The following is a 56728-nucleotide window of genomic DNA, read 5'->3' as shown; positions in this document are numbered from 1 at the left end:
AAGTGTCTTGCGGCACCGTGTGTGCCGAGCCTTCCACCGCGAACGCGGAGGAAGGTGCCGACAGGCGGATGGGGGCGTTCCGCCTCAGGCTTCCGGGCGCATGTACGGGAACAGCAGCACGTCGCGGATCGAGGCCGAATCGGTCATCAGCATGACCAGGCGGTCGATGCCGATACCAAGGCCACCGGTCGGCGGCAGCCCGACTTCCAGTGCGCGGATGTAGTCGGCGTCGAAGTGCATCGCCTCGTCGTCGCCCGATTCCTTGGCCTCGACCTGCGCCTTGAAGCGCGCCGCCTGGTCTTCCGGATCGTTGAGCTCGGAGAAGCCGTTGGCGATCTCCTTGCCGTTGATGAAGAGCTCGAAGCGATCGGTGATGCCCGGATCGGTGTCGCTCTCGCGCGCCAGCGGCGAGACCTCCACCGGATGATCGGTGATGAAGGTCGGCTGGATCAGCGTGTGCTCGACGGTCTTCTCGAAGATCTCCAGCAGCAGCTTGCCCCAGCCGTAGCCCGGCTTGACCGGGACGCCGAGCCGCTTCGCATGCGCCGCCATGGCTTCGCGATCGCGCAGCTCCTCGCGCCTGATCCCGGGGTTGTGCTCCAGCACGGCATCTTCCATGCGCCAGCGGCGGAACGCGGGACCGACGTCGATCTGTGCCTCTTCCCAGGTCAGCACGGTGCCGCCAAGCACGTTCTGCGCCGTCTCGCGGATCACCGCCTCGGTGAGGTCCATGATCTCGTGGTAGGTGGCGTAGGCCTGGTAGAGCTCCAGCATGGTGAACTCGGGGTTGTGCCGGGTCGACACGCCCTCGTTGCGGAAGTTGCGGTTGATCTCGTAGACGCGATCGAAGCCACCCACGACCAGGCGCTTCAGATACAGCTCCGGCGCCACGCGCAGGTACAGGCTCATGTCCAGCGCGTTGTGATGAGTCACGAACGGCCGCGCCGTGGCGCCGCCGGGGATCACGTGCATCATCGGCGTTTCCACTTCCATGAAGCGGCGCGGCTCGGCTTCCAGCCACTTGCGCATGTAGCCGATGATCTTCGAGCGCAGCGCGAAGGTGCGGCGCGCTTCCTCGGTCACGATCAGGTCGACGTAGCGCTGGCGGTAGCGCTGCTCGACGTCGGCCAGGCCGTGGAACTTGTCCGGCAGCGGCCGCAGGCTCTTGGTCAGCAGGCGCAGGCTTTCCACCTTGACCGACAGCTCGCCGGTCTTGGTACGCATCAGCAGGCCTTCGGCGCCGACGATGTCGCCGACGTCCCAACCCTTGAACGCTTCGTAGGCCTCGCCCACCGTGCCCTGGTGGATGAAAAGCTGGATGCGGCCGGTGAAGTCCTGCATCTGCACGAAGCTGACCTTGCCCTGCACGCGCTTGAGCACGATGCGCCCGGCGACCTTGACGCGGCGTGCCGCCGCTTCGACGGCTTCGGCATCCTGGTCGGCAAACCCGGAGCGTAGATCGCCGGCGAAGGCGTCGACCTTGAAGTCGTTCGGGAAGGCCACGCCCTGCCCGCGCAACGCCTTGAGTTTCTCGCGGCGCTCGGCGATCAGCTTGTTCTCGTCGACGGGCAGATTTTCGGTGGGTTCGCTCATGGATGGTTCCGTGGCCGCCGGTGCTACCGGCAGCGGGTGTCTCGTGATGGTGATGTTCGATCAACCGTGTTGGCTTAGTCGAACACCTGCTTGACCGCATGCCTGGTTGCGTTCCAGCCATCGCGCGCGCCATGGCCGACGGCGATGCCGGCTTTCTTTGCGCCGTGGCCGATGCCAAGACCGGCTTCCTTTGCACCGTGACCGACCTTTTTGGCGACATCGCGGGTGGCGTGGCCGATGTCGCGCGCGCCATCGGCCACCCCATGACCGACAGCCTTCGCGTCCTGCTTGATGGACTGGCCGGCGCCGCTGTCCTGCGCGGCCACGCCGAACGGGGCCAGTGCAGCGCAGGCAAACAGGAACATGCCGATCGTCTTGCCGTTCATGCAGTCACCTCCTGAGGAATCGGGTCAGGCGTCGATGCGCTTGGCGCCGGCATCCAGGCCGGACTTGAGGCTCGCCTCGATGAACTCGTCCAGGTCGCCGTCGAGCACTTTCTGCGTGTCCGAGCGCTCAACGCCCGTGCGCAGGTCCTTGATGCGGCTCTGGTCGAGCACGTAGTTGCGGATCTGGCTGCCCCAGCCGATGTCGGACTTGCTCGCTTCCAGCGCGTCCTTCTCGGCGTTGCGCTTCTGCACTTCCAGTTCGTACAGCTTGGCCGCCAGCATCTTCATGGCGCGGTCGCGGTTGGCGTGCTGGGATCGCTCGGTCTGGCAGGCCACCACGACGCCGCTGGGCACGTGGGTAATGCGCACGGCCGATTCGGTCTTGTTGACGTGCTGGCCACCGGCGCCGGAGGAACGGTAGACGTCGGTCTTCAGGTCCGCCGGGTTGATCTCGATGTCGATGTCGTCGTCGACCTCGGGCGAGACGAACACCGAGGTGAAGCTGGTATGGCGGCGGTTGTCCGAGTCGAACGGGCTCTTGCGCACCAGGCGGTGCACGCCGATTTCGGTCTTCAGCCAGCCGTAGGCGTAGTCGCCCTCGACGCGGAAGGTGGCGGACTTGATGCCCGCCACTTCGCCGCCTGAGACTTCCATCAGCTCGACCTTCCAGCCGCGCGATTCGGCCCAGCGCAGGTACATGCGCAGCAACATTTCGGCCCAGTCCTGCGCCTCGGTGCCGCCGGCGCCGGCCTGGATGTCCACGAAGGCGTTGTTCGCGTCCATCTTGCCGGAGAACATGCGCTGGAACTCGAGCTTGCCCACGCGGGCCTCGAGTTTTTCGACGTCATCGGCGACCGAGCGGACGGTGTCCTCGTCGCCGTCGGCCGCGGCCATGTCGAGCAGCTCCTTCGCGTCCGAAAGACCCGCGGTGAGCTCGTCGATGCCGGTGACGACGGTGTCCAGGCGGGCGCGTTCGCGGCCCAGCTCCTGCGCACGCGGCGGATCGTCCCAGACCGTGGGACTTTCCAGCTCGCGGCTTACTTCTTCGAGACGCTCACGCTTGGTGGCGTAGTCAAAGATACCCCCTAAGCGACTCGACGCGGCCCGTCAGGTCCGCGATCTGCGCATGGATCGGATTGGTCTCGATCATGAAAACGTATGGCCGTGGTTGTGGCGCCCGCGCGGGCGCTGGCGAGAACGGCGAAGGATAGCAAAGCACCGCGGCAGCCGGATACGCAGCCGGCGCCGCGTGCTTCGGAAACCTCGTCAGTAGAAGAGGCGCGCGCTCAGTTGCGCCTGGGTAGCGCGGGTGTGCGGCCGCAGGCCGTAGTCGGCGCGGGCAGTGCGCGTGCTGTCGATCTGCAGCACCTCGAAGGTCAGCCGCAGCCAGTCGTGCGGACGCCAGTTGAGCGCGGCGGTAATGGCGTTGCCGTGCTCGCCCGCGTGCAGGCCCGGCGTGCCGGGCAGTTCGCGCGTGCTGAAGTGATCCAGCCGCAGCGCCGGCCGCCATGCGCCGCGGTTCCATCCGGCCAGCAGGTAGGCGGCGCGGTAGCGGGTGGTGAACACCCGATTGGGGACCGGCTCGATCACCGTATCGCCGTCCATCGCCTGCGCCAGCCAGGTGATCGAGCCGGTGTCGGTGCTGGCGCCCAGGCTCCAGAAGCGGGTGCGCCAGGCGTACAGGCGCTCGCCGCCTTCATTGGGTTGCCAGGCCTGCGGATCGGCGTGGTTGTCGTAGTGCATCAGGCTGAGCCGGCCCCGGCCGCGCGCACGCCAGGTGAGCTGGGCGTAGTTGCCCCACTGGTGGCCGATGCGACGGAACGGGTCGTAGCGCATCGGCGGCTGCTCGCCGTCATCGCGCACGTAGGCGTCCGGTTCGCGCAGGCGGCTGCCGATGCCGTAGGTCAGGTCGCTGAGCGACCAGCCGCGCACCGCCAGCAGGTTGCCCGCCGGATCGTTGCGCTGGAACAGCGCGCCACGCAGTTCCCAGGTGGCGTTCTCGCCGCGCCGTTCGATGCGTGCCTCGGCGCCTATCGCGCGCAATTCCTCGCCGACCCAGCTGTTGAGCGCCGAGGGCGTGATGGTCCAGGGGCTGGTCCAGCCGACCGCGTCGTTCTCCAGCGAGACCGGCGGAAAGAATGCGCCTGCCTGCACCGACCCGCGCCAGCGCGTCGTCGAAACCGGCCGCCAGCGCAGGTAGGCCTCCAGCACGTCGACGCCGGTGCGGTCGCCGTCCTGCAGTTGCACGCCCGCGAAGGCGAGCAGCGAGGGCGTGAGCTGCGCGGTGCCGACCAGTGCGGCTCCGCCAAAACGCGCCTCGACCTTGCCGCCGCCGTAACGCGTCTTGCCGAGCCCGCCCTCGACCCAGCCACGCTCGCCCGGCGCGGCGACCAGGCGGCCATCCACATAGCCGTGCAGGCTGACGTCCTGGGCGTGGCCGGCCAGCGGCGACGCCACCAGACAGGCCAAAGCGAGACGGCGCAGGCGGAGCCTCATGCCACCCCTGCCCGTTCGAAGGCAAAGCCCGCCAGCTCGGTGGCCGGCAGCGGACGGGCGATGAAGAAGCCCTGAGCATGGTCGCAGCCGATCGCCGCGAGCCGTTCCAGCGCGGCTTGGTCCTCGACGCCCTCGGCGGTGACGTGGAATCCCAGCCGATGGCCGAGTTCGACGATCGAACGCACGATGGTCTGGTCGGTCGCGTCGCGGGCCAGATGGTGGACAAAGGTCTGGTCGATCTTCAGCTCGCTCACCGGCAGGTGGCGCAGGTAGGCGAAGGCGGATTGACCCACGCCGAAGTCGTCCACTGCGATGCCGATGCCGAGGTCGGCCAGGCCTCTCAGCACACGGATCGCGGTTTCCGGCTCGCCGATCACGGCACGCTCGGTGATTTCGACGGTGAGCTTGTCCGGCGGCAGTCCGTGGATCGAGAGCAAGCGCGCGATACGCATCGGCAGCTCGGGTTCTTCCAGGTCGCGCGCCGAGAGGTTCACCGCAACGTTCAGAAAAAGCCCGCGCGCATGCCAGCGGCTGGCCTGGGCGATGCCGGCGGCCAGCGCCCAGCGGGTCAGTCGCTGGATATTGCCGGTGTCCTCGGCCATGCCGATGAAATCCTGCGGCGGAACGATCCCGCGGCGCGGGTGGTGCCAGCGCACCAGCGCCTCGACGCCGTCCACGCGACGCGTATCGAGTGCGAGTTTGGGTTGGTAATGGAGCAACAGGTGGTCGTGGTCGAGCGCTTCGCGCAGCTCGCCCATCAGCGACAGGCGCTCGGTCCGGTGCGGGTCGGTCGCCAGGTCGTAGAACGCCAGCGGACGGGTCGAGCCGGTGGCAGCGAACTGGGCGACCTCGCCATGGCGCAGCAGCACCGAGGCGAGCGCGCCGTCTTCCGGATACATGGCGATGCCGATCGCCGGCAAGGTATCGACGCTGACGTCCGCCTCTACATAGGGCGCGTTCAGGGCCTCGAGGATGCGCAGCGCCGCGGCGACCGCCTCGGTGCGGTCCGCGCCGGGTAGCCAGGCGACGAACTGGGTGTCGGTCGCGCGCGCCAGGTACGCCTTGGCGGCGACCCGGCCCAGGCGGGCGCCGACTTCGCGCATCAGCCGGTCGTACAGGCCGTGGCCCATCGTCTTGATGATGTCGGGCACGCGCGTGAGGCCAACCATCAGCAACGCGCCGTGGCTCGTGCCGCTGTCGCGCGCGCGGTCGATCGCGGCTTCGGCGGCCACCCGATTGGGCAAGTCGGTGACCTGGTCGTGCAGGGCCTGCTGGCGGATGCGCTCCTCGCGCTGGCGCACCGCTTCAGCCATGGTGCCGAAGGCGGCCGCCAATTGGCCGAGCTCGTCGCGGCGGTTGAGACTGGGCAGCGCGCGGTAGTCGCCCGCTTCGATCCTGCGCGCCGCACCAGCCAGCGACTCCACCGGACGCGACACGCTGCGCGCGGTCAGCCACGCACCGATCAGGCCGACCACCAGGCCCAGACCGAGCAGGAAGCCCCAGGCGATCACCACCGCGCGGAACGGCCGCAAGGCATCGCCCAGCGAGTAACCCAGCACGGCCACCACGGGGGCGCTGCTGCGCGCCTGGCTCAGCGGCTGCGCCAGCACCAGGTACTCGTGTCCCTGGATGCGCCGCACCGCCGGGTGGGTCGGCAGTTCCTGTCCGGCCAGGCTGGCGACGAGGCCGGTATGCCGCAGTCCCTGCGCGGCCGCGACCCACCCCGAAGCATCCGGCCGCACCGCCAGTTCGATGTCGCCCGGCAACGCGGACAGTTCGCGCAGGTGCGCCAGCAACGCATCGTCCAGCGGCACGTAGACGACCACCAGGCCGACCGGCTGCGGCGCGTAGATCGGTACCACCACGACCCAATAGGCCTTTGCCTGGAGTGCCACCACTGCGGCGACGCGCCGGTCGAAGGCATGCTCGACCAGGTCGGGAAAGGCGAAGCGCTTGCCGTTGGCGTGGGTGTCGGCGGTGTCCACCTCGACCACGCCGTCCAGCCCCACCAGTTGCATGCGCGAGGCGCCGACCCGGCGCCCGTGGTTGCGCAGCACAGAGAACACCGTGCCGTGGTCGCGCTCGGCAATGGCCGAGCGCAGCGCGTAGTCCAGCGCCATCACCTCCACATTGCCCGCCACGCGCGCGGAGAGGTCATCCATCTGCGTCACGAAGGCCTGCGCGTTGACCGCCAGTTGGCGCTCGCCCTCGTTGACCATTGCGCGGCGGGTCACGCCGTAGACCAGCGCAGCCGTCAACAGCTGGACCGTCACCAGCGTGGCGACGAAGAACAGCGCTAGGCGGAGGCGGAAGCCGACGACGGCGCGCATGGGCTCAGTAGTCCAGGTGCTCGCGATCGCTGAACCCGCGCGGATCGGGGATCAGCGACAGGGTGAAGTCGGCATGTTGCGCCTCGGTCCCCTCGCCCACCGCCGCTACCGCGCTGGGCTGCGCCTGGCCAGGCCGCAGTTGCGGATGCCACACGGTCACGGTGTAGCTCCCCGGCGGCAGCTGGTCGAACACCACCTGCCCCTGCGAGGGCGTCACCCTGGCCTGCTCGGACGTGATCAGCAGGTAGGCGATCATGTGGTCGTGAATGTTGCAGCCGACCGCGACCAGCCCGGGCTTGTCGAGCGTCGTTGGGGGCGAGCTCTCGCCCGGGCGCAGGAGAAACTCGAACGCCTTGGCCTCGGAAAAGGAATAGACGTGGTGGCGCGTGCCGTCGCTGTTGCGGAAGACCACGCGGTCGCCCGGTCGGACCACCTGTACGTAGGGGATGAAAGTCTCGTCGCGCTGGTCGACGTAGCGGGTTACCGGCGCGGGCACCGGCTGGGCCGACGGGCTGGCCGGGGTCACGGTCACTACCGCGTCGCCCACGGCATGACCGTCGCTGTCGCTGATCCGCACCACCAATTGGCCGGCCCACAGCGGGCCCGCGCAGCCGGCCAGCAGCCAAGCCAACCACAGTCGCCTGCGCATCACGCGCACTCCTGAATGTCCCCGGCGCTAGCCTAACCTATGCCTCCGCGCCCCCGTCAATGGGTGCCTGCCGGCGAACGATCCGTTCAATCCACGCCCATTTGCCGATGCGGGGTGCACCCTTACTTTGCTTGTCTGGCCGGCAACCACGCCTGGCAGGAGGGCACGATGATCGAACGCAGGGCTTTTGACACCTTGGGCGGAGCCAACCACGGCTGGCTCGACGCCAAACACCACTTCTCCTTTGCCAGCTACCACGATCCCGCCCGCATGGGCTGGGGTGCGCTGCGGGTGTGGAACGACGACACCATCGCCCCGCGCAGCGGCTTCCCGCCGCACCCGCATGCGGACATGGAGATCATCACCTACGTGCGCGAGGGTGCGATCAGCCACCGCGACAACCTGGGCAACGAGGGGCGCACCGTCGCGGGCGACGTGCAGGTGATGAGCGCGGGCAGCGGCATCACGCACGCCGAATACAACCTGGAGCCCGACACCACCTGCATCTTCCAGATCTGGATCATTCCCGACCGGCCGGGGGGCGCGCCCTCCTGGGGAGCCCGCCCCTTCCCCGCCGGCGAGCGGGCCGGGCGTTTCGTTGCGCTGGCGAGCGGCCTTCCGGGCGACCCCGAGGCCCTGCCGCTGCGCGCGCAGGCGCGCGTCCTGGGCGCCACGCTGCGTGCTGGCGAGCAGGCGGACTATCCGCTGGGCGCCGGTCGCTATGCCTACCTGGTCCCGGCCAAAGGTGCCCTCGAGGTCAATGGCGTGCGCATCGATGCGCGCGACGGTGCGGCCATCCGCGACGAGCCCGCGCTCCGGGTCACCGCGCTCGAGGACGCCGAACTAGTGCTGGTCGACGTCCCTGCCTGAGGCGACGCTCCGCATACGCGGTGCGTCGTAGCGTGCCGGGGCCCGCCGGAGGACCCCCGCATGCCCCAGCCAACCGGACGCCAGCGCCTTGGCGGCGCCGAGAATCCGAACGAAGCCGATGCCCGCGACGGCTTTTCGCTGTCGCGCCAGGAACGGGGCGAGGTCGAACAGAAGCGCCCGCCGCGGGTAGCCGTGCTGCACGAGACCATTCGCCTCGAAGGCGAGGAGGAGCTCGGTCGTGGCCTGCTCGCGCTGAGTCTCTCGGCGCTCGCCGCCGGACTGTCAATGGGATTCTCGATGCTGGCTCGGGGCCTGTTGCACCGGCATCTGGAGGGCGTACCGGGTGCCTTCCTCATCGAGAGCCTGGGCTATCCGTTCGGCTTCCTGGTGGTCATCCTTGCCCGCCAGCAGTTGTTCACCGAGAACACGATGACCGCGGTGCTGCCGCTGATGACGCACCCGAACCTGCGCAAGCTCGGCTCGCTGCTGCGGCTCTGGTCGGTGGTGTTCGCCGGCAACCTGGTCGGCACCGCGCTGTTCGCCTACGGCATCCTGCACATGCAGCTGTTCGACGAACCCACACGGACGGCGCTGCTGGGCATCGGCACCGAAGTCATGGGCAACACGCCGCTGCAGATGTTCACCAAGGGCATCGTGGCCGGCTGGCTGATCGCGACCATGGTGTGGCTGGTGCCGGCGGCCGAGCACGCCAAGATCGCCGTGATCGTGCTGACGACTTACCTGATCGCGCTGGGCGGCTTCACGCACATCATCGTGGGGTCGGTGGAGACCTTCTACCTGGTGTTCGCCGGAAGCCTTTCCTTCGGTGGGTTCGTCACGGCCTTTGCACTGCCAACGCTGGCCGGCAACATCGTCGGCGGGAGCTGCATCTTCGCGCTCATCAGCCATGCGCAGGTGCGTGGCGACCAGGCCGAGGAGGACGAGGCGCAAGATTCGGAGGGCGCTGGCGCGCACCGCGACCGATCCTGACGGCATGACCGATCACACGCCTGCCGACGCGCTGCAAGCCATCGATTGGCCAGCCATCCATGCCACGCTCGATGCACACGGCTACGCCGTGTTGCCTCGCCTGCTATCCACACAGGCCTGTGGTGAGCTGGTTGCGCTCTATCCCCGTCGCGGCTACTTCCGCAGCCGGGTGGTGATGGGCCGCCATGGCTTCGGCCAGGGCGAATACCAGTACTTCGGCTACCCGCTGCCCGCGCCGATCGGCGCGTTGCGCACGGGCCTCTATCCGCGGCTGGTACCACTGGCCAACCAATGGAACGAAGCGATGGGAATCGACGTGCGATATCCATCGACGCACGCGGATTTTCTCGCACGTTGTCGCGAGGCCGGCCAGTCGCGGCCCACGCCGCTGCTGTTGCGCTACGAGGCGGGCGACTACAACTGCCTGCACCAGGACCTGTACGGCGAGCACGTTTTCCCGCTGCAGCTGGCCGTGTTGCTGTCCGCACCCGGCGTCGACTTTGCCGGTGGCGAGTTCGTGCTTACCGAGCAGCGGCCACGCATGCAGTCGCGCGCCGAGGTGGTGCCGCTTGCGCAAGGGGATGCCGTCATCTTCGCGGTCCACCATCGCCCCGTGCAGGGAACGCGCGGCTGCTACCGGGTGAACCTGCGCCATGGCGTGAGCCGGCTGCGCAGCGGGTCGCGCTACACGCTCGGCATCATCTTCCACGACGCTGCCGCGTAGGCTCGACCTTGGCTAGTGCGGCGCGCTTCCGTATACCTGCCCCGCGCCCGGCGTGGAACAGGGTTCCTTCCGGCGCTCTGGGCGGCATGTCGCGCTGCTGGCGATTGGCCTGCATGGCCGACATCTTGTCGCCCAGGGATGGCAACAGCTTGGATACTGTGGTGTCCAGCTTGGCCATTGCGCCGACGGTGACATCACGGCCGCCCTCCGCCGCCGCTTCGAGAATCGCCTCGGCGACTTGTCGCCCAGGGATGGCAACAGCTTGGATACTGTGGTGTCCAGCTTGGCCATTGCGCCGACGGTGACATCACGGCCGCCCTCCGTCGCCGCTTCGAGAATCGCCTCGGCGACGCGATGCGGATCGATCATCGGCGAGGGAAGCTTCGGTTCCTGTGCCATGTAATTGCGTGCGTGTTGCGGATAAGGCGTATTGACCGCCGTCGGCTGGATCAGGGTGATCGACACCGGCGCCTCGTCCAGTTGCTCCACCTCCACGCGCAAGGCGTCGGTGAAGCCTTTCACTGCGTGTTTCGATGCCGAATACATGCCCTGGAAGGGCCGGCATCGTTCACCCAGGTGTCGATGCGGCCGAAGCGCTGGATCGCGGCTGCCGCGAGGTTCTGCAGTTGCTCCCGGTCACCGACGTCGGTAGGCACCGCGATCGCTTCGTGGCCGGCCTCGGTGAGCTGCTTCACGACAGCCTCCAGCGTGTCGCCGCTGCGTGCGGCAAGCACAACGCCTGCGCCCTTCTCGGCGGCGAGCAGCGCCGTACACAACCCGATGCCGCTGGAGGCACCCGTGATGACCATGACCTGCTGGTCGAGCGGCTTGAATCGGGCGGCCATGAACTTGTCCTGCGAGAAAGGTGTCGAAGCACAACAGGGAGCGATTCAATGGCGGCGAATGATGGGTGTGCCGAGAAAGACTGGCAGGCACCCGCGCTTCACCCGCCTACGCGGAAGCGTTGTTGCGCGATGGGTGGTCGTGCACACCTCGTTCACGCGATCGGTATTCACAATGATTTTCTCGCACGAACCTCTGTGGTCTTGCCTCGACACTCATCCCTGTCAGCCACGCGACCGGCGCTCTTCATCTGCCAGGCACGCCCACTGGATGAAGGTGAGCCGAATTTAAACTGCTCCTATCCGGCACTTGCCAGCCGGCGTCACCGCCACTACCCTCCCGCCGACTTCAGATTGATGCCCATCGCTCACGGGCATCTGCACGCGACGAACCGGAGGGGTCCGGATCGGCGCGACCCGGCAGCAACATCGCCGGATGGAACAACCGCTCCACGCGGTGACAATCCAGGCAGCAGCCGCCATTTCCGCAGACCGCAGACGGTCGCGATCCACAGTGCGCGCGCCAACGATCACGCCGGCTAATCATCAGCCAGCCCAACGCCACACTCCCGTGGCAAAGCGTCACGACTCTTGTTTCGGTCGCGACGATTCATCCAGGTGGTAACGGCCTGCCCGCCCGTCCACCGCAACGGCGCACGAGATGGAAGTTTCATCCCGCGCGTACAGCACGCTGGAGGCAGACAATGAAACTTTCCATGCTGTTGTGGCTGACGTCCGTACTGCCCCAGCCGATCGCCGACCAGGCCTGCCTGGCGACGACCGTGTATCTGGAGGCTCGCAGCGAGTCGACCATTGGTCAGCTCGCTGTCGCGGAAGTCGCTTTGCGTCGTCGCGAACGCGGCCGCTGGGGCGACACCGTCTGCAAAGTGGTGGCGGCGCCTCATCAGTTCGCCATCACGGCCACTCCCGGTTCTTACGACATCGCCAATTTCAAGGCTTTCACCAAGGCCTGGAAGATCGCCGGCTACTCGATGGAGAACTGGGCCCTGCCGCTGGCCCAGCGCCAGCTACTCGTCCCTCACGCGGATCACTTCGCCACCGTCGCGATCGCGCCGGCGTGGTCGCTCAACCACACCAGCACCACCATCGGCGAACACCGTTTCTACGCCGTCAATTGACCGAAGTTTCCGGCAGCAAAAAGGCCCTCGCGAGAGGGCCTTTCTTTTTGGACGTCTATACGTCTGGACGCTACATAGCGTAGACGTGGTCGCCGCGAACCTGCGCGTAGTCACCCACGCGAAGGCCCGGGTCCTCCTTCTGCGTCACCGTGGCGTACTGGCCATTGTCCAGCCGCACCGTGATGCGCCAGGCTGGCGTGTCGCCGTTGCCCGCCCGCTTGCCCACCTGGTTGCCGACCACGCCACCGGCGACTGCGCCGGCGACCGTCGCCGCCTTCCGCCCATCGCCCTTGCCGACCTGGTTGCCCAGCACGCCGCCGGCGACCGCGCCGATCACCGCACCCAGGGTGCCGTGACCGTTGTCCTGCACGTAGACCTGCTGGATGTCCTGCACCACACCGCAGTTCTGGCAGCGCGTGCTGCCATAGCTGGAGTTCTGGTAACCACCGTTGTTGTAACCGCCATTGTTGTTGTACGGACCCGTGGCGCAACCGCCGAGGGCGAGGCTACCCGCCAAAGCGGCGGCCAGCGCGACATTGCGTGATCGGTTGAACATGGCGCGACTCCTCGATGTGGGATGGGGTCGATGATCGCGTGCGGTCCGTCCATGGACCGCATAGATTGTGTCAGCCCGTTATTGCGCGTCGGAAACCGACACGACACCCTCTTGCACCTGGACGCGGTCGCCCGGGTCATGGTCCATCCGCGTCGTGCGGGTGACACCGTTGTATTCGTAACGCACGTTGTAGCCGACCACCTTGGTGCTGGAGTCGTTGACCGTCTCGCACTTGCGCTCAGTCGTGGACGTGACCTTGGCCTCCTGGCGGTTCTCCTGGATCTTCTTGCCGGCGTAGCCGCCCGCGACTGCGCCCGCCACGGTGGCCAGGGTCTTGCCCTTGCCGCCGCCAACCTGGTGGCCCAGCAGGCCGCCAGCGACCGCGCCGATCGCCGTGCCGGCGATCTGGTGCTGGTCCTTCGGCGGCTCGTTATGTGTCACCACCTCGTCGTGGCACACCTGGCGCGGGTTGTTCACCGTCTTGCGGATCGGGTCGACGCTGACCACGCGCGCGTACTTGGCGCCACTGTCCGCGCCCGAGGCGGTGGACGCGGCATTGGCCAGGCCGGCATCGGCGCTGGCGTCGCGGTTGCAAGCCGAAATGCCCATCGCGAGCGCCGTCGCGATCCCCACCTGAAGCGCATTGACCATCAACCTGTTCATGACTTGCCTCTCCTTCGTTTCATTCATCGCGGCGTAGCGGAAGCGCCATGCGTCCACCATTCACCTGCGGGACCATTGAACCTTCGCCATACTGAATCTGGCCTAGACATTTTTCCCTATGCGCAACCGAAGTGACGAACGCGTGACGAACCACTCACATCCGCCTGTCTCCCTGCCCGCCCCCTGGCTGGTCGACAGCCACGTGCACATCGACGATGCGAGCTTCGACGCCGACCGTGCGCAGGTGCTGGCCTGCGCCGCCGAGGCTGGCGTGCGCTCGATGGTAGTGCCGGGTATCGACGCGGCAAGTTGGCCACGCATCGACGCATTGTGCCAGCGGCACCAGGGTCTCTACCCGGCATACGGCCTGCATCCTCTGTTCCTCGCGCAGCACCGGCCCGAGCACCTGGATGTGCTGCGCGAGCGCCTCGGCAGCGGCAACGCCGTCGCATTGGGCGAGATCGGGCTGGACTTCTATGTGCAGGAACTCGACCGCGAGCTGCAGCAGTACTACTTCGAGCAACAACTGGCACTGGCGCAGGAATTCGATCTGCCGGTGATCGTGCACGCCCGCCGCGCGGTGGAAGAAGTCGTGCTCGCCCTTCGCCGCTTCGCTGGCCTGCGTGGCGTCGTGCACAGCTTCGCCGGGAGCGCACAACAGGCCGAGCGGCTCTACGAAATGGGATTCATGCTTGGCATCGGCGGACCGGTCACCTACCCACGCGCCAAACGGCTGCGCGGACTGGTCGCGAACATGCCGATCGACCATCTGCTGCTGGAGACGGACGCGCCCGACCAGCCGAATGCCGGCCATCAGGGTGCACGCAACGAACCGGTCCGTATGCTGGACACGTTGCAGACCATCGCCGAACTGCGCGGCGGGTCCGCCGAAGCTATCGCTGCCGCCACCACGGCGAACGCCTGTCGACTGTTCGGCCTCGCTCCTCCAGCTTCTCTGTAGGAACGCACCCGGTACGCGACCCGCGACACGGCGGGGCGCCCGTCGCGCACGTTTGCTTCCACCGGCACTTGCCTGGGTTCTTCTCCCGCGCTATTTTTGTTCACTGGTGAAATATGAGTTGGTGAAATGGCTCGGCTGGGCGATTGCATCGTGATGATGGACGAGGGGATCGGGCGGGTGAGCCAGGTCATCCCCGACATGCCTGCCGTCGAAGCCCGTCTCACCCGCCTGCTGCTGATGGTCGGTCACGCCTTCGACGACGCAGTGGAAGAGGCGCTCAAGCCGCACAAGGTCAACCACAGCGACTTCCTCACACTGATGATCCTGTACAGCCGCCCGGACGGTAGTTCCACGCCGGGTGAGCTTTGCGAGTACACCTCGCAGGGCGCCACCAACATGACCCGCATCGCCAACGCGCTGGTCAAGCGCGGGCTGATCACCCGTGGTGCCAGCGAGGAAGATCGTCGCCGGGTGGTGATCCGCATCACTCCCGCCGGTCGGCGTTTCGTCCAGAAGTTGCTGCCGCCGTTGTTCCCCCGCGTGAGCGCGGCATTCGCTGGCTTCAACGATGCCGACAAGCGTAGTTTCAGCCGCCTGCTGCGCAAGCTCGCCGACAACCTGGACCAGCTGGACGAGTCCACTTTCCCGAAGGACGCTCCATGAAACCTGCCATGCTCCGCCTTCGCACCGCGCTGGCCGCGGCAACGGCTTTGTCGCTGGCTGCCTGTGCCACGCCACCGGCGAAGCTGTCTGCACCGCAGCTGCGCGATGACGTTCCGCTCGCCGGCCTGGAAACCGCCACGCGCGCAGGCTGGCCGGACGCACGCTGGTGGCACGCCTACGGCGATCCACAGCTCGACGGGCTGATGGAACGCGCGCTGCGCCAGGCGCCCGATCTTGCACTGGCGCAAAGCCGCGTGCAGAGCGCCGAGCAGTCCGCTCGCCTGGCTGCTGCGCAGATGGGATTGACGGTCAACGGTAACGCCCAGTATGCGCGACAGCGCATGAGCGAGCACGGCCTGATACCGGCCCGGTTTCTCGGTTTCACCTGGTACAGCCAGGCCGATCTTGGCGTGCAGTTGAAGTACGACTTCGACTGGTGGGGCAAAAAGCGGGCGACGGTCGAAGCGGCACTGGACCAGGCGCATGCCGCCGGGGCCCAGCGCAGCGCGGCGGCGCTGGCGCTGCAGTACGCGGTCGCCAATACCTATTTCGGCTGGCAGGCCGACCAGGCACGGCTGGCGCTCGCCGACCAGTCGCTCGCCGCCGGCGGACAGTTGTTGCATATCGCCCAGCTTCGCGTGCATCAAGGCGTCGACCTGGCGGATACCGCCGAGCAGGCGCAGGCGCAGTTGGCGCAACTTCGTCAGATGCGCACCGCCATTGAGGGCTCGGCCAGGATCAACCGCGTGGTGCTCGCCTCGCTGCTCGGCGTATCGCCGTCGGAACTGGCGGACCTCAAGGCCCGCCCGCTGCCCACCGTCGCCCCGGGCCTGCCCGAACAGGCGAGCCTGGACCTGATCGCCCGACGTCCGGACATCGCCGCCAGTCGCTGGCAGGTCGAGGCGGCCCTCAAGCAGGCCGACGTGGCCCGCGCACAATTCTTCCCTGACCTGAGCCTCACCGCATTGGCCGGCTTGTCCAGCATCGACATGGGAAAGCTTCTGACCACCGGCAGCCGTGTTTTTGCGGTTACGCCGGCACTGCACCTGCCGATTTTCGAAGGTGGCGCACTCGAGGCGAACTACGGCCTCAGCCGCGCGCAGATCGACAGCGCGGTGGCGCAGTACCGCAGCACGGTGCTGGCGGCCGCCCGCGATGTCGCCACGCAGGCGCTGGGGGCCGAGCAAGTCGCTGCGCAGCGCGAGCAGCAGCAGACTCAGCTGGCCGCGGACGAGCGGCTGCTCGCCAATGCCCAGGCGCGTCTGCGCCAGGGCGTGCGCGATGGCCGGGAAACCCTCGCCGCCGAATTGACGCTGCTGCAGCAGCGTGACGCGGCCACCCAGCTCCACGCGCAGGCCTTGGCCACCGATCTGGCGCTGGTCAAGGCGCTCGGCGGCGGCTACCGCAGCGACATCCCCTCCGAAACCGCATCCAACGCCCCTTCCCCTGGAGCCGATCATGAGCGCCACTGAAGCCGACAAGTCCGCCGACAACGACAGCGGCCTGGCCGCCAAGAATCCGGCCAAGCGCCGCCGCGCACTGCTGATCGTGGCCGCGGTGTTCATCCTGGCTGCGCTGATCTGGCTGCTGTTGTGGCTGTTCGTGTTCTCCCACCGCGAAAAGACCGACAACGCCTACGTCGGCGGGAACCAGGTGACGATCTCCTCGCAGGTGCCCGGCACCGTGGTGGCGATCATGGCCGACGATACCCAGCGCGTGGAGGCCGGCCAGGTGCTGGTCAAGCTCGACCCGACCGACGCGCAGGTGCGCCTGGCGCAGGCACGCAGCGCGCTGGCGCAAGCGGTGCGCGGTGTGCGCCAGCAGACCAGTTCGGCCACCGGCGCCGACGCACAGGTCACCGCGCGCAGGCTGGAGCTGGACAAGCTCGAAGCCGACCTGAAGCGCCACCTTCCGCTGCTGGCCGCACATGCCGAATCGCCCGAGATCGTGCAGCACCTGCGCGATGGCGTGGCGCAGGCGCGCGCCGGCCTGGAAGCGGCGAAGGCGCAGGCCGCCGCCGCGCACGCCGCGGTCGAAGGCACCGACGTGGCCGAGAACCCCTCAGTGCTGCAGGCCCGCGCCAACTTCCGCGCCGCGTGGATCGCCGCACAGCGCAACGCCATCTTGGCGCCGGTTTCCGGATACGTGGCCCAGCGCAGCGTGCAGCTGGGCAACAGCATCGCGCCCGGCCAGCAGTTGATGACCGTAGTGCCGCTGCATGACCTGTGGATCGACGCCAACTTCAAGGAAGGCCAGCTCCAGCACATCCGCATCGGCCAGCCGGCCACCGTGGAGGCGGACATCTACGGCGGCGACGTCGAGTATCACGGCAAGGTGGTCGGCCTGGGCGCCGGCACCGGCAGTGCTTTCTCGCTGCTGCCGGCGCAGAACGCCACCGGCAACTGGATCAAGGTGGTGCAGCGCGTGCCGGTACGCATCGCGCTGGACAACCGGGAACTGGACAAGCACCCGCTGCGCGTGGGCCTGTCGACCGACGTGACCGTGGACATCACGGACGATCGCGGCCCGGTGCTGGCACAGGCGCCGGCCCAGCAGCCGGTCGCCCAGACGAGCGTGTACGACCGCCTGATGGGCAAGGCCGAGGACGAGGCCCAGCGCATCATCCAGGCCAACCTGCCCCGCGCCAGATAACCTGAAGGCCCCTCCCCATGGCCGCCACGCCCAACGACACCCAGCCGCTGCCGCCCCTGCATGGCGCGGCGCTGGTGCTGCTCACCATCGCCGTCGCGTTCAGCACGTTCATGGAAGTGCTGGACATGACCATCGTCAACGTGGCGGTGCCGCATATCGCCGGCAGCCTGGGCGTGAGTCCGAGCGAAGGTACCTGGACGATCAGTTCCTACGCATTGGCCAGCGCGATCATGCAGCCGCTGACCGGCTGGATCGCGCGGCGTTTCGGCGAGGTGCGCAGCTTCGTCGTGTCGGTGCTGCTGTTCGTTACCTTCTCGATGGTGTGCGGGCTGGCGACCTCGATGCCGCTGCTGGTGATCGCCCGCCTGCTGCAGGGCGCCGGTTCCGGCCCGATGGTGGCGCTCTCGCTCACGCTGCTGCTGTCGAGCTACCCGAAGGCGAAACAGGGCATCGCGCTGGCGCTGTGGGCGATGACCGTGGTGGTGGCACCGATCTTCGGTCCGATCCTGGGTGGCTGGCTGACCGACAATTTCTCCTGGCCGTGGATCTTCTACATCAACCTCCCGGTGGGCCTGGCCGCGGCGGTGATCACCTGGGGCCTGCTGCGCAAGCGCGAGACCAAAACGGCCAAGACACCGATCGATGCAGTCGGCCTGGGCTTGCTGGTGGTCGGCGTGGGCGCGCTGCAGTTCATGCTCGACAACGGCAACGACAACGACTGGTTCGCCTCGCCCATGATCACCACGCTGGGTATCGTGGCTTTGGTCTGCCTTACCTTCCTGATCGTTTGGGAACTGCACGCGAAGCATCCGGTGGTGGAGCTGTCGCTGTTCAAGGAACGCAACTTCACCGTGGGCGTCATCGCCCTGACGCTCGGCATGTTCGCGTTCTTCGGCATCAATGTGGTGTTCCCGCTGTGGCTGCAGGTAACGCTCGATTACACCGCCACCTGGGCCGGCCTGGCCACCGCGCCGGTGGGCGTGCTGGCTTTCCTGATGGCGCCGATCCTGGGTCGCAACCTGCACCGGCTCGAGCTGCGCGGGGTAGTGACGTTCTCCTTCATCGTGTTCGCCATCACCTCCTACTGGTTTTCGACGTTCAACAGCCTGGCGTCGTTCTCGTCGCTGGTGTGGCCGCGCTTCGTGATGGGCATCGCCATCCCCTGCTTCTTCATCCCGCTCAACCAGATCTACCTGTCCGGGTTGCCGCAGGATCAGATCGCCAGCGCCACCGGCCTGTCCAACTTCTGCCGCACGATGGGGTCGAGCATGTCCACCGCGGTGACGGTGACCCTCTGGCAGCACCGGGGCGAGACGCACCACGCCACGTTGACCGAGAACATCGACGCGACGCACCAGGCGGCCACCGGCTTCCTGCAGCAGACGTCGCACATGGGCCTGTCGCACACGCAGGGCCTGGGCCTGCTCAACCAGCTGGTCACCCGCGAGTCGCTGACACTGGCCGTGAACGACGTGTTCCTCGCCTGCGCGGTGCTGTTCGTGCTGCTGATCCCGATCCTCTGGTTTGCCCGGCCGCCGTTCGGCAGCGCGGGCGGCGCGGTAGGCCATTGACGCGTAGCGGCATGGGTTTCTTTGCTGCACCGGCGGGTGCAGCATGGATGTCTGGTGCAGCGCAATACGTTCTGCTAGCGTGTGCCGCATGGCACAAAAACTGCGCATCATCAAGAAGTATCCGAACCGCCGGCTCTACGACACGGAGATCTCCAGCTACATCACGCTGGAAGAAGTCCGTCAGCTGGTACTGGACGGCGAAACCTTCGAGGTCCGCGATGCCAAGAGCGGCGAGGACCTGACCCGCTCGGTGCTGTTGCAGATCATCTCCGAGCACGAGGAAAAGGGGCAGCCCATGCTCTCGCCCCAACTGCTCAGCCAGATCATCCGCTTCTATGGCGACTCGCTGCAGGGCTTCATGGGGCCTTACCTCGAGCGCAGCCTGCAGGTGTTCCTCGACCAGCAGCAGCAATTCCGCGCCCAGCTCAACAGCCTGATGGGGCAGACGCCTTGGTCGATGCTCAACGAGTTGACCGAGCGCAACCTGGATGCGTGGAAAACCATGCAGCGCGGTTTTCTTGACGCCGCCGCGCAGACGCCGCCGAACAAGACCCGTAAGGGCTGATCAGCTCTTATCAAACGACGCTCGTCCGTCAGGACGACCTTCGCCCCCTCTCCCTTCCGGGGAGAAGGTTGGGATGAGGGGCCGGGGCTCGCGGGGAGCCGCCCCATAGCTGCCCGACCGACAACTTCGTTCCGACCACTCCTCCGCAAGAACGGCCCCTCACCCCAGCCATCTGCCCGAGGGAATAGGGAGCCAGCCCCCCGTCCCCGGAGGGAAAAGGCCGCAAGCATTGCAACCCCGCCCCGCTTGCGGAACAGTTCGGCGATGCCCGCAACGGATCGCCCATGAGCAGCAAACCTTCCCTCACCCTGATCGGCGGCGGCCTGGTCGGCGCGCTGCTCGCCCAGCAACTGGCACGGCGTGGCTTTGCCGTGGACGTGTTCGAGAAGCGTCCGGATCCGCGCACAGCCGGCTTTGCCGGCGGTCGGTCGATCAACCTGGCGCTGGCCGAGCGCGGCCTCCAGGCCTTGCGCAGCGCGGGCCTGGCCGAGGACGTGCTGCGGCACGCCGTGATGATGCGCGGCCGCATGGTGCACACCACCGACGGGCGAAGCGGGCTGCAGCGCTACGGCGTGGATGACAGCGAGGTGATCTGGTCGGTTTCCCGCGGCGGCCTCAACATGCTGCTGCTGGATGCGGCCGAAGCCGCTGGCGTGCGCTTCCATTTCGGCCAGGGCCTGGTGGGTGTCGATTTCGACGCGGGCCGCATGCGCGTGGCCGATCTCGACGGCATCGAACGCGAGCTCGATGCACCGGTCATCATCGGCGCCGATGGCGCAGGCTCGGCCCTGCGCGCGGCGATGAACGCCCACCGTCCGCTCGGCGAGCGCACCGAATGGCTGGGACACGGCTACAAGGAACTGGAAATCCCGCCCGCCGCGCGCCTGCCGCCCGCGTTGCTGCGCGACGGCGGCGGTCGCGACCAGTTCGCGATCGAGCCCAACGCGCTGCACATCTGGCCTCGCGGCGGCTATATGTGCATCGCGCTGCCCAACACCGAGGGCAGTTTCACCGTGACCCTGTTCCTGCCCGCGCAGGGGCCGTACCCGAGCTTCGCCACGCTGCCGGATGCGCGCACAGCCGAGACGTTCTTCAAGGACGACTTCGCCGACCTGCTGCCGCTGTTGCCCGGGTTCGCCGGGGACTACGACGCCCACCCGGTCGGCACGCTGGCCACGCTTTACCTGGAGCGCTGGCACCTCGGCGGCCGCGCGTTGCTGGTCGGCGATGCCGCCCATGCCATCGTGCCCTTCCACGGCCAGGGCATGAACTGCGGATTCGAGGACACCGTGGTGCTGGCCGGATTGCTGGATGGCAACGATCCGGCCGAGGCCTTCGCCGAGTTCCAGCGCATCCGGCAGCCCAACGCCAATGCGATTGCCAGGATGGCGCTGGAAAACTACGTGGAGATGCGCGACTCGGTCGCAGACCCGCGCTACCTGGCCAAACGCGAGCTTGGCGCGCGCCTGGCCGGGGCGGTCCCGGATCACTTCATGGCGCGCTACCGCATGGTCACCTTTACTCACCTGCCCTACGCCTACGCGCTCGAGCGCGGGCGGGCACAGGACGTACTTCTGGAGCAGTTGCTGCGCGATTCCCCTGATGCGGCCTCGGTCGATCTGGACGCGGCCATCGCCACCCTCAAGGCCACGCTGCCGCCCCTGCCGCCGCTGCGCCATGGATGAGGAGCTGCTGAAGGCCTACTGCCGCAGCGCCTACCGCGTGCGGCTGGGGTCCGGCGGCGCCGCCATCATTCGCGTACATGAGCCGTTGCCGGTTGCGCTGCGGCCGCTGGCTGGCAACCGCGACTGGGGCTTTTTCACCGCCTGGAACCCGCATTCCAGGCCACAGCCGCCTGCGATCAACCGTGAAGCCCAGCGGCGGTTGCTCGCCGATTTGCGGGCCGACGCGTCACTCGATGTCCATCCTGCACTGGGCAAGGGAACTGACGGCTGGCGCGAGCCAAGTTTCTGGATCGTCGGCATCACCCCTGACGCGCTGGAGCGGCTTGGTGACCGCTACGGGCAGAACGCCTGGCTGTCCGGACATGGCGCGGGAATGGCGGAATTGCGGTTGCGCTGAAGGCGGGTGCTTCGCAAGACCTCCCCCGTCCGCCTGTCGGCACCCCTTCCCCGCACGCGCCTGTCCCACCGGGAAGGTGCCCGGGAGTCGCATGGGAGCCCTGAGCAAGGCCACCAAGGTGCGTTCCCAGGTCGCATGGACAAGCCGCGCACGCATTGCGGACAATTCCCCGGATGACTTCCGCCCACGCCATCCCGCTGCTGCAAGCACGGGGCCTATCCTTCCTGCGAGCCGACGAGCCGGTATTCGGGCCGCTGGACTTCACCCTGCACCCGGGCGAATTGGCGCTGGTCGAAGGCGACAACGGCAGCGGCAAGACCACCCTGCTCCGCCAGCTGGCCGGTCTGCTGCATGTCGACGAGGGCGAGCTGCAATGGCGTGGCCAACCCTGGAATCGCGATGCCTGTGCGGGCGAGGTGCTGTTCCTTGGCCACCAGCTTGGCCTGAAGATGGACATGAGTCCGCGCGAGAACCTGCACATCGCTGCCGGCCTGCATGGCGCCCGTGACGGACGCGACGCGGCCTCCGTGCTGGCCGAGGTCGGCCTGGCCGGGTATGAGGACGAACCGGTGCGCCGCCTGTCCGCAGGCCAGAAAAAGCGCGCCGCGCTGGCGCGATTGCTGCTGCTGCCAGCGGTGCTGTGGCTGCTGGACGAACCGTACGCGAACCTTGACCGTGCGGGCATTGCGCTGGTCAATCGACTGCTCGAGGCGCATGTTGCCGGCCGCGGCGCGGCACTTGTTACCAGCCATGGGGCGGTCAGCTTCCACGGTGGCGAGCCGAAGCGGATCCGCATGCATGATTGAGTTCATCCGCCACTGTTCCAGCCGGGGGCTCGAGAGCAAAGGCATCCCCCTTTCCCCGACCCTCCCCCCAGGCTGCGCCGGGGCAGAGGGCGCTTCGGAGCTCGCGGCATGAGTCAGGCATCGGTCTCCCGGGCCTGCGCGGCCGTACTGCGGCGCGACCTCACGCTTGCCTGGCGTCGCCGAGGCGACATCGCCATGCCGGTGCTTTATGCGTTGATCGTCGCCACGCTGTTCCCATTCGCGCTGGGGCCGGAGGACGCGTTGCTGCAACGCATCGCCGGCGGCGTCGTATTGGTCACGGTATTGCTGGCCATGCTGCTGGCGCTCGATGCCATGTTTCGAAGCGATATCGAGGACGGTTCGCTGGAACAGCTGGTGCTCGCTCCGCAGCCGCTGGCGCTGATGCTGGGCATGAAGATCCTCGCGCACTGGTTCACCACCGCTTTGCCGCTGATCGTGATCGCCCCCCTGCTGGCCGGCATGCTGCATCTGCCCGTGCAGGTGATGGGCGTGCTCATGCTGGCCTTGCTGCTGGCCACGCCGATGCTCAGCCTGCTGGGCGCCGTGCTGGTCGCGCTGACGGCCGGGACGCGGCGCTCTGGTATGCTGCTCGCTCTGATGCTGCTGCCGCTTTGCGTGCCGGTGGTCATCTTTGCCGCAGGTGCGGTCGCGGCCGCCCAACAGGGGTTACCGTGGGTCGCCCCGATCGCCTGGCTCGGCGCGGCGCTCGTCCTGGCCCTGGTGCTTGCACCGCTCGCCTGCGCCGCCGCCCTTCGCATTGCTTTGGACGCATAAGACCATGTCCAAGTGGATTCCCCTCTGGCTGCACAAGCTCGGCTCGCCGCCGATCTTCTACCGCTTCGCCGGCACGTTGCGGCCGTGGTTCCTCGCCCTGGCGCTGATTGCAGGCGCGATTGGCCTGTACGGCGGGCTGGTACTGGCCCCGGCCGACTACCAGCAGGGCGACGCCTACCGGATCATCTTCATCCATGTCCCCAGTGCCTGGATGGGGCTGTTCATCTATGGCGTGATGGCGGTGGCCTCATTCATCGCCCTGGTGTGGCGCATCAAGCTGGCCGAGGCGGTGGCGATGGAATCGGCACCGATCGGCGCGGCCTTCACCTTCATCACCCTGGTGACCGGCTCGCTCTGGGGCAAGCCGATGTGGGGCACCTGGTGGACCTGGGACGCCCGGCTGACCTCCGAGTTGGTGCTGTTGTTCCTGTACCTGGGCGTGATCGGGCTGTACCACGCCTTCGAGGATCGCCGCCAGGGCGCCCGCGCGGCAGCCTTCCTTGCCATCATCGGCATCATCAACGTGCCGATCGTGCACTTCTCGGTGAACTGGTGGAACACGCTGCACCAGGGTTCGACCGTGCGCATCCTGGGTCCCTCCAAGATCAGCATGGACATGCTGTGGCCGCTGCTGACGATGATGGTTGCGACCAAGCTGTACTACGTCGCCAGCCTGTTCGGCCGCGTGCGCGCCGACCTGCTGGAGCTGGAAGGTGGCAAGGACTGGGTGCGCAGGATCGCCACCGGCGAGCAGGCCACGGGAGAACAGGCATGAGCCAGTTCCTCGCCATGGGCGGTTATGCCGCCTATGTATGGCCGGCCTATGCCGTCTTCTTCCTCGTGCTGCTCGCCGATTTCATTTCCCCGATGCTGCGCCGCCGCCGCAACCTGCGTGAACTTCGCGCGCGGCTGGCACGTCAAACGGCGCGCCAGCAACGCACCGCCTCGCCTGCCGTGAATCCATGAACCCGACCCGCAAACGCCGCATGATCATCGTCCTCCTCGTGCTCGCCGCCGCGGTGGTGGCGGTGGGCCTGACCGTGTTCGCCCTGCAGCAGAACATGAACTACCTGTTCACCCCGAGCCAGGTGCGCGCCGGCCAGGCCGAGGCGTACAAGACCTTCCGTCTGGGAGGCATGGTCAAGGGCGGCTCGATCGAGCGCTCCGGCGATTCGCTGAAGGTCGGTTTCACCGTCGTCGACGCCGATGGCGCCTTGCCGGTGGAGTACACCGGCATTCTTCCCGACCTCTTCCGCGACAACCAGTCGGTGATCGCCACGGGACACATGGCTGGCGATCATTTCGTCGCGACCGAAGTGCTCGCCAAGCACGACGAAACCTACATGCCGAAGGAACTGAAGGACGCCATGGAAAAGGCGCACCACGGCAAGGCCGTGGCCGCCAACGAGGCCCCCCAATGACGCCCGAACTCGGCCAGCTCGCCCTCATCCTCGCCATGCTGCTCGCCCTGGCGCAGGGCGTGCTGCCGTTGATCGGCGCCTGGCGCGGCAACCGCGCGCTGATGGCTGTAGCGCGTCCCGCCGCCGCCGGCCAGGCCGTGTTTGTGGCGTTGGCATTCGGCCTGCTGGTGTGGGCCTTCCTGACCTTCGACTTCTCGGTGCAGTACGTCGCCGACAACTCGAACCTCGCGCTGCCCTGGTACTACCGCATCGCCGCCGTGTGGGGCGCGCACGAGGGCTCCATGCTGCTGTGGGTGATGATCCTCAACGTCTGGACGGTGGCGCTGGCCGCCTTCAGCCGCCAACTTCCCGAAGAATTCCTTGCCCGCGTGCTGGGCGTGCTGGGCATCGTGGCGGTCGGCTTCCTGGCATTCATCGTTTTCACCTCCAATCCGTTCGCGCGCCTGTTGCCAATGCCGCCGGACGGCGGCGACCTGAACCCGGTGCTGCAGGATCCGGGCATGACCTTCCACCCACCGGTGCTCTACATGGGCTACGTGGGCTTCTCGGTCGCCTTTGCGTTCTCCATCGCCGCGCTGCTCGGTGGCGCGCTGGAACAGGGCTGGGTGCGCTGGGCGCGGCCGTGGACCAATGCCGCCTGGGGCTTCCTCACCTGTGGCATCGTCGCGGGCAGCTGGTGGGCCTACGCGGAGCTGGGCTGGGGCGGCTGGTGGTTCTGGGATCCGGTGGAGAACGCCAGCTTCATGCCATGGCTGGTGGGCGTGGCGCTGATCCACGCGCAGGCGGTCACGGAGAAGCGCGGTTCGTTGCGCGCCTGGACCATCCTGCTCTCGATCTTCGCCTTCTCGCTCTCGTTGCTGGGCACGTTCCTGGTGCGCTCGGGCGTGTTGACCAGCGTGCATGCGTTCGCCTCCGATCCGCGCCGCGGCCTGTACATCCTGGCCTTCCTGGCGATCGTGATCGGTGGTTCGCTGCTGTTGTACGCGCTGCGGGCGCCCAAGGTGGCCGGCGGCAAGGCGTTCGCACCGCTTTCGCGCGAGACGGTGATCGTCATCGCCAACCTGATGTTCACGGTGGCCGCGGCCATGGTGCTTCTGGGCACGCTGTTTCCGCTGATCGGCGACGCGTTGCACCTTGGCAAGATCTCGGTCGGCCCACCCTATTTCGGCTTCCTGTTTCCGCTGCTGATGCTGCCGGTGGTCCTGCTGCTGCCGTTCGGGCCGTTTCTGCGCTGGGGCAAGAGCGAGGCCGCTCCACTCAAGAGCGTGTTGTTGCGGGTGACTATTGCCGCGGTGGCCTGCGCCATCGTCGCCGCGTTCTTCGTGGACGGCCAGGCCAAAGCGATCGCCGGCGTGGCGGCCGCGGTTTGGTGCGGCGTCGGCACACTGCTGTACGTCTACAAGCGCTGGCGCGAGATGCCGCGTGGGCGGCGCTACCCAGCCGAAATGGCCGGCATGTTGCTGGCGCACTTCGGCGTCGGTGTGTTCCTGGTAGGCGTGCTGCTGTCCGAGTCGCTGAGCGTCACGCGCGACGTGCGCATGGCACCGGGCGACACGCAGACCGTGGGCGCCTACACCTTCCGTTTCGACGGCGTGCACGCCACCCGCGGGCCTAACTGGCATGCCGAACAGGGCACGGTGACCGTGCTGCGGGACGGCAAGACGATCGACGTGATGCACCCGCAGAAGCGCACCTACCCGCGCGGCCAGGTGCAGACCGAATCGGCGATCGATCCCGGCGTCACCCGTGATCTCTACGTCGCGCTGGGCGAGCCGATGGATCCGAACAAGCTCGAAGGCGCCTGGGCGCTGCGCCTCTACGCCAAGCCGTTTGTGCGCTGGATCTGGGCCGGCGGCCTGTTCATGATGCTGGGCGGTTTCGTGGCCGGTGCGGACAAACGCTTCCGGGCCAGGCGAGCGGCCGCCAAGGTCGCGGCCGAGCCGGTGTTACCCGCGAAGGAATCGCGCGCATGAGCCGTTCGCTGCCATTGATCGGCTTCCTCCTGCTGGTGGGCCTGTTCGGCTTCGGCATCTGGTGGAACACCCGGCACGACCCGCGCGAAGTGCCCTCGCCGCTGATCGGCAAGCCCGCGCCGGAGTTCTCGCTGCCGCTGCTGGACGATCCCGGCAAGACGGTCAGCAAGACCTCGATGCTGGGCAAGCCCTATCTTGTCAACGTATTCGCCAGCTGGTGCATCGCCTGTGGCGAGGAGCACCCGGTGCTGATGGCCGAGGGGCGTACGCTCGGCGTTCCGCTGGTCGGCTACGACTACAAGGACGCCCCCGAGGATGCCAAGGCCTGGCTAGCTCGACATGGGAATCCCTACGACATGGTGATTGCCGACCAGCCGGGCCGGACGGCGATCGACTTCGGCGTCTACGGCGCCCCGGAAAGCTTCCTGATCGATGCCAAAGGCACGATCCGCTACAAGCACATCGGGCCATTCACGCCCGAAGTGATTGAGCGCGAGCTCAAGCCGCTGATCGCGCAGCTCAAGCAGGAGGCGCCATGAACCACGGCGTCCCCTGCAGGAGCGCCCTTGGGCGCGACCATGCGGCATCCGGGTCGCGCCCAAGGGCGCTCCTGCAGATGCTCTTCGCGTTGTTCCTGGCCTTCTCAGGCGCGGCCAACGCCCAGGCCATCGACCCGCTGCCGTTCAAGGACCACGCCCAGGAAGTCCGTTTCCAGAACCTGACCCGCCAGTTGCGTTGCCTGGTGTGCCAGAACGAGAACCTGGCCGATTCCAACGCCGATCTGGCGCGCGACCTGCGCCACGAAGTGTTCGGGTTGATGCAGCAGGGCAAGACGGACGACCAGATCAAGCAGTACCTGGTGGACCGCTATTCCGACTTCGTGCTGTACGACCCGCCGGTCAAGCCCGCAACCTGGCTGCTGTGGTTCGGCCCGGCGCTGTTCCTGCTGATGGGCGCCGCTCTGGTGCTGGCGACCATCCGCAAGCGTAGTCGCGCGGCGCGCATCGACAGCCGGCTGGTCGACAACGCCACGATCGAACAAGGGGACGATTGGTGAAGCTCGCGTTCTACCTGATCGCTGCCGTGATGATCGCGGCGGCGCTCGCGCTGCTGCTCTGGCCACTGGTGCGGCACGACCGCCGCCAGGGTCGACCGGGCAGCCTTTTTGCACTCGTGCTGGCCATGGCCTTCGTGGTGCCGCTGGCAGCTGGCGGGTTGTACCTGCTGGTCGGCACGCCGGTGGCGCTGGAGGGTGTGGCGGCACAGCCATCGATGGACATCGACCAGGCCGTCGCCGAGCTGCGCGATCACCTCAGGCAGCAGCCGGACGACCTGCAGGGCTGGATGTTGCTGGCGCAGACCGAGGCTGCGCTCCACCAGAACGGGCAGGCGCGCGATGCCTACGACCAAGCGCTCCGGCTCGACCCGAAGAACGGGACGGCGATGGTGGGCTGGGCCGAGGCCGACTCCATGGTTCGCGACGACCACAGGATCGAAGGCCGCGCCCTCGACCTGCTCAAGCAAGCCGTACAGGCGGATCCGGCCAACCAGCGCGGCCTGTGGTTGCTCGGCATCAGCCAGTTCCAGCACGGGGACTACGCCGCGTCGGCCGCCACCTGGCGCCGTCTGCAACCGCTGCTTGAGCCCGGTTCCAACGTGGCCAAGGCGGTCACCGAACAGATCGCCGTAGCCGAGGCGCGTGCCGGTGGCAAGCCGGGCTCCGCCGCCAGCGCCGAAGGCCCGCATCTCGTGGTGCAGGTCCGGCTTGCTCCCGCGTTGCGAGACCGGCTCAAGCCCGGTGCTGCCCTGTTTGTCTACGCACGCGCGGAACAGGGGCCACCGATGCCGCTGGCCGTGGCGCGGTTGGATGCCTCGCAGCTGCCGGCCACTGTCACCTTGACCGACGCCATGGCAATGGCCCCGCAGTTGAAGCTCTCCTCGGCGGATAAGGTGTTCGTCGGCGCGCGGGTCAGCACGAGCGGTCAGGCCGTCGCCCAGAGCGGCGACCTGGAGGGTGATGCCGGCGTGGTGCCGGTGGACCAGGCCGACCCGGTGCGGATCGTCATCGACAAGGTCCACCCATGACCACGCCGGCTCCCGACGCCCGCCGCTATCACGCCCTGCCCTCGCCGTTCGCGATGAAGCGCGGTGGACAGTTGCATGGGGCGCGGGTGGCGTACGAAACCTGGGGGCAGCTCGATGCGGTCCGCGGCAATGCCGTGCTGATCCTCACCGGTCTGTCGCCCAGCGCCCATGCGGCCTCCAACGCGCAGGACCCGAGCCCCGGCTGGTGGGAGGAGATGCTTGGCCCAGGCAAGGCCATCGACACCGACCGCTGGTTCGTCATCTGCGTCAACTCGCTGGGCAGCGACAAGGGCTCGACCTGCCCCGCCTCGATCGATCCTGCCACTGGCGAGCCTTACCGCCTGGCGTTCCCCGAGCTCGCCCTGGAAGATGTCGCCAACGCCGCCTTCGAGCTGGTGCGCCACGGCCTGGGCATCGACCGGCTGGCCTGCCTCATCGGCTGCTCGATGGGCGGCATGAGCGCACTGGCCTACATGGTGCTGCACCCGGACAGCGTCCGCGCGCACATTAGCGTGGATACCGCGCCACAGGCGCAGCCCTTCGCGATCGCCATCCGTTCGTTGCAGCGCGAAGCGATCCGCCTCGACCCGCAATGGAACGGCGGCGACTACGACATCCATCTGGTGAGCGACCGCGGCGGTGACAGCGACCGCTATCCGGAGATGGGCATGAGCATCGCGCGCAAGCTCGGCGTGATTACCTACCGCTCCGCGATGGAGTGGAACGGCCGCTTCGCCCGCATCCGGCTCGATCCGGAAAAGCGCGAGGACGAACCGTTCGGTTTCGAATTCCAGGTGGAGTCCTACTTGCAGGGACACGCCCAGCGCTTTGTGCGCAGCTTCGATCCCAATTGCTACCTCTATCTGTCGCGCGCCAGCGACTGGTTCGACATCGGCGAGTACGGCGGCGGAGACATCATGGAGGGGCTGAAGCGCATCCGGATCGCACGAGCGCTGGTGATCGGCGTCAGTACCGACATCCTGTTCCCGCTCGAGCAGCAGGAACAGATCGCCACCGGGCTGTCGGCCGCCGGCGCCGAAGTGGAGTTCGTGGCGCTGGACTCGCCGCAAGGTCACGATGCGTTCCTGGTGGATATTCCCAACTACAGCCGCGCCATCGGCGGCTTCCTTGCCCGCCTGTGAATTGCTGACGAGTTCGTCTCGGCCGGCTAACAGCCGTGCGCTAAACTCGGCGTGAAGTCGTACCGCGAGAATCCCCATGCTCACCACGGAATTTCCAGGCTGCCGCGACCTGATCGAAGCGATCGATCATGCCGTCGGCATGCAAACCACCTTCGCCGTCACCGACACCCTGCGCAACGGTCTGTGCAAACTGATGCGCAGTGGTGTGGTCAAGCTGCCCGATTGCGTGTTCGAGACCGCCGAAGGCCGCTACGCCCGGCGCGAGCTCTACCGCAGCGAGAAGTACGGCTACTGCGTGGTGGCGATGACCTGGGGACCTGGCCAGGGCACGCCGATCCACGACCACTGCGGCATGTGGTGCGTGGAGGGCGTATGGAGCGGTGCGCTCGAAGTGGTGCAGTACGAGCGCCTCGCCGATGAGGACGGCCACTGCCGCTTCCAGCCGGTCGGCTCGATCCAGGCCGGTCCAGGCTCGGCCGGCAGCCTGATCCCGCCCCACGAGTACCACACCATCCGCAACCCCAGCGAAGACGCCATCGCTGTCAGCCTGCACATCTACTCGGGCAACATGACCCGCTGCGCGATCTTCCAGCCGTTGCCCGAAGAACACGGCTACGAACGCTGCGAGCGCCAACTGGGGCTCGACCCGGTGCACTGAGCCGGGCATAATTCGGTTTCTTGTGCCGGTGTGGCGGAATGGTAGACGCGGCGGACTCAAAATCCGCTTCTGGCGACAGAGTGTAGGTTCGAGTCCTATCACCGGTACCACAGGAAAGGCGGCACGCCGCCCGTCGAAAGCCCGCGACAAGCGGGCTTTTTTTGTTGCGCATTTCAATGACGGCGCCATAGAAGCGATATCACCAGGTGATCGCACACGAACGTGGGCCGAAATAACCTAGTAATGTTTCGCAAAAAGATCACTTTTGCTGCTGTTAGAGTGGCATTGCTCAATTAGTGAGCAGTCCAACAAGGGGACATGACTATGATGAAATTACTGCGGCACCGCGCGCTTTGGGCCAGCCTGGTTGTGATGGGTCTTTCGGCCCCCGCCTTTGCATCGCAATCAGGTACAGGCCTGGGGCAAAGTTGGCCGAATGCGCAGGACATGAGTGCAAGCACGCATTGGCACGTTTATACCTTCGACAACAATGGCGTGCGATATGTTCAGGTCAACGACCTCAACGGCAACGTGCGCGTGGCCTTTGCTGCCGCCAATGGCCAGTTCCTGGTGCTACCGATGGGTCGTAACGCCCAACAGATATCCACGCCGCAACAGGATGCGTCTGTATCGGCAACGGCGGTGCCGCTGCCGTCTTACAGCGAGACGGTCTATCGCGACGGCGAGGTTCAGCTCAACGCAGTGCCGATGAGCGACGGGTCGACGATGTTCAAGGCCACCCAGCCGACAATGATGGTCGCACCGGGTTGCGATACCGATCCCGCGGAATGCAATACGCATCTCAATTGAAAAAAAAGCCGCCCAAATGGGCGGCTTTTTTGACTCTAAACAACTAACAAAGGCGAAACCAGTTGTCGCCAGGGGCGAGCCGAAGCCTGACCTCAGAAAATATCCGGATCAAACAACATGATGCTGACCCGGCTTCGTCCCGAAAGGATCTTCAGTCGAGCTTTGCCGCCAAATACCCCTGCCCGATCCTTAATTGCGGCGATACCCATTCCACTGCTGGCAATGAGCGTCTCCAGATTGCCCCAGCGAATTCTGCTCAATCGATCGAAATCGGCGTAGCCGTCTACCTGGAGCGCCACGCAGCGGCGACCAGCCAACACGCCGACGCGGACCCGGATGTGTATTCTGCTGACGTTCCGTTGGGCGCAGACCACGGACACTGCCTCGGAGGAAAGGCGATACAAGGTTGTCTGCACACTGCTGGACAACTTATCGAGCGCATCTGTGCGAATGTCGCACCAATAGGCCATTCCAGCCTCGTCAAGCGCCCGCGGCATCGAGCCTTCGCGCAAGGCGGCCGACAACCCGCGCTCACGCAGCGCTGTGGGATACAACGAATCAGCAAGCCTATACATCTGATGTTGCGTGAGGGCTGCCTGGCGGTGATAAGTACGCTCGTCGGTCCCGGGCAACAGCGTCCTGAGGCGGGCAAACATTTGCGTATACGAAGCCTGTATCGAACCGCTCATTTGCTCCAGCGCGTTGGATATCTGTTGCAACTGGATTTCGCCAAGATGAACATTTCTCTGCGCCAGGGCGAAAGCCAGTCGAGCCTCCGCGCGTCCCCGCTCGTCCCTGTCATGCAGGAATGCGATACGGCCACCGAGCATCATCATCGTGGTAACGGTGAACGCAACAAAGACCAATGCATGCAAGGTGTCACTATCGTGGACCGCCGGCATTGTCAGCATTACGGCAATGCTGGCGGCGGTGCCACCCACGGCTGCGCCGCGCCAGCCGTGTCGCAGCGCAAGCCATGCGACTGGCAGGAACATGGCGATACGTGCTTCCTGGCTCGCCTGGCTCGCCAGGCCCGATGCTAGCCACACGAGCAGCGCAAGCGCGGGGAGCAGCAGACAAACGGCATCCAGAACCAGGGGGCTTCCAGACAACCGCGCCCACAGTCTGCTCCGGCCAAAGCGGTGCCATTCCTCACGAACGAGAAGCACCAACGGGACGATCGTGAGAATTCCTATGTAGTTGCCCAGGAAATACCAGCCGGCGACCGTCTGAACCTTGTACGGATAGGCATCGGCAAGGGGGCCGCGCATCAACGAGAACGTCGCGATATTTACGGCCGCACAGATGAGGGATACGGTCAACGTGCCAAACAGGAACATATTGATGCTGGTTTGGCCGGTGCAGGGGAACAGCCGGCGGCGCTCGCGGAACCAGCGGATGACCGGCATGACGAGCGCGATAGGCGGCACCATGAACGTGGATGCCCACAGCCAGCCGTACGTGGAAGCGCAGTCAATGCCCCTGTAGGCAAGCGGCAGGAACTCACCCAGCACCAAGGCCGGCCAATACCGGTAAGGAACAAACAACAGGACCGCGAAGCGCAACCCCGCCAGAGGTGTCCAGTGGGAAAAGGTGACTTCTCGCAGCAACGCGTAGGACAGCGCATACGCGAAGACCACTGCGCCGTGCCGGCACCAGATGTTTGACCACAACCCCCTTGGCATCCCCTTCCCCTGGTTTTCCATCCCGAAATACGCCGTTTGAGATGTATCGGCAGCTTAGCCCGATAATCAACCCATCTTTCCGTGAAAGCGCAGTGAAACCAACGGCCTGGGGGCTAGCTTAGCGCAGCTGCGCCAGCATCGCCTGGATCGGCAGCCGGTGTCGTGCCCGACCTCTCATTTCGGTCGGCTGGCGCTTCGACCGTCGTGGACGCCGCACGTTGTCAGCACGAGTACGACGATGCCAGCTCGGCCACCATCCGGAACAGATCGGCACGGTGGAAAGGCTTCTGCAGCGTCGGGCGATCCTGCCAGGGTTCACGCAGCCCGTGGGCGCCGTATCCGGTAGCGAAGGCAAACGGGATTTCGCGGGCCGCCAGCGCCTCGGCGACCGGATAGACCTCTTCGCCGGCCACGTTGACGTCGAGGATCGCCAGATCGACGGTTTCCGTGCGGGCGGCTTCCACCGCCTGATCGATCCGTGCCATCGGTCCGATGATGGTGTGGCCGGCCTCCGAAAGCATGTCTTCCAGCAGCATGGCGACAAGCATCTCGTCTTCGACCAGCAGGATCCGCCAAGGGCCGGACGTCTTTTCCATTGGGCTACCTATTGCACCAGGGTGGTGGAGTCCGGATCGGCCAGTTCGCGCCAGCTGCCGTCGCTCTCCTGCACGCGCACGGGCGGGTGCTGGAGACCCCAGGCACGCGCCAGCTTGGCCCGTACCCTCACGGCTGCCGAAATCGCTTCGGCGCGCGTGGGGTAGGTCCCCACCCGCGAAGCCTCGCCCCTCACGATCCAGGGAGCCTCACCGCTGAACGGCACGAACAAGCGTACGGTTTCCGGATTCATTGCGCCCTCCCCCCGGAAGGCTCCGCCCGCCAGGAACCCGGCAGCAGTGCGCATACCGCTGGCCGGACATGCAGTCTTGCAGATGTCGCGTGGCTTGAATAGGTCGTTACGCGCCCGTGGCGGGCCGGGCTCCGGCCTTTGCGGCATCCTCTTCAGACGGATGTCTACAGTTCGCGAACGACGCGGAATCCCACGCGCGCGCTGCGCACGCCGCCATCCGCTCCCTGCCGGTACGCCGAGCGCACTTGGTCGGGCGAACTGCCCCATGAGCCGCCGCGCACGACGTGCACACTGCAGCCGGGGTTGAGCCAGGCGCTGCCGTTGACCGGTGCGCGTACGTAGTTGTCGTGCCAGCAGTCGGCGACCCATTCGGAGACGTTGCCGTCGATGTCGTACAGGCCGAAGGGGTTGGCCATGAAGCTCGCTACCGGAGCCGGTCCCCAGTAACCGTCCCGGTAGCCGGGAAAGGCGTTGCTCCAGCGTCGCCCACTGGGCGAACGATCGCCGCTGCCGGTGAGATTCTCCACCTTGCGTGTGGGCGCCTGCCCGCCCCACCAGAAGCGGGTCTGGGTGCCGCCACGCAGGGCATATTCGAACTCCGCCTCGCTCGGCAGACGGTAGCGTTTGCCGGTGCGCTCGCCGAGCCAGGCGGCGTAGGCCTTGGCATCGCGCCAGGAAATATTGACCACCGGCAGCTCGTCCGCCGCCGGGCGACCCGCGTAGTCGTCCTGCCAGGTGGCGCTCGAATCGTCGCGCAGGACACCGCTGCGCTCGTCATACACGCTGGCGCCCCCCCGGCGGATCGAATCGGGCTGATAGCCGCTGGCCCGTACGAACTCACGGAACTGGCCCACCGTCACCTCGGCGCGAGCCATCGCGAAGCCCTTGTTCAACGTCACCTGGTGCGCGGGTGTCTCCGCGTCAGTGCGGTCCCCCTCGCCATCGGGCGCGCCCATGCGGAAGCTGCCGGTGGGGATCACCACCATTGCCGGCGTGTGTCCCGGAAGATCGACGAAGCGGTCGCTGAAGACTTGCCCGGGTTTGTAGCTGGCGTACAGGCGGGCGTTGGTGAGCTGCTGCTGGAACGCGTCGATGCCCTTCAGGTCCGGCTGCAGGGCCTGTGCCTGCCCGGCGAGGCGCTGCGCCAGGTCCAGGTTGCCGGCGTCCAGCGCCGAGCGTGCCTGAGCGAGCAGCCCGCTGGCGCGCTGGCGACGAATGCCTTCGACGCGGTTGCGCACGTCGACCAGTTGCTGCGCGCCGGGACGGATGGTTTCCGCTTCTGCCAGCGCCCGGTCAGCGGCTGCGAAATCGTTCTGTGCCACGGCCGCCAGGGCACGGTCCAGCACGGCGCGCTGCACCTGGAAAATACCCTGCTCGGCCATGGCGTTCTGCGGATCGAGCCCCTGCACCTGGCGATAGAGATCCAGGGCGCTGGCGCCCTGTGGCTGGTCGACCTTGCCCTGCTGCAAGAGCGAGGCGGCCTGGGCCAGCATCGGGCGAACCTTGGCGAGCGTCTTCAGGCCCTGCTCCAGCTGAGCGACGTCGCCCGCCGTGTTCGGCAGGTCGCGCAGGCCGTCCAGCAGATCCTGCGCGGAATCGGCATCGCCGACGGCAATGTCCTGGCCGATCTGCGCCACCAGCTGTGCGCGCACCTGATTGAGACCCTGTGCGGCGGCCCGGCTGTCCGGCTTGTCCTTCAACGCCTGCGCATAGAGCGCGGCGGCGCTGTCCTCGCTGCCGACCAGCCGCCCCTCCTGCATTGCCTTCCCGGCGCGCGCGAGCAACGCCTGCACCTCGGGCGTGTCGGCACTGAGCTGCTCGGGCAAGTGCTGGTTGCCCTTGTTCATCCGCGACGCGATCACCCCCGCGGGGGCCAGGGTGAGTGGCGGCCCGGCATCGACTTCCGCATCCAGCGGCGTGCGGGGTGCGCGTTGTCCGGCAGGCGCGGCGAACCCGGTCGAGGCCGGCCGGCGAGCCGTCATCGTGGCAGGGTCGACATGGAACACGCGCGGAAAGAAGTGGTAGACCAGCGCCGCGCCGAGCACGAGCACGCCCAGTGCGCCACCGAGGGTGCGCTGGAGGCGGACGGTTTCGTTGCTCGGCATGGAGGTCCCAAGGCTGTTATCGTGCGCCGCTCACCTTATGGCAGGGCCGATGACAGGGCAATGCGCCTGGCGCTTCCCCGAGCGCCTGCCGACCAACACCGAGGAAGTGTCCGCATGTCCGTGCCCACCGCGGCCGACGCCACATGGATCGATCAACGCGACACGCTGGAGGCGTGGCTGGCTGAACTGCCCGCCGATGCCGCGCTGGGCGTCGATACCGAGTTCATGCGCCGGAACACGTTCCACCCGCAACTGGCGCTGCTGCAGCTCGGATGGAACGGCCGTTACGCCCTGGTCGACCCGCTCGCCTTCGACATCGGCAGCGCCCTGCACCCGCGACTCGCCACAGGCCCCACGGTGACCGTCATGCACAGTGCCGGCGAGGACCTCGAAGCCCTCGCGCCGCTGCTGCCCGAAGGGCCCGGCACGCTGTTCGATACCCAGATCGCGGCCGCCTTCGTCGGCATGGGCCTGGGGCTGAGCTATCGCGCGCTGGTCGCAGAGCTGGCCGGAGCGGAACTGGACAAAGGGGAAACCCGTTCGGACTGGCTGCAACGTCCGCTGACCGAGTCGCAACGCCTCTACGCGACGCTCGACGTCGTCTATCTGGAGCCGGTCCACGCCCAGCTTGCGGCACGCCTGGCCGAGCGTGGCCGTACCGCGTGGCACGCCGAGGACTGCGAGCGACTGAAGCGTCGCGCCAACACCCTTGAAGGCGACCCGCAGCCGCAGCGCAGTTTTCGTGCCGCGTCCGACTGGTCGCACGCGCAGCAGGCCTTGTTGCGCCGCATCCTGCTGTGGCGCGACCGCAGCGCGCGCACGCTGGACCGCCCGCGTTCCTGGCTGCTGGAGGATGCACTCGCGCTCGATCTGGCGCAGAACCCACCCTCCAGCCTGGCCGATCTGGACCAGCGCAGCCGCGGCCAACGTGCACTGCGCTCGCCGCAGCGCGCGGAGCTGTTCGAGCTGATCAAGCCCGCCCCGGATGCAGAGGAACAAGCCGCCACCGCCGCGATCCCCGCACCCGTGCTGGGACCGGCCAAGAAGGCGCTGGCCGCGATGAAGGACACCGTCGACCGCCTGGCCGGCGAACTCGACCTGCCCGCCGGGCTGCTGTGCCCGCGCAAGGTGGTGGAGGAATACCTCGTCACGCGCGAATGGCCGGAGTTCCTCGAAGGCTGGCGCCGCGAGGTGCTGCACGGACCGCTGTCCGGCTTGCTGCCTGACTGACCGATACGAAGGAAGTCGGCGGCACGCAACGCAGGCCCGCGGAGACTCTTGGCGAACGCCGTGCGACGCTGCTAACATGCGCGGCTCGCGTGGGGTGGTAGCTCAGCTGGGAGAGCGTCGCGTTCGCAATGCGAAGGTCGGGAGTTCGATCCTCCTCCACTCCACCACTTGTTTCGACGAAAAAGCCGCCTCGCAAGGGCGGCTTTTTCGTTGTGGGCTCTGCTGCATGCAGCGCCCTCGCTATGCACCGATCGGGCTTTCGGCTGGTATCTCCGAAAGCCGGCCCAGATCGCGGGTCCTCTCGGCGTATCGCTGCTTGATGTCCTGCGGTGCCCGGCGTCGTCCCGGTGACATGCCTGGCTCGTGGTGTCAGGCCTTGAGCGGTAGCTCCATACCCGGACGAGGCGTCCCGAAGCCCTGGGCGTGCTCACGGCGACAAACCTCTGCACGCCTCTGCACGGTTTTGCCGCGTACACCAGGAACTGCGCCCTCGTGATTCGCGCCCAGGCCTATGGGTGATCGAAGCCTTCCTCGCGCTTGGCCTCGCGATCGGCCTCCTTGGCGTCACGCGTCTCCTTGGCATCGCGTTTTTCCTGCAGCTTGTGGTCCATGCGGGCGACGTCGGCGTCGTTGCGATCGCCGGTGCCGTGGCGGTGCTGGGCGGTGGGCTTGGGATTGGGCATGTGACGGCTCCTGCTTTGAAGGAACAAGTCGCCAGACTACGCGTCATGCGCTCACCGTCGCGTGATTCCGCCGTGTCGAAGCAGCAGGCTCAGGCCTGGCGCGCGAACACCACGCCATGGGCAGGCAACCGCAGCCGCCCCGCCGCGAAACTGCCTTCCGCAAGCCCGTGGCCGTCGATGGCATGCCAGTGGCCGTCCAGCGACAGTTCCGCTTCGGATGGGCTTGCCGCCAGGTTGAACGCCACCAGCACGGTTTCGCCGGCGTGGCTGCGGGTGAAGGCGAGCACGGGCTCGGGCGTGTCGAGGAAGTGGATGTCACCCCAGCGCAGCGTGGGCTGTTCTTTCCGCCAACGCAGGACGCGGCGGAAACCCTGCAGCGCGGAAGCCGGGTCGTCCTCCTGTTGCGCCACGGCCAGCGTGCGGTGCTCCTCCGGTACCGGCAGCCACGGCTCGCCGTGGGTGAAGCCGGCGTGCGCGTCGTCGTTCCAGGGGATCGGCGTGCGACAGCCGTCGCGTCCCTTGAACTGCGGCCAGAAGGCGATGCCGTAGGGGTCCTTCAGGGACTCGAAAGGCACCTGCGCTTCGGTCAGGCCCAGTTCTTCGCCCTGGTAGATGCACACCGACCCGCGCAACGAACAGACCAGTGCCGTGAAGAGATTGGCGAGCGCGGCGGTCGGCCGTGCCCTGCCCCAGCGGCTGAGCACGCGCTCGACGTCGTGGTTGGAGATCGCCCAGCACGGCCAGCCCTCGCGCATCTGCGCTTCCAGTTGCTGCACCGTGCCGCGGATGTGCGCAGCACTGAAATCGTCGGTGAGCAGCTCGAAGCTGTAGCCCATGTGCAGGCGGCCGGCTTCGGTGTACTCGGCCATCGTCGCCAGCGAATCCTCCGAGGAGATTTCGCCCAGCGCCACCGTGCCCGGGTAGCGATCGAGCAGCGCGCGCAACTCAGCAAGGAAATCCAGGTTCTCCGGCTGCGTGTTGTTGTACCAGTGGTACTGGAAGGCGTACGGGTTGTCCGGGCTGAAGCCACGACCGACGCGCTGGTCCTTGGGTTTGGGCGGGTTGTCGCGCAATTGCGCGTCGTGGAAACAGAAGTTGATCGCGTCCAGGCGCAGGCCGTCGACGCCCCGCTCCAGCCAGAAGCGCACGCAGTCGAGGATCGCCGCGCGCACCGCCGGGTTGTGGAAATTGAGGTCCGGTTGCGAGGCCAGGAAGTTGTGCAGGAAATACTGCCCGCGCCGCGGCTCCCACTGCCAGGCGCCGCCGCCGAAAATCGACAGCCAGTTGTTCGGCGGCGTGCCGTCGTCGTTCGCGTCGGCCCAGACGTACCAGTCGGCCTTGGGGTTGTCGCGGCTGGCACGGCTCTGCTGGAACCACGCATGGTCGACCGAGGTGTGGCTCAGCACCTGGTCGATCATCACCCGGATGCCCAGGCCGTGGGCCTTGGCCAGCAGGCGATCGAAATCCTCCAGCGTGCCGAACATCGGATCGACGTCGCAGTAGTCGGCGATGTCATAGCCGTAGTCGGCCATCGGCGACTTGAAGAACGGCGAAATCCAGATCGCGTCGACGCCGAGGCTGGCCACGTAATCGAGCTTTTCGATGATCCCCGGCAGATCGCCTACGCCGTCGCCATTGGTGTCCAGGAAGCTGCGCGGATAGATCTGGTAGGTGACGGCGCCGCGCCACCAGGGTGCATCACTCATTACGGATCCCTGTTCCTTTCCGCGCCGCGCAAGGGCGCGCGCCGCAGCGTGGCCGGCAGCTTAGCGGCTCCCTGTGCGACCACCGTCGAATGTGCATACGTATTCATGCCGGTCCCTCATCGCATCGCAGCAAAACCGCCGCCAGGGCGCTCGCAAGCGGGCCGAGCCGTTGCGGCCCAACGAAAGTCGCCGCCCCGCCAGCGTTCGAGCGCGCACCACGCCCGGCGCGGTTTTCGATGCAGAGCACAACAATGAATACGTATGCATATAGCTGTGCGCTCCACGGGGGGCGACCTACCATGCCCCTCGCGCCGGTCCGCCAGGCAGGCACCGGCCTACAGAACGACACGCATCGGTACAGATGCCTACTACAGAACGACTCGAAGTCCGGGGGAGAGAATGGTGATAGACAAACGCAATGTGCTTGCCTTGGCGCTGGCATCCGCGCTGTGCGCCGGCACCGCCGCCCATGCGGCCAACGTGCAGGACACCGGCGACCAGGCCATGCAGTCCGCCGACAGCAATACACAGGCAGCCCGGCAGAAGAAGTCCAAGGTCCAGGCCACGGAGCTGACCGGCGTCACCGTCACCGGCTTCCGCAAGAGCGTGGAAACCTCCATCGACGTCAAACGCGACGCCGACACCATCAAGGAAGTCGTGACCGCCGCCGACATCGGCGGCCTGCCCGACGTGTCGATCTCCGACGCGCTGACCCGCCTGCCGGGCGTCGCGGCCGAGCGCATCGACGGCGAGTCGAGCGCGATCAACATCCGCGGCCTCTCCGGCGATTTCGTCGAGACCACGCTCGACGGCCGCGAGCAGGCTGCCACCAGCGGCAGCCGCGTGACCCAGTTCGACCAGTATCCGTCGGAACTGATCAGCCAGGCGGCGATCTACAAGTCGCCCAAGGCCTCGCTGATCGAAGGCGGCGTGGCCGGCACGGTGGAAATGCAGACCGCCAATCCGCTGGACAACGCCAAACCGTATTCCGGCCTGCTCAACGTGCGCGGCAGCTACAACGACCGCGCCAACGAAACCGAGGGCGCCAACGCCCGCGGCTACCGCGTCAGCGCCTCGTTCCAGGGCAAGTTCCTGCACGACACGCTGGGCCTGGCCGCCGGCTTCGCCTCGCTCTACCAGCCGCACGTGGCCGACCAGTTCAACGGCCTGGCCTACAACGGCACCAAGGACGTCAACGGCGACGGCACCAACGAGTACACCAGCGAAGGTTTCGAGTTGCAGCAGAACGGCGGCATGCTCCGCCGCAACGGCTACATGGCCGTGCTGCAGTGGCGCCCGTCCGACAGCTTCGAGCTGAAGGCCGACGGTTTCTATTCCAAGTTCGATACCAGCAGCAGTGGCCGCGGCTTCCGCGTCAAGACGCTTGCCAACGGCAGTTTCACCAACCCGGTGATCCTGCCCAACGGCGCGGTCACCGGCGGCACCGTCTCGCAGAATGGCGACCCCTACTTCGTCGTGCAGACCACCAACGATGACAACTCGCTGAAGAACAGCGTGCTGTCCGGCGGCCTGAACGCCAAGTGGATGCTCGGCGGCTGGACCATCAGCTCGGACGTCTCCTACTCGCACGCCAAGAGCGACTTCAACAACGGCGTCTCCTGGGGCCTGCTCTATGACGACATGAGCGCGGCCAACCCGGTGGCGGCCAACGATGAGGTCGTCGACTACCACCTCAACGGCATGCAGCCGGGCACGGTCGGCTTCAATCACGACTACACCGACCTGTCGCGCATGGGCCTGGGCAAGGTGGGTGTGTATCCGTACGTGTACGACGACGAAAGCAAGGCGTTCCGCACCGACGTGCGCTACGACTTCGTCGACAACGGCTTCCTGTCGGCACTGGAAATGGGCGTGCGCTACTCGCGTCGCACCTACAACGCCGACCGCAGCGCGTTTGAGTACGGCAACGACTTTGGCCAGTACCCTGCCGGGCAGCCGCCGCTCGCGCTCGATCCGTCGAACGCGCACAAGGTCTGTTTCGAGGGAAACCTTTCCTCGTTCCCCTGCTTCCTGTCGATCAACACGCTGGCGGTGCTGTCCGCCAACGGCGTGACACCGACGCCGACCAAGAACTGGAACGCCAACTGGACGATGATCCAGAGCGCCGAGGTCGACGAGCACGTCTCGTCCGGCTACGTGATGGCCGACATCGACACCAACGTCGCCAACCACAGCCTCACCGGCAACGTCGGCGTGCGCGTGGTGCACACCTCGCAGTACTCCAACGGCCTGCAGCAGATCGGCAGCGGCCAGGGCGAGCCGATCACCGACGAGCTGGGCGTGACCAGCACCGACTACATCCACGTACGTCGCGGCAAGTCCTACACCGATTACCTGCCCTCGCTGAACCTCAACTGGCATTTCGACGAATCCAACCAGTTGCGCTTCGCCGCCGCCAAGGTGATGTCGCGTCCGCCGCTCAACAAGCTGCTGACCGGCTCCGGCTCGTGGATCGACGGCAACACCTACAACATGTGGGGCAACACCAGCCCGTTCCTCGATCCGTTCTACGCCAAGCAGTACGACCTGTCGTTCGAGCACTACTCGCCCGATTCGACCGGCGCGTTCGCCGCGGCGGTGTTCTTCAAGCACATCGACTCGTTCATCGAGGACTACACGATCAACCCGTACGACTTCGCGGGCAACGGCATCCAGGTGCCGATCAACCCGGCGACGGGCCTGCCGTACGAGAACGGCCAGTACCAGACGGCGGTGAACAACGACAAGGGCGGTTTCGTGCGCGGCATCGAACTGTCGTACTCGCGCGTGTTCAACTTCCTGCCGGGCGCCTGGTCGGGCCTGGGCTTCACCGGCAGCTACTCGTACTCGCAGAGCCAGGTCACCTCGACCTCGACCCTCGGTGGCGCGCCGCAGACGATGGGCCTGCCCGGCCTGTCGCCGCGCGTGATCAACGGCACGCTCTTCTACGGCAACCAGGGCTTCGACACGCGCCTGTCGGTTCGCCACCGCAGCGCGTTCGTCTCCAACCAGATGGCCATCGATACGCAGATCGTGTACTACGCGCCGGAGACGGTGGTCGACTACCAGGCCTCCTACGCGTTCAAGAACGGCCTGAGCGTGCTGTTCCAGGTGAACAACCTGACCGACGAGCCGACCCGTACCTACTTCGGCAACGAAGCGCAGACGGGCACGCTGCAGTGGTTCGGCCGGCAGTACCTGGTCGGCTTCACCTACGCGCTGTAAGCCTCGCGCCGGGCATGCACCTCCCCGCCCGCCCGGCGCGTCTTTCTCCCCGGACCCGCGCGATCTGGCGGGTCCTTTTTTTTGCCAGCGGGAGCCCGGCATGAAGCAGCACCGATTCATCCTCAGCCTCGCGACGGCTTGCGTGGCCCTGCTCTGCGGCGTCGGCAACCTCCATGCCGCGGCGCCATCGGACACCCCGGAGCGGCCCGCCGCTCGCAGCGGCGTTTGGTACGAGATCTTCGTGCGTGCGTGGTACGACACCGATGGTGACGGGATCGGCGATCTGGACGGTGTCACCGCCAAGCTCGACTACCTGAAGTCGCTCGGCGTCGACGGGATCTGGCTGATGCCGATCAACCCCTCGCCGAGCTACCACGGCTACGACGTCACCGACTATCGGCAGATCCATCCGCAGTACGGCACGCTGGCCGATTTCCGCCAGTTGACCGATGCGGCGCACGCGCGCGGCATCCGGGTGATCATGGACCTGGTGGTCAACCACACCAGCGACCAGCACCCGTGGTTCCTCGCCGCCCGCGACCCGGCCGATCCGCACCACGCCTGGTACACCTGGGCCGGGCCCCGCGCCCAGCTGGCGGCGACCAGCGCCACCGGCGGGCCGGCATGGCACGCGCTGGGCAAGCAGCACTACCTGGGCACGTTCACCGGCGCCATGCCGGACCTCGACTTCGACACGCCCGCCGTGCGCGAGGCGATCGACGACATTGGCCGCTACTGGCTCGCGCAGGGCGCCGACGGCTTTCGCCTGGATGCGGCCCAGCACGTGTACTACGACTTCGCCACGCAGACGGACGACCCGGCGGTCCTGCGCAAGAATCTTCAATGGTGGACATCCTTCCACCAGGCGATGAAGCAGGCCGATCCGGATGTCTACCTGATCGGCGAGGTCACGCGCGAGCAGCCGAGCGAGCTGGAACCCTGGTTTGGCCCGCTGGATGCGGTGTTCGATTTCCCGCTGGCCAGTCAGCTCATCGCCAGCGCGCGCGAGGAACGTACGGGCACGCTCGGTGCCCTGCTCGGGCGGATTGCCGCCGCCATCCCGACTGGACAGGACGCGCCCTTCCTTTCCAACCACGACCAGGAGCGGGTGATGAGCCAGCTCGACGGCCATGCGCAGCACATGCGCACGGCCGCCGCGATGCTGCTTACCCTGCCCGGCGAGGCGTTCATCTACTACGGCGAGGAGCTGGGCATGCGCGGCACCAAGCCCGATCCGGACCTGCGCGAGCCGATGCGCTGGCACCGCAAGCGGTCAGGCACGGGCGAAAGCCGCTGGAAGCGCTTCAGCGCGGGCGACAGTGCCGAGGTTTCGGTGGATGCACAGCAGGACGACGCGCACTCGCTGCTCGCCTGGTACCGGATGCTGATCGACTGGCGCCGCGAACTGCCCGTACTGCGCAAGGGCGCCCTCAGCGTGCCAGAGGTGACCAACCCCCATCTGGCCGTGTGGGAGCTTTCCGATGGCGGCGACCACGCGCTGGTCGTGCACAACCTTTCGCACCAGGCGCAGACACTGAGCCTGGCCGGCGCGCTCGCTCGCTTCAACCAGGTGCACCTGACCAGCCAACCGGACGCCCGGATCGTCGCTGGCCAACTGCACCTGCCCGCCTACGCTTCGGCGGTCCTGGAGTGAATGCATGAGGCCGTCACTTGCCTGGCGTCTCCCCCGCGAAACCGGGAGCCCCCTTTTGCTTCGGAAGGGCAAGGTGACGATGGATTCCATTTCGCGGGAATGGCGGCCACAGGGGTGTCGCTTTCACAGCAAGCGAAGTCCGCAGAGCGTGAAAACCCACCCGACAGCCGTACGGCCGAGTCCGTTTTTCCCCTCTCCATACGCATCGCCGGATCGTGCGCTGCACCATCGGAAAACCGCGCCATGTCACGAATGAATACGTATGCAAACGGGTGTTGCGACGCGCGCACTGGCCCCTACTATGGGCCCGGCCCCGGCCGCCTGCACGCGCTCTTCACAAAGCTCAAGCGTGCGTCAACGGGGCCGATCACGTGGTTTGTTGTCGGAGTATTGCTGGTGTCCCCCACTTCCGCTGCTGCATCGCTTTCCCATGCCCGGGCGCACGCTGCGCTGGCCAGGCCTGCTTCCCTCACGCCGACCGCGCCGGGGTTCGACATTGCCCTGGGCGCCGACACGGTCCGCGTCGAACTGACCGCGCCCGACACCTTGCACGTGCAGTTCCGCAAGGCAGGTCACTCGGCAGCGCAGACGATCGTGATCGATCCTGCCCTGCAGGCGGCAAGCCCCCCGAACGCCGAGGTTTCCCACGATGCGAACGGAGCCCGGTTGCATTCCGCACAGCTGGAGGCCGTGTGGGACAAACAGCATGGCGAGCTGCGCATCGGCGTGCCGGGCCAGGCACCGGTGCTGCGCCAGTTCGCCCTGACCTCGCTGGGCCATGGCCGGCTGAGCCTGATCCACGCCAAGGGCGAGCCGATGTACGGCATCGGCGGCTTCGACGCCACCGAGCCGGCCACGGCCGGCCTGCTGCGTGACGGCTACCGCCCGGTCACCGCGGGTGAACAGGGCCACGCGGGTGCACCGTTCGTATGGACCACGGCCGGCTACGGCGTGCTGATCGATGGCGTCGGCGGCCAGATCGCGCTGGGCGACACGCGCATCGACGCGCGCATGTTCGACGGCGGCCTGGACTACTACGTCTTCCTGGGCGACCCGCACGCGATCTTCGGCGCGCTGGCCCAGGTCAGCGGCCGCAGCCCGCTGTTTCCCAAGTGGGCGATGGGTTTCACCAACAGCCAGTGGGGCATCGACCAGCAGGAGCTGCTCGACATCGTCGAGGGCTACCGTTCGCGCCACATCCCGCTGGACAACTTCACCCTCGACTTCGACTGGAAGGCCTGGGGCGAGGACCGCTACGGCGAGTTCCGCTGGAACGAGCAGAAGTTTCCCGATGGCGACAGCGGCAAGCTCAAGACGCTGCTGGACGCCCAGGGCGTGCACCTGACCGGCATCATGAAGCCGCGCATCCACGTCGATACCGTCGAGGGCCGCGAGGCGACCGAACACGGCTACTGGCTGGCCCAGAGCGACCCGGCGCCGGACTACTTCTCCGGCAAGACCGTGCGGGAGATCGACTTCGCCGACCCGGCCGCGCGTGCCTGGTTCTTCAACAAGGCGCTCAAGCATTCGTTCGAGACCGGCATGGTCGGTTGGTGGAACGACGAGGCGGACGACGTCGCCGTCGACCTGCAGCACATGGACATGCAGCGTGCGCTCTACGATGGGCAGCGCGAAATTTCCGACCTTCGCGTGTGGTCGCTCAACCGCAACTTCTACCTGGGCGCGCAGCGCTACGCCTACGGCCTGTGGTCCGGCGACATCCTCACCGGCTTCGCTTCCATGGCCGGCCAGCGCCAGCGCATGCTGAGCGCCATCAACGTGGGCGCCATGCAGTGGGGCATGGACGGCGGCGGCTTCAAGAAGGGCCCGCCGACGCCGGAAAACTACGCACGCTGGATCCAGTTCGGCGCTTTCACCCCGGTTTTCCGCGTCCACGGCGACCACAACCAGAAGCGTCAGCCATGGGTGTATGGCCCGCTCGCCGAGAAGGCCGCGACCGACGCGATCCGCCTGCGCCAGTCGTTGATTCCCTACATCTACAGCTACGAGCACCAGCGTCGCGCCACCGGCGTGGGCCTGGTCCGGCCGCTGGTGTTCGACTGGCCGAACGATGCGAACGTGCGCAACGACATCGATGCCTGGTTGTTCGGCGACAGCCTGCTGGTCTCGCCGGTGGTCGACGAAGGCCAGACGACCAAGCCGGTCTACCTGCCCGCGGGCGAGTGGATCGACTGGTTCAGTGGCAAGCACTATGCCGGTGGCCAGACCATCGAGCACGTGGCCGACGCTGAACGCTGGAGCGATATCCCGCTGTACATCCGCGAAGGCGCCATCATCCCGGTCGCGCCGGTGATGGATTTCGTCGGCCAGCGGCCGCTTACCGAGCTGGCGGTGGAGCTGTTCCCGGCCGACCATGCCACCGGATTCGATTACTACGACGACGACGGCACGACCTACGGCTACGAGCAGGGCGAGTATTTCCTGCAGTCCATGCGGATGGAGGCGCACGAGGGCAGCGTGGCCTTCGCGCTCGCCGCGCCCCAGGGCAGTTATCAACCGGCCCTGAGGTCCTGGCTGCTGAAGTTCCACGGCAAGCCCGCACAGGCGGCGCGCAGCAACGGCCGTGCGCTGGAAGCCTTTGCCAGCGTCGATGCCCTGCGCGCTTCGGCCGACGACGGCTGGGCCGTCGGCGAAGACCGCTTCGGTCCGGTGACCTGGGTGCGCGTGGCCGCAGGCAAGAGCCAGACCGTCACGCTCGACGTGGTGAAGTAAGCCGCCCATCGCTGGACGGGCCGTGTTCGCACGGCCCTTTCACCGGGGCGCCTGCGCGCTGAGCGCCGACGCAAACCCATGCCTGCCGGGAGCCTCGAACACCCATGCTGAGCCTTTTGCTGATGGCCTCGATGGCGGCCGCGCCCCAGCTTCCCGAAGCGGCTTGGCGCAGCGGTCTGGACTGGCAAGGCGTGCACGTGTCGATGCAGCGCCAGACTGGCGGCGCCTACCTGCTCCAATGGCCGAGCGGCCAGCGCGTGATTCCCGCGCCACCGCTCGAGGCTGCGACCGGCAGCGTGCTGTTCGACGGCCTGTATGCGATGGCGCAGGACGACCTCAGACACGATTCGGTGGAAGCCATCCGCGATGGCGCCTTCGACCACGGCCAGCCCATCCCCTGCCTGTGCTTCGAGACGGGCGAGAAGTGGCACTACGTGTGGACCCGCGACCTGTCGTATGCGGTCGACCTCGGCTTGTGGCGCTTCGACCCGGCGCGCTCGCGCAACGGCCTGCAGTTCAAGCTGTCCGAGGTGCGCGTGCCGTCCGCGCCGCAGGGCCTGTACGTGATGCAGGACACCGGTTCGGGCGGCAGCTGGCCGGTCAGCACCGACCGCATCGTGTGGTTCCTGGGCGCCCGGCACCTGCTGGACGATGCCGGCTTCGCCGCCAGGGTGCGTCAGGCGCTCGACGACACGCTGGCGCAGGACCGGCAATACGCCTTCGATCCAGCGTTCGGGCTCTACCGAGGCGAGACGTCCTTCCTGGACTGGCGCGAGCAGACCTACCCGGCGTGGACCGCGGACAACGTGCGTTTCATTGCGCAGTCGTTCGCGCTGTCCACCAACGTGCTGTATGTCGAGGCACTGCAACTGGCCGCGCGACTGGCCGATCAGCGCGGCGATCCTCATGCCGCCGGCTATCGCGCCCAGGCCCTGGCGTTGAAGGCGTCGATCAATGCGCACTTCTGGCGTGCGGACCGCGGCCTCTACATGAGTTATCTCGGCGGCGACGGTCTGCCGGTCGAGGCCTACGACCTGCTCGGCCTGTCGCTGGCGATCAGCAGCGGAGTGGCCGGCCCGGAGCGCGCGCGCCAGGCATTGACGAACTATCCGACCTGGCCCTCGGGCAGCCCGGTGATCTGGCCCGAGCGCGCGGACCAGCCGATCTACCACAACCGGGCGATCTGGCCCTTCGTCAGCGCGTATGCCCTGCGTGCGGCAAGGGCAGTCGACGATCCGGCACGCATCGCCCACGAGATTCGCTCGGTCATCCGCGGCGCGGCATTGGCCGGGTCGAACATGGAGAACTACGAGCTGCTGACCGAAGGCGTCCACGTCGATGATGGCCCGCTGAGCGGTCCGGTCGTCAACTCGCCGCGCCAGTTGTGGTCGGTCGCCGGTTTCCTGGACGTGGCGATCGAAGGGGTGTTCGGCCTGACCGATGACGGCCGCGTGGAACCCAAGCTGCCCGTGTCGCTGGTACCCATGCTGTTCGGCGACGCCGACCACATCGACCTGGCGGTGCAGGATCGCCGCATCACGCTGCGCCGCCCGTCCACGCTGGAGGGCAACCTGCTGGTCGCCGCCTCGACCCGGCAGGAAGGGCGCGACACCGTGGTGACGCTCAAGGCGATCGAGGTTCCGGAACAACCGTTGCGTACCCATGCACCGCTGTACGCGCCCCCCACGCCGGCGGCGCCCACGGTCGAATCCGAGGGCGATCACTGGCGCGTGCACAGCCCCGGCAAGGGCGTGCTATACGTCAATGGGCGCCGCCATGGCGCCATCGATGGCAGCGCGACGCTCGCGCGTACGGCCGCACTGCAATGCCTGCGCGTGACCCACATCGACGCGCACGGCATCGAATCGCTGCCCAGCCCCGAGGTCTGCCCCGGCGATCGGGTGCACGTCGCCGGCGCGTGGCCACGCCACTGGACGGCACCGAGCAACGGCCGCTACCGCGCCATGCTGGACTACGCCAACCCGCACGGGCCGATCAACACCGGCATCACCGCCGCGGTGAAGTGGCTGGTGGTCGATTGCGGCGACGGCAGCGTGCAGCGCCTGCCGCTGGTGATGCCGCACAGCGACGGCCGCCAGCACTCCACCTGGGCCGACTTCAGCGCGAAGGCCGGCGCGGGCTGCCGTTTCAGCCTGGAGGACGGCTTCAACATGAGCTACCTGCGCCACAACGTCCACTACACCGGTGGCGCGGGCGGCGACGGCGGACCGCTGAACGAGGCCGATGTCGGTGACTTGTTGATCGCCCCGCTTTGACCACGCCACCTTGCAGTAGCGCCCTTGGGCGCGACCCGGATATCGCGGTCGCGCCCAAGGGCGCTCCTGCGGAACAACCACGCCACGGAACGCCCGGATGACCAACAAACCCGCCCTGTCTTTCTGGCAGATCTGGAACATGTGTTTCGGCTTTCTTGGCATCCAGTTCGGCTTCGCCCTGCAGAATACCAACGTCAGCCGCATCTTCCAGACCCTGGGCGCGGACGTGGCCGACATCCCGATCCTGTGGGTGGCCGCCCCGCTGACCGGCCTGATCGTGCAGCCGATCGTCGGACATTTGTCCGACCACACCTGGAACCGGCTTGGCCGGCGCCGGCCCTATTTTCTGGTCGGCGCGGTGCTGACCACGCTGGCGCTCTTGTGGATGCCCAATGCGCCTTCGCTGTGGATCGCCGCCGGGCTGCTGTGGATCATGGATGCCTCGATCAACGTATCGATGGAACCCTTCCGCGCCTTCGTCGGCGACCAGTTGCCGGCGCGCCAGCGCCCGCTCGGCTATGCCATGCAGAGCTTCTTCATCGGCGTGGGCGCAGTGGTCGCCTCCGCCCTGCCCTGGCTGCTGGCGAAGTTCGGTGTGGCCAACGTCGCCTCCGCCGGGGGCGTGCCGGACACGGTCAAATACGCCTTCTACGCCGGCGGCGTGGTGCTGCTTGGCGCGGTGCTGTGGACCATCGCCACCAGCCCGGAATATCCGCCGCAGCTATTGCGCGAACAGGCCGACGAGGCGCCCGCCGATGCGCCGGTCGATACCTCCGATGCCTGGCGCCCGGGTGCGGTATTGCTGGCGCTGGGCGTCGCGCTGCTCTTGGCGATTGCCCGTTTCGGGCTGGAGAAGGAGCTGTACCTGCTCGGTGGCGGGCTGGCCGTGTTCGGGTTGCTGTTCGTCTGGGTCGCCTTCACCCGCAGCCGCGGCATGCCGCAGCAGGTGATGAGCGATCTGTACGGGATGCCCGCGCCGATGCGCCGGCTGGCCTGGGTGCAGTTCTTTTCCTGGTTCGCGCTGTTCGCGATGTGGATCTACACCACCCAGGGGGTGGCGCAAAGCTTTTTCGGCAGCACGGACACCACCAGCGCGGCGTACAACGAAGGGGCCAACTGGGGCGGCGTGCTGTTTGCCGTCTACAACGGCGTGACCGTGCCGGCGGCCTTGCTGATCCCGTGGATGGTGCGGCGTTGGGGCTTGCGCATCAGCCATCTGGTCAATCTGTGCCTGGGCGGTGCAGGCCTGCTGTCGTTCGTGGTGCTGCACGATGCACGCTGGCTCATCGCCTCCATGGTCGGCGTGGGTTTCGCGTGGGCTTCGATCCTGTCGCTGCCCTATGCGCTGCTGTCGGACAACCTGCCGGCAGCCAAGATGGGCGTGTATATGGGCATCTTCAATTTCTTCATCGTGATCCCGCAGCTGCTGGCCGCCAGCGTGCTCGGGCTGCTGCTGAAGACCTTCTTCCACGGCCAGCCGATCTGGGCGCTGGCCCTGGGCGGCGCCAGCCTGGTCGTGGCCGGCCTGTGCACGCTGCGCGTGCGCGAGCCGGAAGCGGCTTCCCAACCCACCGCCACTCCTGTACCGCCAGCGCCGGATCCTCTGTAAGAGCGCACCGTGTGCGCGACCGTGCCGCTGGCGGTCGCGCACAGGGTGCGCTCGTGCAAAAGCGCCCGCCTGACTTCGGCACCCTGCGGGAAAGCGCATCTGACATCGAGACACAGCCCATGAAAGCCCTCCCCTTCTCCCTCGGCCTGGCGCTCGCGCTGACTTCCGCAATGGCGCAGGCAGCCACGTCGCCGTCGCAGCGCGCGTTCTATGGCACGGCCGCGCCGTTCGCCGCGAACGCCATCTACTTCGTGATGACCGACCGCTTCGTCGATGGCGACCCGTCCAACGACCATCGCGACCAGGGTGGCGCGCACCGCACCTTCGACATCCCGGTACCGGGTGCGCCCAAGGGGCAGAGCGCGAACATCGGCTACCTGGGTGGCGACTTCAAAGGCGTGCTGAACAACGCCGGCTACATCCGCGGCATGGGCTTCGGTGCGGTGTGGATCACGCCGATCGTGGACAACCCCGACCAGGCCTTTACCGGTGGCGACCCGGTGAGCTGGGGCTCGAAGTTCTCCGACCGCGGCAAGACCGGCTTCCACGGCTACTGGGGCGTCAACTTCTACAAGCTCGACGAACACCTGCCCAGCAAGGATCTGGACTTCGCGCAGTTCACCGCCGGCATGCACAAGGTCGGACTGAATGTCGTGCAGGACATCGTGCTCAACCACGGCTCGCCGGCCTTCACGATGCCGGAGCGCCAGCCGCAGTTCGGGCAGATCTTCGACGAACACGGCAAGCTGATTGCCGACGAGCAGAACCTGCCGCCCTGGCAGCTCGACCCGCGCCACAACCCGCTGCACCGCTTCTACCACGCGTACGAGGACCTGGCGCAGCTGTCCAACAACGACGAGTCCAACCCCGCGGTGCTGGACTACTTCACCGGCGCGTATCTCAAATGGATCGACCAGGGCGCGGACGCCTTCCGCATCGACACCATCAGCCACATGTCGACCGCGTTCTGGCGGCAGTTCTCCGCGCGCATCCGCGCCAAGCACCCCGGCTTCTTCATGTATGGCGAGGCGTTCGACTACAGCCCGGACAACATCGGCAAGTACACCTGGGCCAGGAACGGCGGCATCAGCCTGCTCGACTTCCCTCAGCAGGGCGCGATCAAGGCGGTATTCGAGCGCCCCGGCAGCGACTACGGCCTGCTGCAGTCGAAGCTCTACCTGACCAACGGCCCGTACGCCAACCCGTACGAGCTGGTCACCTTTTACGACAACCACGACATGGCGCGCATGGACGCCAGCGACCATGGCTTCATCGACGCCAACAACTGGTTGTTCACCACTCGCGGTATTCCGGCGGTCTACTACGGTTCGGAAACCGGCTTCGAGCGCGGCCGGGCCGAGCACGAGGGCAACCGCAACTACTACGGCCAGGCGCGCATCGACGCGGCCGGCAGGAGCTCGATCTACCGCCAGCTCAAGCGCATCGCCAACCTGCGTGAACGCACCCCGGCACTGCAACGCGGGCTGATGCTGGTCGAGCACATGGGCGGCGACCAGGCGGCGTTCTATCGCGTCTACCAGAAAGACGGCCTGCACCAGATCGCGCTGGTCTTGCTCAACAAGGGCGACCAGGCCGCGCGGTTCCATGTGACCAGGTACCTGCAGCCGGGACGCTGGCAGGCAGCGCTGGGTGGCGCAGCGGTCGACGTGGCGGCGGGCGGCGCGCTAGACGCAAAAGTGGGGCCGCACGATGTGGCGGTGTACCTGCTCGACGCGCCGGCCACCCGCACCGAGCTCGTCGCCGAGCTGACCCGCCTGATGCGCGACAAGAGCCATCCGGATGAATGACCGCCGCCGCACTTCCTGCAGGAGCGCGCTTGCGGGCGATGCCCTTGGTGGGCGTGCCACAAAAGCATCGTCCGCAGCCGGGCTCCTGCAAAAGGCAGGCGGGCGCGGGTGGCTGGCCTTGCTCCTGCTGCTTCCCTGCGCACTGCATGCGCAGGTTCGGAAGCTCGAACTGGATGCGCCCGCCTTCGCGCCCGAGCGCATCCACATCACGGTCTACCTCCCGCCCGGCTATCCGGACTCGACCGCCCGTTATCCGGTGCTGTACGCCAACGATGGCCAGGACATGCAGGCGGTCGGACTGCAGCCGACCCTGGCGACGCTCTATGGAGAACACGCGATCGAACCCATCATTGTCGTCGCCATCGACATGCTGCGGGACCGCGCCAGCGGCTACGGGCTTTCCGATCGCCAGCGCGGACAGAGCGTGGTCGGCGGATCGAGGATCGGTGCGATCGGCCTGAGGGCGGCCGATTACTCCTCGTGGATCGCCACTTCGCTGGTGCCGTACATCGACACGCACTACCGCACGCGCGCCAACGCCCGGCAGCGCACGGTGATGGGCTGGTCGTTGGGCGCGCTCAACGCGTTCAACCTGGGCTGGGAATATCCGGACGTGTTCGGCCAGGTCGGCGCCATGTCGCCGTCGTTCTGGCTGGCGGGCGATCGCAGTGACGCCTCGGCGGTGCAGCGCACGCGGCTGGCGCAGGCGATGGTCGATCGCGGTCCACGGCGCGAGGGGCTGAAATTCTGGTTCGCGGCAGGCACGGCCGAAGAAACGAACGATCGCGACCACGATGGCGTGATCGACGTGATCGATGATCTGCAGGATCTGGTCGATGGCTACCGCGGCGAGGGTGTGCAGCGCGGAGGCTTGCGCCAGCTCGGCTACGCCACCACCGGTCCGGGTGCCGACGTGACGGTGTTCCTGTTGCCGGGCGGGCATCACCAGCAGGCCTCCTGGGCGAAGATGCTGCCGGCATTCCTGCGCTGGGCTTTTCCGCCGCGCCCATCGCCTTCCTTGTAGCAGCGCCCTTGGTCGCGACGGAGTGTCCGGGTCGCGAGCGCTCCTGCAGGGAGATGGGGATTAACTGGGGCGCACGCTCGACTGCCGCACCATCAGCTTCACCGGCAGCATCACGCTCTGGGCCGGTTCGCCGCGGATCATCATCAGCAGGTTCTGGACCAATACCTCGCCCGCGCTGCGCGTGTCCTGCAGCACGGTGGTGAGCGGTGGGCTGGCGAAGCGCGCCATCGGAATGTCATCGAAGCCGGCGACCGGCACGTCGACCGGCACCTTGTAGCCGTGCTCGGCCAGCGCGCTCATCGCGCCGATGGCGATCAGGTCGCTGGCCGCGAACACCGCGTCGAACGCCACCTCGCGCGCGATCAGTTCCGACATCGCCGTATGGCCGCACAGCTGCGTGCTTTCGGCATCCACCTGCAAGGCTTCGTCCACCTCCAGCCCGGCCTGCTGCAGCGCCTGAGCATAGCCACGGTAGCGCTCGAAGAATTCCGGATAGTGGCTGGAGGCGTCACCCAGGAACGCAATCCGCCGGCAGCCCTGTTCGATGAAGTGCCGTGCGACCGCCTGGCCACCGCTGAAGTTGTCGCAGCCGACCGAAACGCCCGGCTGGTCCGGCTGCACGGCGCCCCAGCGCACGAAGCGCGTGCCAATCTCCACCAGCTTTTCCAGCCGCGCGCGATAGGCCAGGTAATCGCCGTAGCCGAGCAGGATGATGCCGTCGGCCTTCTTGCTGTCGGCGTAGTCGGCGTGCCAGTCGTTGGAGAACTGCTGGAAGGACACCAGCAGGTCGTAGCCCAGCTGCGCGCAGGCGCGGGTGATGGAGCCGAGCATCGAGAGGAAGAACGGGTTGATGTTCGACCCGTCGGTCGTCGGGTCCTCGAACAGCAGCAACGCCAGCGTGCCCGAATGCTGCAGGCGCAGGTTGGAGGCGTTCTTGTCGACCTTGTAGTTGAGCTGCTCCGCCGCCGCGCGGATACGCTCGCGGGTTTCCTGGCTGACCAGCGGACTGCCGCGCAGGGCGCGCGATACCGTGGCCTGGGATACCCCCGCCAGGTGGGCGATGTCGATCGACGTCGCTTTGGCCTTGCTCACTGCGGCGAACCTCTGGTCCTGGCGGCTCGCACAACATTACCATCGGCCCGTCGCGGCGTGCCGGCACCCATGCATACGTATTCAGCCGGACGCCGAACACGGCAGCAGCCAGACTCGCACCAGATGTATTCCTGGGACCTTCGGGGGAAGAACGGATGAGTACGCGGGAGACGCCAGTCGACCTGGCACTGGAACAACGGGCCACGGCCCGCATCGTGCTCATCGCCGCCGCGGCGGCGCTGGGCGGCTTCCTGTTCGGTTTCGACACGGCCGTCATCAACGGCGCCGTGGAAGCGATCCGTGGCGGCTTCGAGCTGGATGCCGCCCGGATCGGGCTGGCCGTGTCCTGCGCCCTGCTCGGCTCGGCCGCCGGCGCCTGGTACGCCGGCACGCTGGCCGACCGCCTGGGCCGCGTGCGCACCATGCAGGTCGCCGCACTGCTGCTGGCCGCCAGTGCGATCGGCTCGGGCCTGGTCACCGGCATGTGGGACCTGATCCTGTGGCGCGTCGTTGGTGGCGTCGGCGTGGGCATGGCATCGGTGATCGCGCCGACCTATATCGCCGAGGTTTCCCCGGCGCACGTGCGCGGACGGCTTGGCTCGTTGCAGCAGCTGGCGATCGTGCTCGGCATCTTCGCCGCGCTGCTCAGCGACGCGTGGCTCGCCGCCACGGCCGGCGGGGCCTCGGCGAAGCTCTGGTTCGGGCTGGAAGCCTGGCGCTGGATGTTTCTGGTCGCCGTGGTGCCGGCGCTGGTCTACGGCGCGCTGGTGCTTGGCGTGCCCGAATCGCCGCGCCACCTGGTCGCGCGCGGGCGCCTGGCCGAAGCCCGCGACGTACTGCGCAGGGTGCTGGCCATGCGCAGCGAGGCCGCGCTGGACTACAAGCTGGGCGAGATCGAGCGCAGCCTGAAGATGGAATACCGCCCGCGCCTGCGCGACCTGCGCGGCCCGCGGCTGGGCCTGCTGCCGGTGGTGTGGGTCGGCATCCTGCTGTCGGTGTTCCAGCAGTTCGTCGGCATCAACGTGATCTTCTATTACTCCTCGGCGCTGTGGCATTCGGTAGGTTTCAGCGAGGCCGATTCGTTCTCGATCACGGTGATCACCTCGATCGTCAACGTGCTGGTGACGCTGGTGGCCATCGCGCTGGTCGACAAGCTCGGCCGCAAGCCGCTGCTTGCGATCGGCTCGGCCGGCATGACCGTCACCCTTGCGTTGATGGCCTGGTGCTTCTCGCAGTCAGTCGGCACGGGCGCGAGCCTCACCCTGCCCGCCCCGTGGAACATGGTCGCGCTGGTCGCGGCCAACGCCTACGTGGTGTTCTTCGGGCTGAGCTGGGGACCGATGGTGTGGGTGCTGCTGGGCGAGATGTTCCCCAACCGCATCCGCGCGGTCGCGCTGGCGGTGGCGGCCGCGGCGCAGTGGCTGGCCAACTTCCTGATCACCTCCACCTTCCCGGCATTGGCGGAGGTAGGGTTGAGCTTCGCCTACGGCCTGTATGCCGCGTTCGCGCTGATCTCGCTGCTGTTCGTGGTGTTCGCGGTGCGCGAGACCAAGGGCATGGAGCTGGAGGACATGCCGGGCTAGCCATGACCTTGTAGGAGCGCCCTTGGGCGCGACCGGGATGGCGGGA

50 protein-coding genes and 2 tRNA genes are annotated in these 56728 nt (G+C 67.1%); 35 read left to right on the top strand and 17 right to left on the bottom strand.

Annotation, left to right across the window (positions count from 1 at the left end):
- Positions 1–84: 84 nt before the first annotated feature.
- From lysS to J7I44_RS16520, 6 genes are all read right to left on the bottom strand, one after another.
- Complete coding sequence (lysS, locus tag J7I44_RS16545) at positions 85–1593, bottom strand: lysine--tRNA ligase (protein WP_209623261.1); 1509 nt, start codon at positions 1591–1593, stop codon at positions 85–87.
- Positions 1594–1667: 74 nt separating this feature from the next.
- The gene (locus tag J7I44_RS16540; protein WP_209623259.1) at positions 1668–1979 is read right to left on the bottom strand and encodes a hypothetical protein; all 312 of its coding nucleotides are present in this window, start codon (positions 1977–1979) and stop codon (positions 1668–1670) included.
- 24 nt (positions 1980–2003) lie between these two features.
- Positions 2004–3129, bottom strand: a protein-coding gene (gene prfB / locus J7I44_RS16535) for a peptide chain release factor 2 (protein ID WP_245188238.1) whose coding sequence is annotated in 2 segments (ribosomal slippage) — positions 2004–3053 and positions 3055–3129 — 1125 coding nt in all. Because the reading frame shifts where the segments join, the coding sequence is not laid out codon by codon here.
- A gap of 116 nt (positions 3130–3245) precedes the next feature.
- The gene (locus J7I44_RS16530) at positions 3246–4475 is read right to left on the bottom strand and encodes a porin family protein (RefSeq protein WP_209623257.1); all 1230 of its coding nucleotides are present in this window, start codon (positions 4473–4475) and stop codon (positions 3246–3248) included.
- Complete coding sequence (locus tag J7I44_RS16525) at positions 4472–6805, bottom strand: putative bifunctional diguanylate cyclase/phosphodiesterase (protein ID WP_209623255.1); 2334 nt, start codon at positions 6803–6805, stop codon at positions 4472–4474. Before J7I44_RS16525 ends, J7I44_RS16530 begins: the two co-directional genes overlap by 4 nt.
- Before the next feature lie 4 nt (positions 6806–6809).
- Positions 6810–7454: a cupredoxin domain-containing protein gene (locus J7I44_RS16520; RefSeq protein ID WP_209623253.1), complete on the bottom strand. Its 645-nt coding sequence runs from the start codon at positions 7452–7454 to the stop codon at positions 6810–6812.
- A gap of 168 nt (positions 7455–7622) precedes the next feature.
- Between J7I44_RS16520 and J7I44_RS16515 the strand changes: the two genes are divergently transcribed.
- Genes J7I44_RS16515 through J7I44_RS16505 form a run of 3 tightly spaced genes read left to right on the top strand, consistent with a single transcriptional unit; the run spans position 7623 to position 10038 of the window.
- Positions 7623–8324: a pirin family protein gene (locus J7I44_RS16515; RefSeq protein WP_209623251.1), complete on the top strand. Its 702-nt coding sequence runs from the start codon at positions 7623–7625 to the stop codon at positions 8322–8324.
- 60 nt (positions 8325–8384) lie between these two features.
- Entirely contained in the window at positions 8385–9314 is a 930-nt protein-coding gene (locus tag J7I44_RS16510) for a formate/nitrite transporter family protein (protein ID WP_209623249.1), read from the top strand.
- A gap of 4 nt (positions 9315–9318) precedes the next feature.
- Positions 9319–10038 (top strand): 2OG-Fe(II) oxygenase, encoded by a 720-nt coding sequence (locus J7I44_RS16505; protein WP_209623247.1) that lies wholly within the window; start codon positions 9319–9321, stop codon positions 10036–10038.
- 12 nt (positions 10039–10050) lie between these two features.
- On the opposite strand, the gene J7I44_RS16500 is transcribed toward J7I44_RS16505, so the two are convergent.
- Positions 10051–10560 (bottom strand): Rossmann-fold NAD(P)-binding domain-containing protein, encoded by a 510-nt coding sequence (locus J7I44_RS16500; RefSeq protein ID WP_342451997.1) that lies wholly within the window; start codon positions 10558–10560, stop codon positions 10051–10053.
- The gene (locus J7I44_RS16495) at positions 10557–10883 is read right to left on the bottom strand and encodes an SDR family NAD(P)-dependent oxidoreductase (protein ID WP_209623243.1); all 327 of its coding nucleotides are present in this window, start codon (positions 10881–10883) and stop codon (positions 10557–10559) included. The genes J7I44_RS16500 and J7I44_RS16495 overlap by 4 nt, the downstream gene beginning before the upstream one ends.
- Positions 10884–11584: 701 nt before the next feature.
- Between J7I44_RS16495 and J7I44_RS16490 the strand changes: the two genes are divergently transcribed.
- Positions 11585–12019: a cell wall hydrolase gene (locus J7I44_RS16490; protein ID WP_209623241.1), complete on the top strand. Its 435-nt coding sequence runs from the start codon at positions 11585–11587 to the stop codon at positions 12017–12019.
- A gap of 70 nt (positions 12020–12089) precedes the next feature.
- On the opposite strand, the gene J7I44_RS16485 is transcribed toward J7I44_RS16490, so the two are convergent.
- The gene (locus tag J7I44_RS16485; protein ID WP_209623239.1) at positions 12090–12575 is read right to left on the bottom strand and encodes an outer membrane lipoprotein; all 486 of its coding nucleotides are present in this window, start codon (positions 12573–12575) and stop codon (positions 12090–12092) included.
- A gap of 78 nt (positions 12576–12653) precedes the next feature.
- Positions 12654–13238 (bottom strand): glycine zipper 2TM domain-containing protein, encoded by a 585-nt coding sequence (locus J7I44_RS16480; RefSeq protein WP_245188237.1) that lies wholly within the window; start codon positions 13236–13238, stop codon positions 12654–12656.
- Between the two features lie 142 nt (positions 13239–13380).
- On the opposite strand from J7I44_RS16480, the gene J7I44_RS16475 reads away from it, so the two are divergent.
- From J7I44_RS16475 to J7I44_RS16375, 21 genes are all read left to right on the top strand, one after another.
- On the top strand, positions 13381–14199 hold the full coding sequence (locus tag J7I44_RS16475) for a TatD family hydrolase (RefSeq protein WP_209623237.1): 819 nt from the start codon (positions 13381–13383) through the stop codon (positions 14197–14199).
- A 126-nt stretch (positions 14200–14325) separates the two neighbouring features.
- The gene (locus J7I44_RS16470) at positions 14326–14862 is read left to right on the top strand and encodes a MarR family winged helix-turn-helix transcriptional regulator (protein WP_209623235.1); all 537 of its coding nucleotides are present in this window, start codon (positions 14326–14328) and stop codon (positions 14860–14862) included.
- An 8-nt stretch (positions 14863–14870) separates the two neighbouring features.
- A complete protein-coding gene (locus J7I44_RS16465) occupies positions 14871–16334 on the top strand; it encodes an efflux transporter outer membrane subunit (RefSeq protein ID WP_209623233.1) in 1464 nt (487 codons plus the stop codon).
- On the top strand, positions 16321–17514 hold the full coding sequence (locus tag J7I44_RS16460) for an HlyD/EmrA/EmrK family protein (protein ID WP_209623231.1): 1194 nt from the start codon (positions 16321–16323) through the stop codon (positions 17512–17514). The genes J7I44_RS16465 and J7I44_RS16460 overlap by 14 nt, the downstream gene beginning before the upstream one ends.
- A 17-nt stretch (positions 17515–17531) precedes the next feature.
- Positions 17532–19085, top strand: a complete 1554-nt coding sequence (locus J7I44_RS16455) for a DHA2 family efflux MFS transporter permease subunit (protein WP_209623229.1) — start codon at positions 17532–17534, stop codon at positions 19083–19085.
- Positions 19086–19173: 88 nt separating this feature from the next.
- Positions 19174–19650, top strand: coding sequence for a polyhydroxyalkanoate synthesis repressor PhaR (gene phaR, locus J7I44_RS16450; RefSeq protein ID WP_209623227.1), 477 nt, complete (start codon positions 19174–19176; stop codon positions 19648–19650).
- A 284-nt stretch (positions 19651–19934) separates the two neighbouring features.
- The gene (locus J7I44_RS16445) at positions 19935–21335 is read left to right on the top strand and encodes an FAD-dependent oxidoreductase (RefSeq protein ID WP_209623225.1); all 1401 of its coding nucleotides are present in this window, start codon (positions 19935–19937) and stop codon (positions 21333–21335) included.
- Positions 21328–21732 (top strand): DUF3293 domain-containing protein, encoded by a 405-nt coding sequence (locus J7I44_RS16440; RefSeq protein ID WP_209623223.1) that lies wholly within the window; start codon positions 21328–21330, stop codon positions 21730–21732. The genes J7I44_RS16445 and J7I44_RS16440 overlap by 8 nt, the downstream gene beginning before the upstream one ends.
- 173 nt (positions 21733–21905) lie before the next feature.
- A complete protein-coding gene (ccmA, locus tag J7I44_RS16435; RefSeq protein ID WP_209623221.1) occupies positions 21906–22538 on the top strand; it encodes a cytochrome c biogenesis heme-transporting ATPase CcmA in 633 nt (210 codons plus the stop codon).
- A gap of 108 nt (positions 22539–22646) precedes the next feature.
- Entirely contained in the window at positions 22647–23333 is a 687-nt protein-coding gene (ccmB, locus tag J7I44_RS16430) for a heme exporter protein CcmB (protein ID WP_209623219.1), read from the top strand.
- Positions 23334–23337: 4 nt separating this feature from the next.
- Positions 23338–24108, top strand: coding sequence for a heme ABC transporter permease (locus tag J7I44_RS16425; RefSeq protein ID WP_209623217.1), 771 nt, complete (start codon positions 23338–23340; stop codon positions 24106–24108).
- Positions 24105–24299 (top strand): heme exporter protein CcmD, encoded by a 195-nt coding sequence (gene ccmD, locus J7I44_RS16420; protein WP_209623215.1) that lies wholly within the window; start codon positions 24105–24107, stop codon positions 24297–24299. Before J7I44_RS16425 ends, ccmD begins: the two co-directional genes overlap by 4 nt.
- A complete protein-coding gene (gene ccmE, locus J7I44_RS16415; RefSeq protein WP_245188235.1) occupies positions 24296–24754 on the top strand; it encodes a cytochrome c maturation protein CcmE in 459 nt (152 codons plus the stop codon). Before ccmD ends, ccmE begins: the two co-directional genes overlap by 4 nt.
- Positions 24751–26727, top strand: a complete 1977-nt coding sequence (locus tag J7I44_RS16410) for a heme lyase CcmF/NrfE family subunit (RefSeq protein ID WP_209623211.1) — start codon at positions 24751–24753, stop codon at positions 26725–26727. Before ccmE ends, J7I44_RS16410 begins: the two co-directional genes overlap by 4 nt.
- The gene (locus J7I44_RS16405) at positions 26724–27266 is read left to right on the top strand and encodes a DsbE family thiol:disulfide interchange protein (RefSeq protein WP_209623209.1); all 543 of its coding nucleotides are present in this window, start codon (positions 26724–26726) and stop codon (positions 27264–27266) included. The genes J7I44_RS16410 and J7I44_RS16405 overlap by 4 nt, the downstream gene beginning before the upstream one ends.
- Before the next feature lie 77 nt (positions 27267–27343).
- Positions 27344–27784, top strand: a complete 441-nt coding sequence (locus J7I44_RS16400; RefSeq protein ID WP_209623207.1) for a cytochrome c-type biogenesis protein — start codon at positions 27344–27346, stop codon at positions 27782–27784.
- Entirely contained in the window at positions 27781–28812 is a 1032-nt protein-coding gene (locus J7I44_RS16395; RefSeq protein WP_209623205.1) for a tetratricopeptide repeat protein, read from the top strand. The genes J7I44_RS16400 and J7I44_RS16395 overlap by 4 nt, the downstream gene beginning before the upstream one ends.
- On the top strand, positions 28809–29954 hold the full coding sequence (gene metX, locus J7I44_RS16390; RefSeq protein ID WP_209623204.1) for a homoserine O-acetyltransferase MetX: 1146 nt from the start codon (positions 28809–28811) through the stop codon (positions 29952–29954). Before J7I44_RS16395 ends, metX begins: the two co-directional genes overlap by 4 nt.
- A 76-nt stretch (positions 29955–30030) precedes the next feature.
- Positions 30031–30612: a cysteine dioxygenase family protein gene (locus J7I44_RS16385; protein WP_209623202.1), complete on the top strand. Its 582-nt coding sequence runs from the start codon at positions 30031–30033 to the stop codon at positions 30610–30612.
- A 24-nt stretch (positions 30613–30636) separates the two neighbouring features.
- Positions 30637–30722: transfer RNA gene (locus J7I44_RS16380), tRNA-Leu, on the top strand.
- 208 nt (positions 30723–30930) lie between these two features.
- A complete protein-coding gene (locus J7I44_RS16375) occupies positions 30931–31422 on the top strand; it encodes a hypothetical protein (protein ID WP_209623200.1) in 492 nt (163 codons plus the stop codon).
- A gap of 92 nt (positions 31423–31514) precedes the next feature.
- Here the strand turns inward: J7I44_RS16375 and J7I44_RS16370 are convergent, their stop codons facing one another.
- The 4 genes from J7I44_RS16370 to J7I44_RS16355 form a co-directional block, all read right to left on the bottom strand.
- Entirely contained in the window at positions 31515–33062 is a 1548-nt protein-coding gene (locus tag J7I44_RS16370; RefSeq protein WP_209623198.1) for an MASE1 domain-containing protein, read from the bottom strand.
- Positions 33063–33328: 266 nt separating this feature from the next.
- Positions 33329–33703 (bottom strand): response regulator, encoded by a 375-nt coding sequence (locus J7I44_RS16365; RefSeq protein WP_209623195.1) that lies wholly within the window; start codon positions 33701–33703, stop codon positions 33329–33331.
- An 8-nt stretch (positions 33704–33711) separates the two neighbouring features.
- Positions 33712–33954 (bottom strand): DUF2188 domain-containing protein, encoded by a 243-nt coding sequence (locus J7I44_RS16360; RefSeq protein ID WP_209623193.1) that lies wholly within the window; start codon positions 33952–33954, stop codon positions 33712–33714.
- Between the two features lie 164 nt (positions 33955–34118).
- Positions 34119–36059 carry a formylglycine-generating enzyme family protein gene (locus tag J7I44_RS16355; protein ID WP_209623191.1) on the bottom strand — a complete coding sequence of 647 codons (1941 nt, stop codon included), beginning with the start codon at positions 36057–36059 and terminating at the stop codon, positions 34119–34121.
- A gap of 114 nt (positions 36060–36173) precedes the next feature.
- Here J7I44_RS16355 and J7I44_RS16350 point away from each other — a divergent pair, with 114 nt between their 5' ends.
- On the top strand, positions 36174–37289 hold the full coding sequence (locus J7I44_RS16350; RefSeq protein ID WP_209623189.1) for a ribonuclease D: 1116 nt from the start codon (positions 36174–36176) through the stop codon (positions 37287–37289).
- 91 nt (positions 37290–37380) lie between these two features.
- Positions 37381–37456: transfer RNA gene (locus J7I44_RS16345), tRNA-Ala, on the top strand.
- 342 nt (positions 37457–37798) lie between these two features.
- Here the strand turns inward: J7I44_RS16345 and J7I44_RS16340 are convergent.
- Positions 37799–37972, bottom strand: a complete 174-nt coding sequence (locus J7I44_RS16340) for a hypothetical protein (RefSeq protein ID WP_209623187.1) — start codon at positions 37970–37972, stop codon at positions 37799–37801.
- Between the two features lie 89 nt (positions 37973–38061).
- A complete protein-coding gene (locus J7I44_RS16335) occupies positions 38062–39678 on the bottom strand; it encodes an alpha-glucosidase family protein (protein ID WP_209623185.1) in 1617 nt (538 codons plus the stop codon).
- A gap of 402 nt (positions 39679–40080) precedes the next feature.
- Between J7I44_RS16335 and J7I44_RS16330 the strand changes: the two genes are divergently transcribed.
- The 7 genes from J7I44_RS16330 (at position 40081) to J7I44_RS16300 (ending at position 54007) form a co-directional block, all read left to right on the top strand.
- Positions 40081–42903 (top strand): TonB-dependent receptor, encoded by a 2823-nt coding sequence (locus J7I44_RS16330; protein ID WP_209623183.1) that lies wholly within the window; start codon positions 40081–40083, stop codon positions 42901–42903.
- Positions 42904–43003: 100 nt separating this feature from the next.
- Positions 43004–44557 carry an alpha-amylase family glycosyl hydrolase gene (locus J7I44_RS16325; protein WP_209623182.1) on the top strand — a complete coding sequence of 518 codons (1554 nt, stop codon included), beginning with the start codon at positions 43004–43006 and terminating at the stop codon, positions 44555–44557.
- Between the two features lie 396 nt (positions 44558–44953).
- On the top strand, positions 44954–47290 hold the full coding sequence (locus J7I44_RS16320) for a glycoside hydrolase family 31 protein (RefSeq protein WP_209623179.1): 2337 nt from the start codon (positions 44954–44956) through the stop codon (positions 47288–47290).
- Positions 47291–47394: 104 nt separating this feature from the next.
- On the top strand, positions 47395–49566 hold the full coding sequence (locus J7I44_RS16315) for a glycoside hydrolase family 15 protein (protein ID WP_209623177.1): 2172 nt from the start codon (positions 47395–47397) through the stop codon (positions 49564–49566).
- Positions 49567–49663: 97 nt separating this feature from the next.
- Positions 49664–51175, top strand: a complete 1512-nt coding sequence (locus J7I44_RS16310; protein WP_209623175.1) for an MFS transporter — start codon at positions 49664–49666, stop codon at positions 51173–51175.
- A gap of 119 nt (positions 51176–51294) precedes the next feature.
- The gene (locus tag J7I44_RS16305; protein WP_209623172.1) at positions 51295–52983 is read left to right on the top strand and encodes an alpha-amylase family glycosyl hydrolase; all 1689 of its coding nucleotides are present in this window, start codon (positions 51295–51297) and stop codon (positions 52981–52983) included.
- 118 nt (positions 52984–53101) lie between these two features.
- Positions 53102–54007 (top strand): alpha/beta hydrolase, encoded by a 906-nt coding sequence (locus tag J7I44_RS16300; protein ID WP_209623170.1) that lies wholly within the window; start codon positions 53102–53104, stop codon positions 54005–54007.
- Positions 54008–54067: 60 nt separating this feature from the next.
- Here the strand turns inward: J7I44_RS16300 and J7I44_RS16295 are convergent, their stop codons facing one another.
- Positions 54068–55099, bottom strand: coding sequence for a LacI family DNA-binding transcriptional regulator (locus J7I44_RS16295; RefSeq protein ID WP_209623169.1), 1032 nt, complete (start codon positions 55097–55099; stop codon positions 54068–54070).
- A gap of 155 nt (positions 55100–55254) precedes the next feature.
- Between J7I44_RS16295 and J7I44_RS16290 the strand changes: the two genes are divergently transcribed.
- Positions 55255–56682: a sugar porter family MFS transporter gene (locus J7I44_RS16290; RefSeq protein WP_209623167.1), complete on the top strand. Its 1428-nt coding sequence runs from the start codon at positions 55255–55257 to the stop codon at positions 56680–56682.
- Positions 56683–56728 lie beyond the last annotated feature (46 nt).

The sequence above is a fragment of the Frateuria flava genome (genome assembly GCF_017837635.1).
GTDB classification, from domain to species: Bacteria; Pseudomonadota; Gammaproteobacteria; order Xanthomonadales; family Rhodanobacteraceae; genus Frateuria_A; species Frateuria_A flava.
The sequence above is the reverse complement of the archived record's forward strand: the minus strand, read 5'-3'. Positions and strand labels throughout refer to the sequence as shown.

Excerpts from the sequence above, each read along its gene's own strand:
- lysS (WP_209623261.1), bottom strand. The coding sequence starts at position 1,593 with ATGAGCGAACCCACCGAAAATCTGCCCGTCGACGAGAACAAGCTGATC.
- J7I44_RS16540 (WP_209623259.1), bottom strand. The coding sequence starts at position 1,979 with ATGAACGGCAAGACGATCGGCATGTTCCTGTTTGCCTGCGCTGCACTG.
- J7I44_RS16530 (WP_209623257.1), bottom strand. The coding sequence starts at position 4,475 with ATGAGGCTCCGCCTGCGCCGTCTCGCTTTGGCCTGTCTGGTGGCGTCG.
- J7I44_RS16525 (WP_209623255.1), bottom strand. The coding sequence starts at position 6,805 with ATGCGCGCCGTCGTCGGCTTCCGCCTCCGCCTAGCGCTGTTCTTCGTC.
- J7I44_RS16520 (WP_209623253.1), bottom strand. The coding sequence starts at position 7,454 with ATGCGCAGGCGACTGTGGTTGGCTTGGCTGCTGGCCGGCTGCGCGGGC.
- J7I44_RS16515 (WP_209623251.1), top strand. The coding sequence starts at position 7,623 with ATGATCGAACGCAGGGCTTTTGACACCTTGGGCGGAGCCAACCACGGC.
- J7I44_RS16510 (WP_209623249.1), top strand. The coding sequence starts at position 8,385 with ATGCCCCAGCCAACCGGACGCCAGCGCCTTGGCGGCGCCGAGAATCCG.
- J7I44_RS16505 (WP_209623247.1), top strand. The coding sequence starts at position 9,319 with ATGACCGATCACACGCCTGCCGACGCGCTGCAAGCCATCGATTGGCCA.
- J7I44_RS16495 (WP_209623243.1), bottom strand. The coding sequence starts at position 10,883 with ATGGCCGCCCGATTCAAGCCGCTCGACCAGCAGGTCATGGTCATCACG.
- J7I44_RS16490 (WP_209623241.1), top strand. The coding sequence starts at position 11,585 with ATGAAACTTTCCATGCTGTTGTGGCTGACGTCCGTACTGCCCCAGCCG.
- J7I44_RS16485 (WP_209623239.1), bottom strand. The coding sequence starts at position 12,575 with ATGTTCAACCGATCACGCAATGTCGCGCTGGCCGCCGCTTTGGCGGGT.
- J7I44_RS16480 (WP_245188237.1), bottom strand. The coding sequence starts at position 13,238 with ATGAACAGGTTGATGGTCAATGCGCTTCAGGTGGGGATCGCGACGGCG.
- J7I44_RS16470 (WP_209623235.1), top strand. The coding sequence starts at position 14,326 with ATGGCTCGGCTGGGCGATTGCATCGTGATGATGGACGAGGGGATCGGG.
- J7I44_RS16465 (WP_209623233.1), top strand. The coding sequence starts at position 14,871 with ATGCTCCGCCTTCGCACCGCGCTGGCCGCGGCAACGGCTTTGTCGCTG.
- J7I44_RS16460 (WP_209623231.1), top strand. The coding sequence starts at position 16,321 with ATGAGCGCCACTGAAGCCGACAAGTCCGCCGACAACGACAGCGGCCTG.
- J7I44_RS16455 (WP_209623229.1), top strand. The coding sequence starts at position 17,532 with ATGGCCGCCACGCCCAACGACACCCAGCCGCTGCCGCCCCTGCATGGC.
- phaR (WP_209623227.1), top strand. The coding sequence starts at position 19,174 with ATGGCACAAAAACTGCGCATCATCAAGAAGTATCCGAACCGCCGGCTC.
- J7I44_RS16445 (WP_209623225.1), top strand. The coding sequence starts at position 19,935 with ATGAGCAGCAAACCTTCCCTCACCCTGATCGGCGGCGGCCTGGTCGGC.
- J7I44_RS16440 (WP_209623223.1), top strand. The coding sequence starts at position 21,328 with ATGGATGAGGAGCTGCTGAAGGCCTACTGCCGCAGCGCCTACCGCGTG.
- ccmA (WP_209623221.1), top strand. The coding sequence starts at position 21,906 with ATGACTTCCGCCCACGCCATCCCGCTGCTGCAAGCACGGGGCCTATCC.
- ccmB (WP_209623219.1), top strand. The coding sequence starts at position 22,647 with ATGAGTCAGGCATCGGTCTCCCGGGCCTGCGCGGCCGTACTGCGGCGC.
- J7I44_RS16425 (WP_209623217.1), top strand. The coding sequence starts at position 23,338 with ATGTCCAAGTGGATTCCCCTCTGGCTGCACAAGCTCGGCTCGCCGCCG.
- ccmD (WP_209623215.1), top strand. The coding sequence starts at position 24,105 with ATGAGCCAGTTCCTCGCCATGGGCGGTTATGCCGCCTATGTATGGCCG.
- ccmE (WP_245188235.1), top strand. The coding sequence starts at position 24,296 with ATGAACCCGACCCGCAAACGCCGCATGATCATCGTCCTCCTCGTGCTC.
- J7I44_RS16410 (WP_209623211.1), top strand. The coding sequence starts at position 24,751 with ATGACGCCCGAACTCGGCCAGCTCGCCCTCATCCTCGCCATGCTGCTC.
- J7I44_RS16405 (WP_209623209.1), top strand. The coding sequence starts at position 26,724 with ATGAGCCGTTCGCTGCCATTGATCGGCTTCCTCCTGCTGGTGGGCCTG.
- J7I44_RS16400 (WP_209623207.1), top strand. The coding sequence starts at position 27,344 with ATGCTCTTCGCGTTGTTCCTGGCCTTCTCAGGCGCGGCCAACGCCCAG.
- metX (WP_209623204.1), top strand. The coding sequence starts at position 28,809 with ATGACCACGCCGGCTCCCGACGCCCGCCGCTATCACGCCCTGCCCTCG.
- J7I44_RS16385 (WP_209623202.1), top strand. The coding sequence starts at position 30,031 with ATGCTCACCACGGAATTTCCAGGCTGCCGCGACCTGATCGAAGCGATC.
- J7I44_RS16375 (WP_209623200.1), top strand. The coding sequence starts at position 30,931 with ATGACTATGATGAAATTACTGCGGCACCGCGCGCTTTGGGCCAGCCTG.
- J7I44_RS16365 (WP_209623195.1), bottom strand. The coding sequence starts at position 33,703 with ATGGAAAAGACGTCCGGCCCTTGGCGGATCCTGCTGGTCGAAGACGAG.
- J7I44_RS16360 (WP_209623193.1), bottom strand. The coding sequence starts at position 33,954 with ATGAATCCGGAAACCGTACGCTTGTTCGTGCCGTTCAGCGGTGAGGCT.
- J7I44_RS16355 (WP_209623191.1), bottom strand. The coding sequence starts at position 36,059 with ATGCCGAGCAACGAAACCGTCCGCCTCCAGCGCACCCTCGGTGGCGCA.
- J7I44_RS16350 (WP_209623189.1), top strand. The coding sequence starts at position 36,174 with ATGTCCGTGCCCACCGCGGCCGACGCCACATGGATCGATCAACGCGAC.
- J7I44_RS16340 (WP_209623187.1), bottom strand. The coding sequence starts at position 37,972 with ATGCCCAATCCCAAGCCCACCGCCCAGCACCGCCACGGCACCGGCGAT.
- J7I44_RS16335 (WP_209623185.1), bottom strand. The coding sequence starts at position 39,678 with ATGAGTGATGCACCCTGGTGGCGCGGCGCCGTCACCTACCAGATCTAT.
- J7I44_RS16325 (WP_209623182.1), top strand. The coding sequence starts at position 43,004 with ATGAAGCAGCACCGATTCATCCTCAGCCTCGCGACGGCTTGCGTGGCC.
- J7I44_RS16315 (WP_209623177.1), top strand. The coding sequence starts at position 47,395 with ATGCTGAGCCTTTTGCTGATGGCCTCGATGGCGGCCGCGCCCCAGCTT.
- J7I44_RS16310 (WP_209623175.1), top strand. The coding sequence starts at position 49,664 with ATGACCAACAAACCCGCCCTGTCTTTCTGGCAGATCTGGAACATGTGT.
- J7I44_RS16305 (WP_209623172.1), top strand. The coding sequence starts at position 51,295 with ATGAAAGCCCTCCCCTTCTCCCTCGGCCTGGCGCTCGCGCTGACTTCC.
- J7I44_RS16290 (WP_209623167.1), top strand. The coding sequence starts at position 55,255 with ATGAGTACGCGGGAGACGCCAGTCGACCTGGCACTGGAACAACGGGCC.